Source organism: Pseudoalteromonas shioyasakiensis (assembly GCF_019134595.1).
Classification (GTDB): Bacteria; Pseudomonadota; Gammaproteobacteria; order Enterobacterales; family Alteromonadaceae; genus Pseudoalteromonas; species Pseudoalteromonas shioyasakiensis_A.
The window spans coordinates 1,252,743-1,310,413 of sequence record NZ_CP077770.1 but is presented as its reverse complement, the minus strand read 5'-3'; the positions used below and the strand labels follow the sequence as shown (position 1 = coordinate 1,310,413).

Sequence of the window (57,671 nt, the reverse complement as noted above, 5' to 3'; positions counted from 1 at the left end):
CTTTTACAGCGTCTGGTAGGTTTTGCATGCCTGGCAGCTTATCAAGCATCGACATCATACCGCCCATATTCTTCATCTGACGAAGTTGCTCAGCAAAGTCATCTAATGTGAAGCCATCGCCTTTAAATACCTTCTCGGCAACTTTAGCGGCTTTCTCTTTATCTACTTTCATTTCGACTTCTTCGATTAATGAAAGTACATCACCCATACCTAGGATACGAGAAGCAATACGGTCAGGGTGGAATGGTTCAAGAGCATCAGTGCGCTCACCCACACCCATAAACTTAATTGGCTTACCGGTAATATGACGAATCGATAATGCAGCACCACCACGGGCATCACCATCGGTCTTAGTTAAGATCACACCACTTAAAGGAAGCGCTTCATCAAATGCTTTTGCAGTGTTTGCCGCATCTTGACCTGTCATCGCATCAACAACGAATAAGGTTTCGATTGGGTTAATCGCACTGTGAAGTGCTTTGATCTCGTCCATCATGTCGTTATCGACGTGTAAACGACCTGCGGTATCAACTAATACCACATCAATAAATTTCTTCTTCGCGTGCGAAATCGCGTTGTTCGCAATATCAACCGGCTTTTGTGAAATGTCACTTGGGAAGAACTCCACATCCACTTCATCAGCGAGTGTTTCAAGCTGTTTGATTGCTGCCGGACGATAAACGTCGGCACTCACAACTAATACAGACTTCTTTTTACGCTCTTTTAAGAATTTAGCTAGTTTACCAACACTGGTCGTTTTACCAGCACCTTGTAAACCCGCCATCATCACGACCGCTGGCGGCTGTGCATTAAGGCTTAGCTCTTCGTTAGCTTCACCCATGGCTTTTTCAAGTTCTTCGCGAACAATCTTAATAAAGACTTGGCCTGGGCTTAAGCTTTTTGTTACTTCAACACCTACGGCGCGTTCTTTAACTTGCTTAACGAATTCACGAACAACAGGTAAGGCAACGTCCGCTTCCAAAAATGCCATGCGGACTTCGCGTAATGTATCTTTTATATTGTCTTCAGTTAGGCGTCCGCGGCCACTGATATTTTTTAAGGTTTTACCTAAGCGTTCTTGGAGATTCTCAAACATGTAAAGGTTCCGATAAAACGTGTTGCACCTGCAATGTACATAAATCAAACAAGTTTGGCGACAATACAGGCAATATTAAAATTTAATTCCTAGTAGTATACCGTAAATGGTGGTCGACAATACAGTGTTCAAGTATGCAGTTTGAGTTTCTTTTTACAAACTCTATGCTTTTGCCTTGCTATAAAATACAATGGCATCAAAGAGACAAGGATTTATCGATATAAATTAAGTGGCCAAAACACGATGATTATTAGTTTAACTATTATTGCTAGTTTGTTTTATGTGTTAGCAACGTCACATGTGCTATCACGCCTTTTTCACAAACAAGGTCCAAGCCAAAAACTCACAGTCATTCTTAGCACTGTGGCTATCCTTGCTCATATGCTGTTACTGGTTAATTCAGTTTTTCGTGCTGACGGTCAAGATTTAAGTATCGTCAACGTTGCATTATTAACCTGTTGGGTCATTGTGGTGTCGGTGACAGCTGTGTCTCTCAAATTCCCCGCAACTTTATTGTTACCAGTTGTTTACGGTTTTGCAGCCTTACTGACCCTTGCCAGCTTATTTATACCGCATCATGTGATTTTACAGTCAATTGATGTTGAGCTTGGTTTAGTTACTCACATATCGTTATCACTGCTAGCCTATTGTGTTTTGATAATCTCAACACTCTATGCAGTACAGTTCTACTTTATTGATAAACGCCTAAAACGCAAAGACTTGGCAATTGTTCACAGCCACCTCCCGCCTTTAATGGTGGTTGAGCGTCAGCTATATCAATTACTCACGCTGGGTACTATCTTACTGACTTTTGCTCTCCTTTCTGGGTTCATCTTCTTAGAGGGAATGTTTGCCAGTGAGTTTATCCACAAAACGGTCTTATCATTAATTGCTTGGCTAATTTTCACCGTAGTCACTGTAGGTCATTTACGTCAAGGCTGGCGTGGTAAGCCTGTGGTGTTTTCGATCATGATAGCCGCTTTTATCTTGTCACTTGCTTATTTTGGCAGCCGTTTCATCCAAGAAGTGGTTCTAAATAAGTTTTAACTTGACTCAGCAAGCTGACTCTAGCTTAATATGCACTGATTTATAAAAAAAGGATCCATCCTTGGACGACATATCGACTAGTACCCTGTTTATTATATTGGGATTATTGATACTTATTTCTGCTTATTTTTCTGGTTCTGAAACTGGAATTATGTCAATCAACCGTATTCGCCTGCGTCATCTTGCTAAAGAAGATCATCGTGCAGCGAAGCGCGTCAGCAAACTATTAAGTCGCCCTGACAGACTCATTGGTCTGATCTTAATTGGTAATAACCTTGTCAATATCGCTGCAGCACAGGTTGCAACGATCATTGGTATTCGCTTGTATGGTGATCTCGGTATCGCTATTGCAACCGGTGCGCTAACACTGGTTGTTTTAATCTTTGCCGAAGTAACACCAAAAACACTTGCTGCGCTTTACCCTGAGAAGGTCGCCTTCCCAAGCTCAATTGTGCTTAAAGGCCTTTTGAAAATACTTTTCCCGTTTGTACTTGTCGTAAACTGGATGACCAACGGCATGTTGCGCTTGTTTGGTATTACCACTGCACAAATTGAAGAGCACAGCTTAAGTAAAGAAGAATTAAAAACTGTGGTAAACGAATCAGGTGCGCTGTTACCTGCTCGCCACCAAAGCATGCTGACTTCAATTTTAGATTTAGAACAAGTCACTGTTGAAGATATCATGATCCCACGTAACGAAATTGTTGCTATTGATATCAATGACGATTGGAAGCTTATCAGCCGCCAGCTTACCCATGCACAGCATACTCGCGTACTGTTGTATCGTGACCAAATTGATGATGCTGTTGGCTTTATTCACTCACGTGATGCACTTCGCTTATTAACTAAAGAGCAGTTTGATAAACCATCACTATTGCGTGCGGTACGTGAAATATACTTTATTCCTGAAGGCACATCGCTAAACACACAGCTACTTAAGTTCCAGCAATCAAAAGAGCGTATTGGCTTAGTCGTTGATGAGTATGGTGATATTCAAGGTCTAGTAACGCTTGAAGATATTCTTGAAGAAGTAGTGGGTGATTTCACTACAACGCAAACGCGTACACCGAGTGAAGAAGTAACAGAGCAAGATGATGGCTCAGTACTTGTTGATGGCGGTGCCAATATCCGCGATTTAAATAAAGAAATGGGTTGGGAGCTCCCGATTGATGGACCGAAAACGCTAAGTGGTTTAATTGTTGAATACTTAGAGGATATCCCAGACTCAAACCTTAGTTTGCGTATTGCCGGCTACCCTATTGAAGTTATCGAGATAAAAGAAAATATGGTTAAGTTAGTTAAAGTTATTCCAAGTAAACGTACAGAATAACTTTCGACTTGACCCAAACAAAAGGAGTAGCTTACTACTCCTTTTTTGTTACTTATAGCTGAATTACCTCTGAATATTCACATTTTATTAGCTATCCCACACAACAAACACGAATTCCTCTACTATTATTTTCTTTTGCATATATTGATATAAAAGGGAAAGTAATGGACGAAATATCAATCGAGAAAATCTATAACCAAGCTATCGAATTGCTGATGCTTTACGGGCCAAAGTTTATTCTAGCAATACTGGTTTTAATTATAGGTTGGTGGTTAATTGGTAGAATTGCCAATATGGCCGAAAAATCAATGAATAAAGTCAACTTCGAAGTTGGTCTTACGCACTTTTTAGTTTCCTTTATCTCGGTCATTTTAAAAGTACTGTTGCTGATATCTGTTGCTTCTATGATTGGCATAGAAACCACGTCGTTTATCGCAATGCTAGGTGCTGCAGGCCTTGCGGTGGGCATGGCACTACAAGGTAGCCTTGCTAACTTTGCAGGTGGCGTGCTTATTCTATTCTTTAAGCCTTTTAAAGTTGGCGATGTAATCGAAGCGCAAGGCTACATGGGTAAAGTTGTTGAGATCCAAATTTTTGTCACTGTTTTACTCACTTACGATAATGAAAAAATCATTATCCCAAATGGCACGCTCTCAAATGGCTGCGTTAAGAATAAGTTTGCTGAGCCAACGCGCCGTGTTGATATTGAATTTGGTATTAGTTATGGCGATGATGTTCATAAAGCCCGTGAGGTACTTTTGAGTGTACTTAATGACTATGAGTTAGTGCTAAAAGATCAAGAAGCTAAAAAGCCAGTTGTGCATGTTAGTCAGCATGGTGACAGCCACATTGGCATGCTTGTTTGGGCATGGGTTGACTCTGATAATTACTGGCCAGTGTATTTTGGATTATATGAAAAGGTTAAAATTGCCTTTGACGCTGCTGATATCACAATTCCATTCCCGCAAAGGGATGTTCATATTCACCAGTTTCCCGGTAAATAACACTTAAAGGCGAGTTTAACTCGCCTTTTTTGATTGTGTTTGTTGAATCAGATTTAACAGCTCTGCAGTGGCAGTTGCATCGGCTAACGCTCTATGGTGATTCGTTAAATTCAATTCAAAATGTGCGGCTAAGTTACCGAGCGAATAAGACTTAAGCTTTGGAAATGCCTTACGTGATTCAACTACGGTACATAGCTTTGGCATTTTAAAGCCTTGCCCAAGTGCAGCGTATTCTTTGCGAATAAAGCCGTAATCAAAATTCACATTATGGGCAACAAATACGCTGCCTTTTAATAGTGAGCGCAGTGTATCAGCAACCTCTTCAAAGCGTGGCGCATCACGAACCATAGCGGCGTTTATCCCCGTTAACTTGGTGATAAAAGCAGGAATACTGCGCTCAGGATTGATTAAACTCGCCCATTGATTGATTACTTCACCCGCTTGTAACTGCACAACGGCTATTTCGGTAATTTTATTATTACCTTGTACGCCGCCGGTGGTTTCTATATCCACCACACTGTAAATTCGATTTGGATCATTAAACCAATTTACCGCAACGATATTTACTGCAAAGCCATGTTGTTTTAACACCTCAATACTGACAAGTTGGTTGCGTCTTAATTTGTCGCCAGGAGCTTTCACTTCCTCAAAGGTAAGCTTATCCCCCTTTAGCACCATCAAGTCTGGGTAGCCATCTTTGAGCTGCTTAAAGGTTTTTGTCATTTGCAATAAATGCGCTTTTAAATTTGTAAGCGGGCTGTATTTTATTAATACCTCTAGCGGCTCTAACATATCGCTGTGCCACACAAACACAGCGTTAGGCGCTTCATAAAACTGCCCTACGTTTTTGCAAACATATTTATATAAGGCTTCATTACTAGTGAATTTTGCAAGCTTTTGCTCAATTTGTGTTTGTTGCACTGTGTGAAAACAATCAGCCAGCAATACCTTTGGATAAAGATCAAATTCATTACACGGCGGGTGCGGGGTCTCTATAAAGAGTTCTTGCCAAAACGTTAAGGTAAAGAAGCTCAACCAAAGATTATTCTCGGTAAAAAATACCGTATTGCCAAGCTGTTGATAGTACTCACACACTCCTTGCTCGACATCGCCACGATAAATGTCATCAACCTCTAATTGATGCTCTGTATCAATGAGCATTTGTGTTAAACGTGAGCGTTGTTGCTTGTTATATTTACGCTGTAAAAAGTCCTCTGCAAAATACAAAATGCCATCATCAAGTGGGTCTTGAATAACTTGCTCAAGCTTTTGTTCAACCCAGCTTTTATCACCTTGTTTGTAACGCTGGCGAATTGCCAGCTCTTGCGCTTCACTGCTGCCTTCACAGTGCTCAAGTAACTCAAATGCAAATGCTAGGTCATGCTCTTTAAGCTGCTTATATAAGCGGATCAGTAACTTGTTTTTGATACTCTGGGCTAACTCATCTTCAGAGCTAATAGCTAAAAGCGCTTGGGCTAAGTTCTGATACTGTGATTCTGACTCGCTTTCTTTGAACTGCATTCGCAGCTTATTTAATTGATAATGCGTTTGTGCTTCGGCTAGTGTTTGAAAACGCGATATGCTCTCACTAACATCACCACGTACTTTTGCAATTCCCAAATCACGCATCACAAAACGATTTTGATGATTGATATCACCGCCACTTAGTCGGCCGCTATGTAAAAACTCAAAGTATTCATAATACTGGCTACGGCTATTGACCACGAACTGACTAAACAACGCCTCTAATTCACTGTGGTTGCGATCAATATGCTCTTTACACAGTTGGGTTAAACTCTGTTTACTGGCTGACTTTTTGTAATCAGGTTGAATGGCCATTAACTCATCATTTGCTAATAAGGTTAACAGGGTTGGTTTGGTTAAATGCTCAAGCAATAGATCTAATTCGTCGCTGCTAGGATGTGCCACCAGCCCTTGCTGTTTTAGCTTAAAAATAGCACCGTGCAGATTGGGGATCTCTTCATAATTTAATGATGACAGCGCGACGATTTTTGGCTTACGAGAATAAACTCGCAGTAAAGTACATAAGCTTTGCTCATCAAGCTGAAGGAGTTTTTCAAGAAATTGCTGCTGCTCTGCTAAAAGCAGATGCCTGCACTGAGATTGAATAAATTCAGCAAGCTCAAAGAAATGACTTAAATAATATTTTGCTGGTAGTTGTGTTTTCATAGCCAAACCCGACACTGTATATAAATACAGTATCAGGTATTAGCTAATTGATTTCAATGTTTGCGGTTATTTAACTTTTAAAATACCCACAATTGCGCAAATTGCGCCCCCGACCATACCGAGCCAAGCTTCAATTGGTGTGTCACCACTAAACGTGCGGCTAATTTGCGCACTTGCAGAGTCATAAACGTTATATCCCCATACAGCTAGCGCCACACCAATAACGATTAAAGCAATACCTATAATTTTTCCCATCGTGTTGTTCCTTATTGTTATTAATTTCTTTTTGATAACCTCAGTGTTGCACACATATTAAACGCCTGCAAAGCCTTAAGAAATAATCAAACTAAAGGTTATGTTTTGCCCACTTAACGACACCTGAAGTTCAGCATCAATTGCTTTACTTAACGCTTTGGCAATAGATAAGCCTAACCCAAAGTTATCATTAGAGGTTCTGGCACTGTCTTTTTGCCAGAGTGGATCAAATAACTGGCTCAAATCGTCTTCTGTTAAAGGTACTTTTAATTCATTTGTAACAGAGAATTGCAGCTTATCCTCTTTCGTCAGTAGCGTGCTTATAGTTACATCACTCTTGTCGGGGCTATATTGCTTTGCGTTATTTACAAGGTTGGTGATGATTGATTCAAGGGCAAATAAATTACTGACAATGGCAGGAATATCATCTTGAAACTCAAACTTAATTCGCTCTAAATCATGTTTTTCTAAGGTACGTAAAATAACCTGATTTAAATCGCATGCATCTTGCTTTGGGAGTGCTTCATCACTGTACTTATGCAGTAATAATAAGTTCGACACAATGCTCTTTAAACGCTGGCTGATTTTTAGCACTTCGGGTTTAAAGTCTGCCTCAAACTCTTTTTCATTTGGAAACCGAATGGCCACTTCAGCCATGTTGATTAGCTCAGCAATCGGCGTTTTTAATTCATGGGCAATATCTGAGGTTAAGCGTTTTTCGCGAAAATAAAGCTGGCGGTTTTCCTGGATAAAGGCATTTAAGCTATCAACAATGGTTTGCAGCTCTTTAACAGGCTCTTTTATTGTTATCACGGCATTTTTATCGGCGATACTGAGCCGGCTAATATCCCGGTTTAGTTTATTCAGCGGCGCTAAAGAGCTGTCGACCGATTTACGCACAAATAGACGAATAAATACGATTACTGACACAGTAGAAACAACAAAAATAACGTCGATGAGCCATAAAACAAAGTCAACTTCTTCTGATGAAGCCGCATAAGCTAAGGTTATGGGTTGTTGCAAAGAGGTGTTAACGCCCTCAATAAAGTCTTCATCATCGTCTAGGTCTAAAGGCGGTATAAAGCGAGTATAAATAACCCGGCCATTGCGACCATCAGGTAACTCAGTATTGATGATTTTTGTCTCGCCAAGCTTTATTTTCTCTAGAGGTAGATTCTTTTGTGAGAAAAGATGCAAGCTTTCTGAACGCGCAAAAACCCCAGACTGCGACCAAATTTGAAAATACTCAGTTTCTGTACTGCCTGAAAACTCAGGCATGAATTGCCCTGAAAAATCAAAATCAATTTCTTCTTCGTCAATATCAATCAATGACATAAGCATGCCGGCTTTTGATTTCAAACCACGATTAAATTCGTTATCAATCCAACTATCAACGGCGATATCGGTAGCAACTAAAATACTCAGCACTAGCCCAGTTATAGTAATCGATAATGTGGTTACTAACTTACTGCGAATTGATTTCATTATTTTCCTTGAATGATATAACCAAAACCACGCTTAGTTTGAATAGGTAACTCGCCACCTGCTGCCCTCACCTTTTTACGCGCCGATGATAAATGTGCTTCAATGGAGTTTTTCGAAACTAAGTCATATTGCCCAGCAATATAGGTACTTAACTTTTCAGCTGTGATCACTTTGTTTTGATTACTAAACAAGCACTCAACTATTTTATATTCGTTAGGGGTTAAATCGATAACGGTGTCGTTAACTTGCAAAAGTTTTAATTGTAAATTTAAAGCCAAGTTATCAATGCGGATCACATCACTGATTGTTTTCAGGCCGCCGCGACGCATTAAATTTAATAACCGTGCATGCAGCTCATCAAACGAAAATGGTTTGGTCAGGTAATCATCCGCCCCGGTGAGTAGCCCTTTCACTCTGTCTTCTGGTTCTTGCTTGGCAGATAAAATAAGCACACGAACGTCGAGCTGCTTTGCTCTTATGGTTTGTAATAACGTAATGCCATCAATACTGGGCAACATAATGTCGAGTATGATTAATTCGTACTCACCTGTCATTGCCATACTCAAACCTTCAGCGCCATCGCCGGTTTCATCAATAGTAAAACCTAGGTTCTCAAGACCAATTCGTAGACTACGTCTTAATGACACCGAATCTTCTATAATCAACAATTTCATATGTTACTCATTTAGATAAAAACCGCTTTAGCGTCATCAGCTTACGCTTTGAATCTTAAGATTCACTTAAGATTTACTGAAGTTTTTCTAGTTTAGAAAATATTAAGATTACCATAAGGATTTCTTAAGTTTCGACTCCTAGTATTGCCGTAGTTTCGATTAAGTAAGTACGACTATGACAACAAAACTTTCTGTTTTAAAACCTTTGTTCCGTTTTTCATTAATTTTAATGTCAGTATTTATACTGTCGAGAATTGCCTTGCTAGTATGGCAACACCAAAGGTTAGCTGATGGCGATAGCCTAGCCGTTTTATTGGGCGGCTTAAGAGTTGACTTAAGCAGCTTAGGCTACTTGTCAGCCTTGGCTGTTTTAATGTTACTCGCTCATGTGCTTTTGCGCAGAAAAACTGCTTTTTTTCAGCATGTTTTTACTCTTTATAGCTGCATAGTTGTGACTTTAATCGTGGTTGTTGAGGCTTCGACTCCCGCGTTTATTACCCAGTACGATGTACGACCAAATCGTTTATTTGTCGAATACCTAGACTACCCTCAAGAAGTCTTTTCTATGCTATTACATGGCCACCTATTTGCCATGATAAGCACCCTAATTATTGCAACGCTTAGTTGTGTGTTTGCGTATCGTTTTATAAGTGCAGCATTTAGCAAGCAGCAAAATGCTAAAACGGTTAGCCAAGTGGTGATACTCGTTACGACTTTATTAGTTTGCTTAATTAGCGCAAGAGGCACTGTCAGCCATCGCCCGTTAAACCCTGCATTAGTATACTTTTCAAGTGACTCACTGATTAACTCCTTAGCCCTTAATTCAACTTACAGTGTTGCATTTGCTATTAAGAATATGAGCAATGAAAAAAATGCCAGTAGTTTATACGGTACCATGCCACGTGATGAGATTTTACAAACTGTAAAGCAAGCAGCCTATAAACAGCAGTTTATCACTGAGAGTATTCCTACTCTTGCCAACAACACACCATTTAACACAGGCAAACAAAAGAATTTAGTGATCATTTTAGAAGAAAGCTTAGGCGCACGCTTTGTTGGTGAACTAGGTGGCATTGGTGTGACTCCTGAACTAGATAAGCTTTATCAACAAGGCTGGGGGTTTGATAACTTATATGCCACTGGCACACGCTCAGTGCGCGGTATCGAAGCGGTAACAACTGGGTTTACCCCATCACCTTCGCGCTCGGTGGTCAAACTTTCTAAATCTCAGCGTAACTTTTTCTCACTTGCTGACGTATTAACCCGCACAGGCTATACCACCCAGTTTATTTATGGCGGTGAAAGTCATTTCGATAATATGAAAAGCTTTTTCTTAGGGAATGGCTTTAGCGATATTGTAGATATTAATGACATGCAAAACCCTGAGTTTATTTCGTCATGGGGAGCAAGCGACGAAGACTTGTTCAATCAAGCTGATATAGAGCTAAGTGAGCTAAATAAATCAGGCAAACCATTTTTCAGCCTTGTGTTTACCTCAAGTAACCACGACCCATTCGATATTCCAGAAGGTAAAGTAACACTGCCTGAAGGCCACGACCCAGAAAACTACAAACGTGATCTAGCAATCAAATATGCTGATTATGCTCTTGGTAAATTCATCGCAAAGGCAAAAACGCAAGATTACTGGCAAGACACCGTCTTTTTAGTGGTTGCAGATCATGATGTGCGCGTGTTTGGTTCTGAGCCTGTGCCGCTTAAATCTTTCCACATCCCTGCTGTGATCCTAAATAGTGATATGGATGCAAAGCGCGATACACGCTTAGTCAGCCAAATTGATTTACCTGTTACTTTGTTGTCGTTATTAGGTGTTGAGCAAGCAACCCCCATGCTTGGTTATGATTTAACCCAACAATACCCTGTTGAACGCGCCATGATGCAGTACTACGACAACTTTGCTTACGTAGAAAATGGTGAAGCCGTGATCCTGATGCCAAACCAAAAAGTGAGCTATTGGCGCTATGACCCTACAAGTAAAACGCAAGTTGCCATCGATAACACAGATAGCAGCGTTGAACTTGCCAAAAAAGCCTTAGCACACGTCTTATTTAGCAATTTAGCTTATACCGAACAGTTGTATCGCTTACCAAATAAATCGTAGCGATGAGGAATGATTATGAGCATGCAAATTAAACAACTCCTTACTAAAAAATGGCACGTTAGCTACAGCCAATTTGTCTGGCTGGTGTCGTTGTACTTGGTTATTGCATTTAATGGCCTGTTTTTATTTAACATGCTTGAAGCAGCCAGCAAACCTGAACATGTCAATTGGTTATTTATAGCAAGCGTACCGTTTTTCTTATTAGCACTGACGGCAATGGTGTTAAGTTGGTTATCGCTAATCACCTTTGTTAAACCCGTGCTTTTAACAAGCGTCGTGGTTTCATCGTTGTTGTTTTATGCAACCTTAAATTACGGTGTTATCTTTGATAAAAGCATGCTGCAAAATATCTTAGAGACAAATTCAGGTGAGGCATTTTCATACCTTAATTTACAAGTTATCGCTTTTATTACTGTGCTAGGCGTACTGCCTGCTTACTTGTTTTCTCGCTTTAAAATTGTCGGAAATTTTCGTGTTCGTCTTAAAAGCTTTGCGCTTCTTAACGTTACAGCGTTTATTGCTGTAGCTGTTATTGCCGTTCCTTTTTATAAAGATTACGCCTCTGTAGGGCGTAATAATCGCCAATTAACCAGCTACATTACCCCTTTTGCATTTTATACTGCGGGCTATAAGTACCTGCGCGATAATTATTTTTATCCACCTTTACCATTTAAAGTCTTAGATAAAACACCGCACCTATTAGCTAAGCAACAAAGTTCACTAACGATTATGGTGGTAGGTGAAACAGCCCGTGCAGCAAATTTCTCACTGCAAGGTTACGACAAGCCGACTAATCAATATACCCCTAAACTTGGCGTTAAATATTTCAGTGAAGTTAGTTCATGTGGCACCGCAACGGCTATTTCTGTACCTTGCATGTTCTCGCGCTTAGACCGCAACCACTATGATTCGCGCATCGCGCAAAGCCAAGAAAATGCCCTAGATATCATTCAACGAAGTGGTGTAGAAGTAACGTGGATTGATAACAATAGCAGCTGTAAAGGGGTTTGTGTGCGGGTAAACTCACAAACAGTAGAACCAACAAAGAGCAACCCACTTTGTGACGGACGCTATTGTTTTGATGAAGTACTGGTTGAAGAGTTAGCAGCAAAGCTTGCCAAAAGTGATGCGAAACACCAACTAGTGGTGTTACATATGATTGGTTCACACGGGCCAACCTACTATCGCCGCTATCCAGAAAAAGACAGTAAATTTTTGCCTGATTGCCCACGTAGCGATATCCAAAACTGTAGCAGTGAGCAACTTACCAATACCTATGATAATACCATTGCTTATACCGACCTAGTGCTCAGTAAACTTATTAATTTACTACAAAACAGTCAGGCGGATGACAAAGCCCTACTGTATGTTTCTGATCACGGTGAATCACTAGGTGAAAAAGGTTTGTACTTACATGGCTTCCCGTATGCGTTAGCGCCTAAGGAGCAAACCCAAGTACCTATGCTGTTTTGGAGTAATAAACTCGCCGATACCCGCTTTAATCAATGTATCGAACAGCAGCGTAACCATGCTTTTTCGCACGATAACATTTTTGACACCCTACTAGGCTTAACCCATGTACAAAGCACTGAATATCACCCAGAGCAAGATATCTTTAATGCTTGCTCAACACAAAGCTAACGAAATAGAGATTTCATACTATGCAATTTGATAGCACTAACAAGCCCATTGGCATTAAACGTATTCGCCTTGCATTCAAAAACTCCCAACGAGCATTCACGTGGTTAGCAAAGCATGAGTCTGCTTTTAAACAAGAGCTGATTCTGTTGGTGCTTGCCATAGCAGTGGTTTTTGTATGGCAGATTAGCCTGTATGAGAAAATTATGCTGCTTGTATCAGTGCTATTTGTGATGTTTGCTGAAGTCGTCAATACGGCAATTGAAGCCGCCATAGACCGAATAGGCCTTGAAATTCATCCATTATCAGGCCTAGCTAAAGACTTAGGATCCGCAGCCGTACTGATTGCTCTAACGATTTGTGCATTGGTATGGGGCGGCGTGTTTGTTAATAACCTAAGCTAACTCGCTTTTTTATCATCAGGTGTGTCATTACAAAGTGCACAGTGGCGCCCTTTTGACGAATGATATAAACGGGTTGCGATAAAAATGGCCGTTGCAATAAATGACCAAAGTAGCGCAAAGCCTAATGCGCTCATTGTCTCGTGACCTTTTAGAATTTCAACCATAAATAACAAAATTGCCACCAGCGTAAAAACTTTAGTGGTTCTTAGTATCCAAAATTTTGTACCCACAACTTACTCCTTTATACGAGGCTCCTTAGAAAGGATAAGTGTAGTTCAAAACAATAAAAACGCCTTAAAAATTTAAAGCAGGCTCAGACAATATTTGTACATTATTTTTGAATACCTCTAAAAACCCCGGCGGTGAGTGTTCAGTACCAAGCACTGTTACATGACAAACGTAACGATAACCGTTGTTAGTAAAGGTATAAAAATGATTGCCCCCACTGCCATCAAAGCTTAATGTGCCCCCTGTGATCACAAGGCTTGGCTCATCTTGCATAGATTGATCAATCCCCCATGCTGCATAACGGTACTGATTATCAGCCAGTTCATCGATACGAATTAAATGCTGTTTTGTTTGCCACGTTAATATCGGCTTTATAAATTCACGGAGGCTTTTATGTAATGCTTGTTTTTGCTCATCAATCAATGCTTCACGTCGTGCTTTTTCTGCCTCTGATTCATAAGGCACAGCCCAAATAGAGCCATCAAAGTCTAACCACAATTTGCCTGAATCAAACATGATGCCGCGCCACCCCATCATTTCCCAATCATGGCGAATATTTGAGTTCACGATTTTTTCGACAAACTCTTTATCAAAAACTTGCTCAAAGTTTTCTATAAGCATTTGCTCATTTTCAATTGCTTGCAACGGCTCTTTACGCTGCAGTGGATAATGCACTCGCTTAGCAATGGCAGCTTTATCACCTGCCTTAAATGCCGCAACCACAGGTTTGACAATATTTATGTGCTTTGTTGCGGCAAGACCACTGAATGCCATCAACAAAAGGAATAGATAAACGCTGTACTTAAAAAATCTCATTAATTACTCGACCACCAAATCAAACACAACATTAACACTTGCTCTGAAGGTAATCGATTCTTGTAAATACTTACCTTCTGGGACTGTATTAATACGTGAGCCCGTGACCATGATTCGTTCAATATTTGTATTGCTACCATAACCAAAGTGACTACCGACCTCTTGTGATTGAATACTATACACCCGACCAAGTTTCGCTTCGAATGCGCTTGCAAGGCTACTTCCCTGCTGTTTGGCATTCGCAACTGCTTTATCAAGAGCGGCTTGCTCGTAATCTGAGGCTTTGGTTGATAAAAGTTGAATTTGCTCGATTTGATTGACGCCCACTTTAAGCGCAAAATTTAAAAATCCGTCCAGAAGGGAGAGTTTTTTAAGGCTGACTTTGACCTTGCGCGTGGCTCGAAAGCCATCTTTAACTTGGTTATCATTTTCGTCATAACGCATGTTCGGCTCTACGAAAATTCGCCCCGCAGAGATACTTTTTTCGTCTATTGAGAAATTATTTAAGCCCGCAAGGAGTCTATTGACTTGCGCATCGACTTGCTGCTTAGCCTGCACGCTTTCAGCTTTTACAGCTTCAAACTCTAACGTGATATCAGCCCTATCGGGGGCTGTACGCACAACTGCCTCACCTTTAACAACAATATGACGATTATCCGGCAGACTTGTTGCAGCCATCGTAGAACTGGCACATAAAACCAGTGGCAACAGAGATTTAAGCATCATAACCTCTCCTTAGAAAAAAGTTATGATGCCTTGCCTAAACTAAAATGTACACTCAGCTCAGCTATTATTATGTATGTATTTCAGGTATCTTTTTACTCTAAATAGATCGTTAATTTGTTGCTTTATGAACGCCCAGATTGGCCAAACGTTAGGTTTTACCTGTTTGTTCTTACTTAATCGCGTTAATTGATACTTTACCATTGCCATATTCGCAACCGAGGCAAGTGGTTTATTTTTCCAAGTAATTGCTGCAAGTTCAGGTGTAACATGTAAGCCATTTCGCCACTTATTAACTAATGCTGGCTCAATTGCAAGAGCCGTCGCAATACCGACCATGTCGACGCCTTCTGCCATTACCTGATCTGCCACTGATTTACGTTTAATGCCGCCCGTAATCATAATCGGCATTTTCGCGATTTGCCGAATTTCTTTAGCAAACTCTAAAAAGTAAGCTTCACGAGCCAATGTTCTGCCATCCCGTGCACTGCCTTGCATTGCTGGTGCTTCATAACTACCGCCAGAAAGCTCTACTAAATCGACATTTAACTCACCTAGCATAACAACCACTTGCTTAGCATCCTCAAGACTAAAGCCGCCGCGTTGAAAATCAGCTGAATTTAGTTTTACCGCAACCGCAAAATGCTCGCTTGTTGCGGCTTTAATTTGCTTAACAATTTCAATTAACAATCGAGCACGATTTGCAAGGCTACCACCCCATTGGTCACTTCGCTTGTTAGTTAAAGGAGATAAAAACTGGCTTAATAAATAACCATGTGCCGCGTGCACTTCAACACCAGAGAAACCAGCCATTTCGGCTAATGTCGCTGTATTTACAAACCGTGTGATGATGTCTTGAATTTTGGCTTCATCCATCGCTCTAGGGGCCGTGAAGTAACTCGACATTTTACCCATGTCCATTTCCACTGCTGAAGGCGCCCATGTTTGCTGCTGCAAACTTGCTGGCATTTGTCGGCCAGGATGATTAATTTGCAGCCAGAACTGCCCACCATTTGCCTGCCCTATTTTTGCCCACTGCTGAAATACAGCTAGGTGTTTATCATTTTCTAATACCACTCCACCAGGGCCTGTCATCGCTTTACTATCAACCATAACATTGCCCGAGATAATAAGCCCTACACCACCGTCAGCCCAGGCTTTATACAAGTTAAAAAGCTGAGTTGACGGGAGTAAGTTTGCATCAGCTAGGTTTTCTTCCATCGCTGCTTTTGCAACACGATTTGGAATAACAGAACCATTCGGTAATTTAAGCTCAGAAAATAAGGTCATAACAGTCTCCATAGTTGGGAATGTCAAAACTATAAGATTAAAGTAAACTTTAAGGTCAATAGCTATTTGTCATTTTTTAACCCCATTTGTGTCAGAACACGCTTAGCATTATCTGCACAATCCATATCATCTGGTTTTGCATCTATTTCTGTGAGGATCTCTGTTAAGCGCTGTTTATTTTCGGCTAACTTGGCTTGTAATTGCTCGATATCCATCACTTTTTGTTTTAATGCATCAATAAGTTGAGCATGCTGCCAACCAGATAAATCCGCCGGTAATAGCGCTTTTAATTCATCTAGGCTAAAACCGGCTTGTTGCCCACTAACTATCAAGTTTAAAGCGACTTCAGCTTCCTTAGGGTACGAGCGATAGCCATTTGCTTTACGCTCAACCATTTTAAGTAAGCCAATGTCCTCATAAAAACGAATTTTAGATGCGCTGAGACCCGTTCGTTTTGCAAGCTCACCTATTTTCATTGTGTAACTCCTGTCTAGGGTTTAGCTTTAAAGTATGTTGGTGCATATAACGCACTTTGAAAATCAGGTACGTACTCATATTTGATCATACTGCCTAAATCAAGTGAGCGAATAAACTGTGATAATTCTCCCTGAAGCAGCTCAAGGCTTACATCTTCATCAGATGTGCTTGATGCATAGTGTAAATATCGATTATCCGCATAGCCCGTTGTTAACTGCCCTTGTTGATTGTGATTCATAAAACTATTTCGAACAAATTTCTCATCGGTTGATTCATCGCTTAGCTTTTTACCTGTGATGATCACATCAGGCTCATTTGTGGCATTATCAAATAATGAAAACGTCAGTGTTTTAGGAGTATTTTTATAGCTAATTTTAGTGGTCCATTTAGGTAGATTATAGCCCACTACACCTCGCACTCTCGCAAGCTCCGTATCAACGGGTAGCTTTAAAACAACCCCCCAAAAGTCATCATTCCATTGGTTATTAAGTAACGAAATAACGCCTAAATTCCACGAATCTGGCTTGGTGGTGATCACTGAAATGGCTAGCTCGTTGTATGTATCGTTATCGCAGTAATGGTAAGCATACGCTGTTATGGCAACTAACCCGCGCCCTGGCCATAAACTTATTGGCTCAACATGCTCTAAAACACTGGCTGGGATCAATGAGGTTAACACATCGAGATCAGCGCTAAATACAGCGGTAATTTTACTGTTTTTATAGTAAAAATTTGGTGAGTAAGACTCAAAGCCCATGTCTACTTTTTGCTTTTTTATGGTTTTAAACCATGACAAATCAAGAGTGGGAGCCTGCTCCGCTATCACTGATAATGGTGGATTAGAGCGATATTGATCATACAAACCACCTTCAACAACAGGCACTTTTTCGCCTGCCAGCTCAATTGTTTTAGTAGCGCTTTCTACGTAACTTGTTGTTAGTAATGCAAGCAATAAGATTAGGTTTTTGATAGTTGTCATTTTGCACCTCGTTAGTCATTAAGATACAAAAACTCTAACTTTAAAGCTCACTTTAAGGTCAAGATAAAAAAGCGAGTGATGATAACTCACCACTCGCAAACTCATCGAAGTTAAGATGATAGGAAATAAAAACTAATCGGCTTTAACTTGCCATCGCATTGTCGACGTAATCTTCGACCATATCTGCAAAATCTTGATCAACAATACCTAGCTCAGCAAAGCACAGCTCTTTAATTTTGAACCACTCGCTTGAATACTGTTGGTGACGGGCATAGTCCACAGCACTCTCTGCACATTTTAAGATGGCGTATGCCATACGCTGCTGCTCATCATTATGTTGCTCTAAAAAGTGCGTGTTATGATGATTTAAAATAACATGACAAAGTGGCTTTGGAAGGTGCCAAGATACCGAGATAAAATAGCCAATCACCGCATGGTCGCACTGATAACGAGCCTGCTCTAGGTCGGTAATCGCATACTCTTTAGCTAAATTTGCTTGCTTAAGAACCTCAACATAATCTTTAAATTTTAATGCCATAGCCGCAATACCGACATTATGAAAAAGCCCTAATGAATAAAGCTCGTCCACTGGCATTAATGACTTATAACTGTTACCAAGCTGCACACAGGCATTCGCAACTTCAACCGACTCGTCCCAAAAGCGCTCTAAGCTAATACAGGCATTGCCTTTAAAATTTTGCTTAAGCAAGGCCAAGGTTACTAGCCGATTAAGCTGATCTAACCCTAAAAACATCGCCGCTTGGCGTATATCACTAATGGTGCGTTGTAAGCCGAACACCGGGCTATTTATTGTTTTTAATAATAAGGCCGAAAGGCTAATGTCTCGAGAGATCAAATTGGCTATTTTATCTAAGCTTGCATCCGACTTTTGCATTTCATCGGCAATTTGGCTCAATAGTTCAGGTTTTGGTGGAATATGAAAACCGCGTTCAAGCGAAACTAGGCGTTGTTCATCTAAGTTGATCATTTGCCCAAGAGCCTCCGTTAATAAGCAACGAGCAATTTAATGGTTTAGATGTGTAAAATACTCTAAGAAGTTTGCCTTAGTATTGTTTGAGATCAATATGTTGCGAAGAAAGGAAAATAATTAATGAGAGGCTAACACGGCACATTATGACAACTTGCTTTAATATGCCGTCTTTTTGAAGATTTGTTTAGTGAGCAAGTACGCTTAGCCACTCATCTGGGTTTGCTAAAATGAACTCAAATACATCGTTGTTATTTAGAGTAATGCGAATTCCATCTGCTGTAATTGGTAGAATACCCGCGCCTTTACCCGAACACTTATCAACGTTATTGATGTGCGATCGTGAAAGTGTGTATGGACCTAAGCCTAACTCTTTATTAAACGGTTCAAAAACAATGTCTTGCTCTGTAACTAAAAGCTTACCATCCGCTTTTGCGACACCCGATTGAATAGTCGCTGTTGATTCTTTGACTGTGTGTGCGTGCATATCCTTTACTCCACTTAACAAGTTAGTGTTAACTTACACTCAATGAAACCTTAAAATTTCGTACCAACTTAAGATACACCACGTACGAAAAAAGTACAGTGAAATTGATTTCAAAATTGTTTATAAAAACTTAATTGTTCGCTTAAGATCATTTTTACCTTAGTTGTTAAGGTTTTTTATTAGCCTCACAAAAAGTCATTCTGAATTGACCCCTTTCTTATGTGAACAAAAAAAACACTGCTATGCTTAAATTAACAACAGGTAGGTGCCGTAAACTGATGACAAAAGCGTTGCAGCAAACTAAAAACAAGTTGAAAGTAAATGCAATTATCGTGATTGCATTAGTAACGTCGCTCACTGTTACCTCGTTATTCTTTTACAAAAATGTCGACTCACAATGGCATGACTACTCAAAAACCGCCGCTAACGTTTATGTTCTACACGACAAGCTAATTCAAAAACTCGGGTATGGTGGCTTTATTCACCATTTTAAAAACCTAGTGCTCAGAAAAAATACAGAACTGTATCTTCCGCCCATTAAAAGTGAACTCATCGAAATAAAAGAGATCTTTGCCAAGCTTGGCGCAATAAAAGAATACGATCAGACTGCACTTACTGACGTTAAAAAAACGGTTATTGAATATGAAGATAAACTCGATATTGTTTTAAAGATGATTGCTAATGGCGCAACTAGCGAGCAGATAGATACCACTGTAAAAGTAGACGACACAGCTGCATTGAAGGCACTTGCCGCTTTTGAGCAACATGTAAACTTAATCCTTAAAGATAAAGGCATCGCTATTAATGAAAACTTTCAAATTGCTTATATCGTGCATGTGCTAACAATAATATTGCTCACCAGCATATTGCTTATTTACTTTAGAAAGCTTTCAAACTCATATAAACAACAGATTGAGCTCACTGAGCGTGCTGTAGAAGGCGCGAGAATAAAATCAGAATTTTTAGCCAATATGAGTCATGAAATACGCACCCCACTTAATGGCATTATGGGGCTTTTACAAATTTTGCAGCCAAACATTCAAAAACCGAAAAATATAGAAGTTGTTTCTAAGGCGCTATTTTCTTGTCGATCACTCCTTACTATCATCAACGATATTTTAGACTTTTCGAAAATGGAGGCGAACGAGCTTTCAATTGAACAGGTGGACTTTTCAATGTCGAAGGTTGTTGAGTCAATCAATTCTGATTTTCTGCCGCTTTGTAACGAAAAATCAATTGAACTAAACATAGATATAGACGATGACGTTGAAGATTTATGGATAGGAGACCCAGTTCGGGTTCGACAAATTATTTTAAACCTGGTTTCTAACGCCGTTAAATTTACCGAGCAAGGTGGCGTGCAAGTAAAAATTAATAAATCTTCGCAAAGCCAAAAACAAGGTGTTGAGATAGAAGTGATTGATACCGGCATTGGTATGAATAAAGAAGGTTTAATGCATCTGTTTAACCGTTTTCAACAAGCCGATAACAGTATAACGCGGCGTTTTGGCGGGACAGGATTAGGCATGTCGATTACCGCTAACCTCATTAACCGTATGAACGGGCGTATTGATGTAGACAGCGCACTCGGTAAAGGCACCCATTTCACCGTTTATTTACCGCTCAAAGTATCTGAAAAGCAGCACTTACATGATAGCTTTACTGATGTGACTGCACCTGACTTATCGGCTAAAACCTTGTTAATTGCTGAAGATAACCCGCTCAATACTATGATCATCAAATCGATGCTTGCAGAAACCAACGCAGACCTTCACTTTGCAAAAGATGGCGCTGAAGCAGTCGAGCTATTTAAACAACTCAACCCCATTTTAGTTTTAATGGATATACAAATGCCAGTTATGGGAGGGATAGAAGCGTGCTCACATATTCGTAGTATTGATAAAGAGGTGCCTGTTATTGCCTTGACTGCCAACGTGATGAAAGAAAATATCATCGAATACATGAACTGTGGTTTTAATGGCCACGTAGGCAAACCGATTGAAAAGCATTTACTATTTAAAGCACTTCATGATGTGATTGCGGTTAGCCGTGACGAGCTCATAGATTAGGCCTGCCCAAGCGAAAATCTTAATTTCGTTTTATTTCAATAGCTTGCAATTTTATTTTAACGTTTCTCCTGCTAATTCAATACTGTATAATTTTTATCCTATATTGATTGACTTGGCTAAAAAGATCCCTCATAGTCGAAAAAATCATCAGTACACATTGCACCAAATTATAAAAACCAAGTAGCAACTAAAATGCTATCAACAAAAATGTGGAGGAGATGCGTTATGAACCGTAAGTCAAAATTAATCTACCGTATTATGTTGGCCTCTAAGCTTCATAGCCGTAATAAAGAGATATCACTCGATAAACTAAAACAAGGCTGCTGCCTAAGTGACTCTGAATTACTAACCATTATAAAAGAGCTAGAAATTAAAAAACTGATCAGCTGGGATGCCAGTAAATCGGCTTTTATGATTTCAGCCTAGCTCGGCATATTTAAACGACAGCTTAGCTTTTTCTTGCTGTCGTTTTTACATATTTCCCCACCCTATTTAATCATTTAAGTATTTAGCCCCCATCCAAATATAATTAAGCGTAATATTGCTACTTAATCGATTATGTAACCACACTGTGAATACGTATGCATTTAATTGTAAATATTAGCTCAGGGTATATATTTAGTCGAAGTGTTGTTTTTTCATACAACACGTTTATTCGACAACAAGGCCTGATATGAATTCAATGCTAACCAAAAGTGTGCTTATTTTATTGCTAAGCCTCATTACTGCATGTACACACACTAAAACTTCAAACAGTGCCTATGAGCCCATGCCTTACGTAAAACTAACTCACCCGGAATGGTCAAAAAATGCGGTACTGTATCAATTAAACACTCGCCAATTTACTCCACAAGGCACCTTTAATGCAGCACAACAGCAATTGCCACGCTTGAAAGAGTTAGGCGTTGATATTATTTGGCTTATGCCAATAAACCCGATTGGTGAAGAAAACCGCAAAGGCAGTTTAGGTAGCCCTTATTCTGTAAAAGATTACCGTAAAGTAAACCCAGAGTTTGGCACATTAGAAGACCTTAAAACATTTGTGAACAAAGCCCATGATATGGGGATGTATGTCATTTTAGATTGGGTAGCAAACCACAGTGCTTGGGATAACAGGCTTCGATATGAGCACCCCGATTGGTACGACCGAGACTACAAAGGCCAATTTAGGCCGACGCCGTGGTGGGATTGGTCTGACATTATTGACTTTGATTATTCAAAGCCTGCTCTACGTGAATATATGACAGAATCAATGAAATACTGGGTAAAAGAAGTCGGTATTGATGGCTATCGCTGTGATGTGGCAGGCTTTGTGCCCGTAGATTTTTGGAATAACGTCCGCCGTGAGCTTGATGACATAAAGCCTGTTTTAATGCTTGCTGAGTGGGAGTCTCGCGATTTACATGCCGAAGCATTTGATATGACTTACGCATGGTCATGGTCTGAGCACATGCATAAAATCGTAAATGGACATGCTGATGTCAGCGCCCTCTTCGTTTATTATTCATGGAACGAAAGTGCATTTCCAGAAGAAGCTTATCGCCTTGTGGGTGTTGCCAACCATGATAGCAACGCATGGGAAGGCACCATGTTCGAAAACTATGGCGATGCACTCGAAGCCGTTATTGCATTATCTGTCGTTGGCGAAGGCTTCCCGATGATTTACAACGGCCAAGAAGCGGGTAACGATAAACGCCTCGCTTTTTTTGAACGTGACCCTATCAAATGGCAAAAGCACCCTATTGGTGATTTATACCAATCACTATTTGCACTCAAACATAGTAATGAAGCACTGTGGAATGGCCAATTTGGCGGCCGCATGGTGCATGTACCAAACACCGCACCAAAACAGGTGCTTAGCTTTGTTCGTGCAAAAGGCAACGATAAAGTATTTGCCGTATTCAACCTATCAAAAGCGCCACAAACAGTTAGCTTTAAAGAGCCATTGTTTTTAGGTAAATACACGGATGCTTTTTCAAAACAGGCAATGGAATTTACTCAAACAACAGAACTCACAATTCCAGCATGGGGATTTAGAGTCTTTGTAGAATAACTCGTCCTCCTTAGCTTACTCCCCCCAATAACCAAATTTGATCCCATAACTAAAGCTATGGGATCAAATAATCAGTTAATTTCTTTACTAACAAGACACCCATATCACTAACCAGACACCCATATTAATTTCTATCACTCCACAGAGTTAACCTATAAACAAAATAACCACTAACTAGACACCCAGCTTAATATTTCTCACTTCTCAAAATTATGACTAAACTTAAATTGTTCAACTCATGGAGGAGAAGAGCATGGCAACCCCACGTAGAAACTTAATTAGTATTTCAAACACGCCTTATTATCACTGCATTTCACGTTGCGTTCGTCGCGCTTATTTGTGTGGACAAGACCCTCTAACGGGTCGTTCATATGAATACAGGCGGGATTGGGTTGAAAAGAAACTACTTCAACTTGGCAGGATATTTTGTATTGATATTTGCGCCTACGCGGTTATGAGCAACCACACTCATCTAGTCCTGCACATCGATATAGCAAAAGCAAAGCGTCTGAATAATAAAGCGATTCTTATTAGATGGCACAAGTTATTTAAGAGTACATTCCTTTGCCAACGGTTCTTAAATGGCGAATTGCTAACACAAGCTGAACTCGCTGCGGTTAATACCAGAGTAAATTTATATCGAGAACGGCTCAGTAGCATCAGTTGGTTCATGCGTGTTCTTAATGAGGGTATTGCACGAAAAGCGAATCAAGAGGATGAATGTAAAGGTCGGTTTTGGGAAGGTCGTTTTAAGTCACAAGCCTTGCTGGATGAAGCTGCACTTGCTGCATGCCTTGCTTATGTTGATTTAAACCCAGTAAGAGCAAAAGCGGCTGATTTACCAGAAGAGTCTGACTACACCAGTATTAAATCTAGAATTAATGCAGCTCAAAATAATAAGCAACCAAAATCACTTATGCGCTTTGCAGGTAAACCACGTAAACATATGCCTAGAGGGCTACCATTTGAGCTCAAAACATATCTACAACTTGTAGATTGGACGGGCCGCTCAATACGAGATGATAAGCCTGGGAAAATACCAGAAGAGGCATTACCAATACTTGAAAGATTAAACATTTGTACTGATAACTGGCTTACACTCACCACTTCCTTTACCCGCTCATTTAAAAATACGGCTGGTAAAGAACAGGCTATAACTGAGTATGCAAATCACATGAAACGAAAGCGAAGGAGCTCTATTAGCACTAGTCGTGCACTATTTGCCTAAACCAAAACTCAAAATGTTTAAAGTGGTCTTACCCTTGGGCAGAGCTTGCCCGAAATCTGGCACTAATCAGACAATAACTACAGAATCATGTAAAAAGAACATTCGATGTATAAATTAACTTGGTAAATTAATTTAGAACGACTGGGCAAGTCACATTTAAAGTTAGCTATTAAAAAATCTACTAGAGTGGGTGTCTTTTTAATTCTAAAGTGGGTGTCTTTTTAATTTTCATTACCTGTACCTCACCAGCAGTGTCTCCTTCAATTCAATCATATACATAAAGACGAAGTTTACATTTTAATGTGGGTGTCTAGATAACTATCTAAAGTGGATGTCTCGATAACTTAAAAATAAACACACTTAAAGTTAAATTTAATTAATGCAGGAATAAAAGAAGAGTACTAAAGAATGTTTTTAAAAGGAATTTAAATGATGAAAGTCACCCAAATAGAATTTTGGGTGGCAGTCTTACCAGCCGCATCTCGGCACACACGTCACACGCTGTGGCTGCTCCCTTCCGGGCCTGACCAGGTTCACCTGCTAGTGTTGCGAGAGGACCAATAAGACTACCATTGAGGGCCTTGTTTGGCGCGGGAGGGATTATCTCTACTTTTAGCCTGTTATTCAAGGGGTATTCGAAAAAGAAAGTGCGATTGCATACTTGGTATACAATCGCACTGTCATTAAGGGGGTTATCGCTTACTGTTCAAGTTCAGCTTTAATGTTGCGCAGTGCTGCTTTCACTTTTTCCATATTTTCTGGGCCCATACGCAGTAATTGTTTTTGCGCATCAGGTAGATTTTCCCACTCAGAGTAAGCATATTGATAAGTAACTGAGTTACGAACAAGTGGCATATCACCTTTAGGCTCTGGCGTATCAAGCAGTACATCAATCGCCTCTTCTAGCGTGCCTGTGAATGCATCACCTTCGTAGCCAATTTCTGCATAAGCTTCATTGATAAGTGGTTTGTATTCATCGTACATACGAATAACTTGAGCAGCGCTTAGGCTGGTAAATAGTTTCACATATGGCGTGTAGCGCTCATAGCTATTTGGGTCGATTGTTAAAATGTCGCCCTCAATAACTTTAAACGACTCTTTAGGACGCTCAACAGGTGCATGGCTTAATGCCACTTTACCTTTGGCGATGTTATCAACATACACAACACCACGGCGAATAAGATCGTCGGTCACCATTAAGCTCATCACTTGGTCACTTAGTAACTCATCCATACGAGCAACAACCACTTCATCGCTTTCATTTAACGTTGGTAATGGTTCAACTTCTGGAACTGGCTCTGGAGTGCGCTCTGGAGCAGTATCGACTACAACGGGTTCTGGCTCAGGCTCTGTCACTTCAGGTTCTGGTTCAGGCTCTTGATACTCAACAACTGGCGCTTCTTCTGCAACAATATCTTCAACAACTTGCACGGGTTTATCTTCAGGCTTTAATAAAATAAACGCTGCCACACCAGCAACAAGGATAAGCACAACCACCGCAAAAATCAGGTTGTTATTTGATGAACCCTTTTGTACTTCAGGCTCTGACGAATGCTCTGACATAGACACTCCCTTAAAAATAAAACAGATAAAAATACGAAAAAACCATTTAGCCTTGAGCTAATCTTTGCTTCTTCTAGCTTAAAGACTTACAGTTGATAAATAAAGTAAAGACGCACAACTATTTAAATGCAACCATGAGCAGTAAGTTAAAAAAAACACAGCACTCTAAAATCGCTTTATTACTAACAGGTGGTGGCGCGCGAGCGGCTTATCAAGTTGGTGTGCTTAAAGCGATAACGCAAAGCATGCCTCGTACAGCACCGCTGCCCTTTACTATTATTAATGGGACATCAGCAGGCGCAATTAATTCCGCTGCATTAGCATGTTATGCATCGTGTGCGCATTTAGCATGCAAAAAACTTGAATGGGTGTGGAAGAATTTTTCGACCTCTCAGGTTTATAAAAGCGACTTTTTAAGTGTGTTTTTACATATTACTCGCAACATGCTCACGAGTTTTCAATCTGAACATATAAATCACCCACCAGCGAGTTTGCTAAACAATAAGCCTCTGCGAAAACTACTGCACGAAATACTCGATTTATCGCGTATCGAACGAAATCTGCATAAAAACTACCTAGATGCAGTATCGATTACTGCTTCGAGCTATACCACCGGTGACTCTGTGGCATTTTTTCAGTCACTTACACAAAAGCCCTGGCGCAGAGCAAAGCGTGAAGGTCAAGCAACCCGCATTAATGTTGAGCACTTAATGGCATCGAGCGCTATTCCTATGGTGTTCCCGAGCGTGAATGTTTATAACCACTATTTTGGCGACGGCTCTATTCACCAACTTTCGCCACTGAGTCCGTCGGTTCACTTAGGTGCTGAAAAAATCTTTATTATTGGTGTTGATGAACCAAAAGAATTGCATCCACCAGGTTACCAGCCTCATTACCCGGGTCTTTCGAATATTGCAGGTCACTTGCTCGATAGCGTCTTTACCGACACGCTACAGTCTGATTTAGAGCGCTTACAGCGCATTAACCGAACTTTGAGCCTTTTGCCTGCCCGCGACAAACACCAAGAGCTTAAACAAATCGAAACTTGCGTGATCAACCCATCGCAAAACTTTAATGCAATCGCAGCTCAGTTTTATGATGACATGCCTATGGCAATCAAAGTGTTACTTCGCATGATAGGCGTGAAAAAACGTTCGCAATCGAGTTTAACGAGCTACTTACTGTTTGAAAAACGTTATACCCAAAAGCTCATTGAAATTGGCTACCAAGATGGCCTTAAAAAGCTACCTGAAATTCGTAAATTCTTAGAGCTGGAGTAGTTAATAGCTACTCCATACCGTCGAGTAAAAACCGCTCTACCCGCTCTACTCGGCGAGGCTTGCCTTGCAGCACTAAAATATCACCTGCCAATAAAATAGTTTGTGATGATGGCGCGTCAATTTCTCGGTCTTGTCGGCGCAGCGCTCTAACCGACACACGGCGCTGCTCAAGCTTAAGCTCACTAATTTTCTGATTTACCGCATAAGCATGCTCAGGCAGAGCTATAACATGTAAATACTCAAGCCTATCTGAACTTGCCTCTTCGCCATCAAGTTTATCGCCAGTGAAAAAGCCATTTAAGAACTTGTAACGGTTACGCCGCTCTTTACTAACACGGCGAATGATCCGTGTCATCGGTACGCCAGACATATACAGCACATGCGAAACCAGCATCAAACTTGCTTCAAGGGTTTCTGGTACAACCTCAGTAACACCTAGCTCTTTAAGTGTTTCCATTTCGGTGTCATCGCGCATCCGTACCAGTATCTTCACGTCAGGGGCTATTTGCTTGATGGCATCAACAACAATTTGCGTTTGCTCAAAATCGGTAAAGGTAATAATGACTAGCCTTGCCCGCTCTACGCCCGCTGATTTTAAAATATCTTTTTGATTCACATGGCCAAATATAACCGGCTCGCCAGCCGCTTTTGCTTCTTGCAATAAGATGGGGTTGCTCTCAACTGCGACGTATTCAATTGCTTCTGGCTTTAAAAAGCGTGCTACGGTTTGCCCAACACGAGAAAAGCCACAGATCACAATATGATTTTGATACAAGGGGCTACTTGTCGCGGGCTGTTGCCAGTACTGCCCAGCATGGCTTAAAAGGCCAAGTTTTTTAAGAATAAGCGGTGTTTTTTCAATAAGGTAAGGCGTTAGTGCCATTGAAAGCACGCCAACTGCAATTAAAAATGAAGCTTGCTCTGAACTTATTAACAAATGCTGCGAAGCAAGTGCAATTAACACAAAACCAAATTCTCCCATTTGCCAAAGCATAATACCCGCAGATACCGCATCTTGCTTACGCTCACCCATCACTTGCGCAGAAATCGCGAGCACCGCAATTTTAAATAGCAATAAGCCAATTAATACCGCAATGATCCAGTACCAGCTATTAAGTACATAGAGCACATCTAACTGCATACCGACGGTAACAAAGAATAGCCCCATCAATATATCGCGAAACGGCCGAATATCGGCTTCTAGTTGGTGGCGATAATGGCTTTCTCCTAACATCATGCCGGCTAAAAAGGCGCCTAACGCCATCGATAAACCAAATAGGTAAGTCAGGCCTGCGGCAAACAAGGCAACCAATAAAGTCGTTAGCATAAATAGCTCATCGGTTCTTACCAGCGCTATTTCGCTAAACACTTTAGGCAAAATCCATTTACCTATGCCGAACAATAAAATACATACTAAAGCGCCTTTAGTAAGTGCAAAAGCCAATGCACCGGCAATTTCTTCAGAGCCACTTTGGGCTAGTAAAGGATAAACAATGAGTAGAGGGACAACAGCAATATCTTGAAATAGCAACACCCCTATTGCCAACTGGCCGCGACGCTGGTTTAAATCTCCAGATTCTTTAAGTAACTTAACCACCACCGCCGTTGAAGACAGCGCCATTAAACTGGCAATGGTAAAGCTATTTAAAAGGCTGTGCTCTAACAGCAGTAAAATCAGCATAAATACAATGCTGGTCACCACAACCTGTAAGGAGCCAAGGCCAAACACAATATTTCGCATTGCCATTAAACGCGGCAATGAAAACTCAAGCCCTAAGCTAAACAGTAAAAATACAATGCCGAGTTCGGCAACAAAGTGCATTTCGTGGCTTTGCGCCATCCAGCCAATACCATGGCTCCCCGCCAACACGCCTGTGGCAAGATAAGCCAGAATAGGTGGTAAACCAATTCGTTTGAAGAACCAAACAAATAATACGGCAGCAACGAGCAAGCCAAACACTTGAATCAGCACATTTTGCAAGCAATAAACTCCCTTCTACTTGATGATAAAGCTGTACCCTCCCTTAAATATAGCAACCATCTGTTTTTCAGCCAGTTTAAAAATGTGGCACAAATCTCGCTAAGTATGAGTATCTAAACACTCCGGGGGGAGAATTATCATGGAAAATGTCCATATTTTGACGCAGCGGGTGTCTGCGCGAGGCGAGTTTCTGCCGTTTTCGGCAGAGCATTACCGAATAAATGAAACAAATAGTCCACACGATTTGGTCGCAAGGTTACAAACTACGTTATCAATCGAAGAAATTTTGACAATTTTTGCGGAACACGCAAAACAACTGATCAATTTATCTGGATTGCAGTTTCAATCTGCACTCGGCGTGTCACAAAGTGCTGGCAGCGATACCAGTCAAACACCGTACTCTTTTGATTTAGATATCGAAAGTGAACGCTTAGGGCAGCTAATTTACTTTAGTCAATTCCCTATGGGTAAAGCGATTGAAGCAAAACTAAAGCTACTTCATACAGCCCTAATTTACCCATTACGTAACGCGCTTATGTATACCCGCGTATTACGTTTAGCGACTAAAGATGCACTAACAGGCTTAAATAACCGTAGTCAATTTAATGACAGCTTGGCACAAAAGCTAGAACGTTGCCGCCGTCAACATCGTCCATTTAGTTTAATGCTGCTTGATTTAGATAACTTTAAACAAGTAAACGATAACTTTGGTCATAAAATTGGCGATGACGTGCTGCAAGAATTTGCTAATGTATTACGTACTAGTGTGCGCGGCACCGACTCAATTTTCCGCTTTGGTGGAGATGAGTTTGCATTATTAATTGACGACCCTGAATTCACCACCAATAAAGTGATCGCTGATCGCATTATGAGTTTGGTTGCTAACTCAGGGGTGATGGCTCAATATGGTGTAACATCAAGCATTGGTTATACGCTCGCCAATAACCAAGACTGCGAAAACGAAGTGTTTGCCCGTGCTGACAAAGGCCTTTATAAGGCAAAAGCAGCAGGAAGAAACTGCGCAAGAGCTTACTAATTTGAGTAAAAGCCTAGCATCCCCCGCTAGGCTTTTTTGTTTATAAATTTATAACCAAGTAATACTAACCAAAAACCAGCGAAGAAGCCGCTTAATAAGTAAAGCAAGGCAGCCATGGTGGTAAGGGGCGATACCATCACTAAAGCCAGCGGCGTAAGTACGCCAAGAATAAATAAAATACCGCCTTTGCCTGACCAGTAACCTAGCAGCAATATTGAGCAAATTAAGCCGCCAGCTAACGCATAAAAAAGTGTATTTATTGTCAGCTCTGCATAAGCAAAACCGGCAACTACAGCCACTAGCATCGATAACGCAAAGCCTAGTGGTGCCTTATTAACTAGTGATAAACCAACATGTGGTTGTTCACTCATAGAGTGTCTCCCAAAGAATTCCATCTTCAACACTGTGCTGCTCACTAACAAAGTAGCCAACAACTTGCACAAGTTGATCGTTATAAAAAATTAGTGGTGTCTGCGCACGTAACCAAGGGGCTACTTTGGCATCTTTAAACCAATGTTTTAAAGTGTTTGAGCCGGGTTTATGCAAAGGCTTTATACGCGCTTGTGGCTTATTAAATTCAACCCTTACCCGCTCATCCGGCCGTGGTTTTCTAATGCCTTGGCCCGCTTTCACGATTAGTTTTCGGCCATCTTTCAGTTCAAAACTCTGTAAAGCAATATCCATCGCCTCAGGTATTGCCTGCTCCTTCACAAAGTACCAATGCTGCTGATGCCGACGAACATCTCCGCTTTGCAAACAAATTTTTAGCTGAGCATCGGCTTTTGCCATTAAACCTTGCTCAATAATTTGCTGTAGCTGATTTTCTGAAGGTAGTTGATGGGTAAACTGATTCAGCCACGCACGCACAAGGTTTGCTTGTCTAGGCTGGCTAAAGGGTGCAATTGCCTGGCAACTTAAGCCACCCTGCGAATTTTGGCAGTGTGCAAGGTCACTTTGCGTATATTCATCGAGTAACAATTGCTGCTTTTGTAACAGCCGAATACTACGCGCTGCGCTTTTTTCAAATCCTTGAAAACGCTCCGTTAAAATAGGCAGAACCTGATGACGTAAAAAATTGCGGTCAAAGCGCTCATCAATATTTGAATCATCGGTGATATGGGTAATAGCAAATTCACCGGCAAATTGTTCAATTTGCTCACGAGTGATATTAATCAGCGGTCTAAAACATACTCGCCCAGATGCTAACAATCGCGTTTGTGGCATCGATGCTAAGCCTTGCAAGCCTGAGCCGCGCTTTAGACGAAGCAAGAAGGTCTCAAGTTGATCATTTAAGTGCTGACCAAGCAGTATTACACTATCTGATAAACAGTTCTCGTCGAGTGCTTGGTATCGTGCCTCTCGCGCTTGTGCCTCAAGTGATGTACGCGAGCGCTGATGAATTTCAACGTGTACCGCTTTAAATGCAACATCGAGCTCTTCACATAGCGATTGACAAAACTCCTGCCACTCATCGGCATACTTGCTCAAACCATGATTAACATACACAGCTTCAAATTTAAGCTTTGAGTGCTGCTGTTGAGCTAATTTCATTAAATGTAACAATACAACCGAATCAACACCGCCAGATAAGGCAACACTAAAGCAACTTTGCTGAGCGTTCAGCAAAGGCTGTAATTGTGCTAAAAAATGGTGATATAAATCTGATGTTTGCATTAATAACCAATGAGTATACAAGCGTCTTTGTTATCGGCATTATAAAACAAAAAAAGCCGCAAAAGCGGCTTTTTTTCAATTTTAAGCTGTGTTTAGCAATAGCCAAAGGACATTAAACGTTTGTAACGCTGATCAAGCATTTCATCTAGTGAAAGGCCTTGTAAATCAGCTAGGTCACGCTTAAGTTGGTTTTTAAGGTTACGTGCCATCGCATCGTAATTACGATGTGCGCCACCTAGCGGCTCATCAATTACGTTGTTAATTAAATCAAGCTCTTTAACACGTGCAGCTGTTACACCCATGGCTTCTGCAGCTAATGGTGCCTTGTCTGCGCTTTTCCATAAGATTGATGCACAACCTTCTGGCGAAATTACAGAGTAAGTGCTGTATTGCAACATGTTAACGCGGTCGCCCACACCAATTGCTAATGCACCACCAGAACCACCTTCACCGATAACAGTACAGATAGTTGGTACTTTTAACGCAGCCATAACTTTAAGGTTACGCGCAATAGCTTCACTTTGACCACGCTCTTCAGCGCCAACACCTGGGTATGCACCTGGGGTGTCGATAAATGTCATGATTGGCATTTTGAAACGCTCAGCCATTTCCATTAAGCGTAATGCTTTACGGTAACCTTCTGGCTTTGGCATACCAAAGTTGCGTTTAATTTTTTCAGCCGTGTCACGCCCTTTTTGCTGGCCAATAACCATCACTGGTTGACCTTCAAAACGTGCAACACCACCTAAAATAGCTGGGTCGTTAGCAAAAGTACGGTCGCCTGCTAGTTCGTCAAATTCCGTGAAAATGCGCTCGATGTAATCACGAGTATAAGGACGCAACGGATGACGGGCTAACTGAGAAACCTGCCAAGCACCTAACTCAGAGAAAATTTTCTCTTTCATTTCAGCACTTTTCTCTTTTAATCGACTGACTTCCTCTTCTAATCCAAGGTCTAATTCGCCAGCGCGGCTTACATTTTGTAATTCTTCAATTTTTGCTTCTAATTCTGCGATTGGAAGCTCAAAATCAAGATAATTGAGGCTCATGCTCTAAACTACCTAATTAATTAAATTCTAGTTCTACATCTTGCGCCGCCATCAGCGATAACTTATGAAGCAAGTCATCACTCGGCGTAACACACCATTCGGTTCCTAAGGTAATCTCAGCCAACGCATCCGGACGTTGATAGAATACTTTAATAGGACAAGTACCAAACTTATAAGGTTCAAGTACTTTTTGTAAATTATCGAAGAAGTTCGCCTCGATCTGCACCATATTCAAGGTCATTTTAATCGCTTTTATACGTTTTTCTCGCGCCTCAGCGATGGTGCATATGTCTCTAGCGGTCATTGTAATGCCACCAGAGAAGTTATCAAAGCTGACCTGTCCAGATATTACCAAGATATTGTTTACTTGCAGCAAATCTTGGTACATTTCAAACTGTTCTGGGAATAAGCGTACATCAATACGGGCACTCTTGTCATCTAAAGTTACAAGGCCCCATCGATTTCCCTTTTTGTTTATCAAGGTACGGGCAGAAATCACTAAGCCTGCAGCCGTTGACTGCACATCGCGGTTGGTGGGCTGTAAATCAACCAGTCTTCCTGACGTATAATGCTTTAACTCTTTACGATATTGATTAATTGGGTGGCCAGTTAAGTAAAGACCTAAGGTTTCTTTCTCACCATCTAGCCATTCATTGTCGGTTAAATCTGTGGCTTTAATAAATGCTTGCTCAACTTCATCTGGCTCTGTGGCAAGTAAACCAAATAAATCTGCCTGCCCTAGTGACTCAGCCTTATGATGCTGATCAGCCGCTCGCATGGCATCTTTTAAACTCGCTAATAAGGTTGCACGGCCAGGCTGTGTTTTATCTGGGCCAAGTTGGTCGAGCGCTCCGGCATAAATTAGCTTTTCAACAACACGCTTGTTTAAACGCTTTAAGTCAACACGGGCACAAAAATCAAATAAGTCCTTAAACGGGCCACCTTCGCTACGGGCTTCTAAAATAGCTTCAACAGGCGCTTCACCAACCCCTTTAATGGCACCGATACCGTAAACAATTTCACCTTGTAGATTAACCGTAAACTTGTACTCACCGGCATTTACATCCGGCGGTAACAAGGTCAGTTTCATGTTTTCACATTCATCTACCAAGGTAACAATTTTATCGGTGTTATCCATATCTGCCGACATTACCGCAGCCATAAACTCTGCTGGATAGTGGGTTTTCATCCACAGCGTTTGGTACGATACTAAGGCATAAGCAGCTGAGTGAGATTTATTAAAACCATAACCTGCGAACTTCTCTACCAAGTCGAAGATTTTCATTGCAAGTTCGCCGTCAACGCCATTATTTATAGCGCCTTCTTCGAAGGTTGAACGTTGCTTTGCCATCTCCTCTGGCTTTTTCTTACCCATCGCACGACGCAGCATGTCAGCGCCACCTAGCGTATAGCCTGCCAGTACCTGCGCAATCTGCATTACCTGCTCTTGATATAGAATGATACCGTAGGTCGGTTCTAGAATTGGTATCAAGCTATCGTGTTGCCATTGCACATCTGGATAAGATAACTCTTCGCGGCCATGCTTACGGTCGATAAAGTTATCTACCATGCCTGATTGTAATGGACCAGGGCGAAATAGTGCTACCAGTGCGATCATATCTTCGAAGCAGTCTGGCTTTAGACGACGAATAAGGTCTTTCATACCACGAGATTCTAACTGGAATACCGCGGTTGTTTCGGCGCGTAGCAGTAGCTCAATACTTGGCTTATCATTAAGTGGGATGGCATTGATATCAACCGGCTCTTTACCCTCTCGGGCTAAGCGCTCGTTAGTCATATCAATTGCCCACTGCAAGATGGTAAGTGTTCTTAGACCTAAGAAGTCAAACTTAACTAAACCCGCTGTCTCAACGTCGTTTTTATCAAATTGCGTTACCGGGAATTTACCCTCATCATCACAATAAAGAGCAGCAAAGTCAGTGATAGTGGTTGGTGATATTACAACACCACCGGCGTGTTTACCGGCGTTACGTGTACACCCTTCAAGGATGCGACACATATCAATAAGCTCTTTGACCTCTTCATCACCGTCGTAGGCTTCTTGTAAACGAGGCTCAACATCAAACGCTTTAGCCAAGGTCATGCCCGGATCGCCCGGTACTAGTTTAGAAATACGATCAACAAAGCCGTAAGGGTGGCCAAGTACACGGCCTACGTCACGGATAACCGCTTTTGCAGCCATGGTACCAAAGGTAATGATCTGAGATACCGCGTCACGACCATAAAGCGCCGCTACGTGATCAATTACCTCATCACGCCTATCCATACAGAAATCGACGTCGAAATCGGGCATTGAGATACGTTCTGGGTTCAAGAAACGTTCGAATAGTAAGTCAAATTCGAGCGGATCAAGGTCGGTGATCTTCAGTGCATAAGCTACCAATGAACCAGCACCAGAACCACGCCCTGGACCTACCGGAATATTGTTATCCTTACTCCACTGAATGAACTCCATTACGATCAAGAAGTAACCTGGGAAGCCCATTTGGTTGATTACGTCGAGCTCTATTTTCAGACGCTCATCATACTCAACACGTTTCTCTTTACGCTCTTGCTCATCTGGGAATAAAAACTGTAAACGCTCTTCAAGGCCATCTTCAGAGACTTTAACCAAGAAGTCTTCAATTTTCAGTGAACCGGTTGGGTAATCTGGTAAGAAGTAAGTTCCTAATTGTACGGTCACATTACAACGCTTAGCAATTTCAACGGTGTTTTCTAACGCTTCAGGAATATCGCTAAATAGCTCAGCCATTTGCTCTGCTGTTTTAAGATATTGCTGCTCAGAAAAACGTTTTGGTCTACGTTTATCTTCTAAGGTGTAACCGTCATGGATTGCCACGCGGATTTCATGGGCTTCAAAGTTTTCTGGTTTTAAAAACACCACTTCGTTAGTTGCCACTACAGGTAACTGCTCTTTTGTAGCAAGCTCAACAGCTAGGTGTAAATAGTCTTCTTCTAAAGCACGTTCTGTACGAATAAGCTCAATGTAATAATGATCGCTAAAATGTTGCTTATAAAAGCTAACGACCGATTCAATAAGCCCTGGGTTACCTTTTAATAGGGCTTTACCTAAGTCGCCATCTTTAGCGCCAGATAATAAAATAAGGCCGTTTTTGTGCTCCACCAGCCATTCACGGTCAACCACTGGGCGGTGAAATAAATGTCCTCGCTGGTATGCTTTAGAGATCAATAAAGTAAGGTTTTTATAGCCTTCGTTATCTTTCGCTAAGATGGTAATTCGGCTAGGTTCATCTTCAAATTCAGGGCTTCTTAACCAAAAGTCTGCGCCAACAATAGGCTTAATACCAGCGCCATGGGCAGCGCCATAAAAACGCACCAAACCACATAAGTTCATCTGATCGGTGATAGCCAACGCAGGCATTTGCAGCTCTTCTGCTTTAGCGACAATTGGCTTAGTTTTAGCTAGCCCATCCACCATTGAGAAATCTGAGTGAACACGTAAGTGAACAAATTGTGGCGCAGGCATTACAGTTGCTCTCCTTTTAACGCCAAAATGCGCTGAACAGGTTTAAAGCTTTTACGATGCTCTGCAATAGCACCGTATTGTTCAAGTGCTGCAAAGTGTGCCTTAGTTGGATAACCTTTATGGCCTGCAAAACCATAATCAGGGTAACGCTTATCAAGCTCAATCATTTCATCATCACGAGCAACTTTCGCTAAAATAGATGCCGCCGAAATCTCTTCGACTAGGCTATCGCCTTTTACTACCGCCTGTGCTGGCACAGTTAATTGGCTAGGCACTCGGTTACCATCAATAAAAACAAACTCTGGCTTTACACTTAGGCCTTCAACCGCGCGACTCATCGCGAGCATGGTGGCATGCAAAATATTTAACTCATCAATCTCGCTTGGACTACAACGACCAATAGCATAGCACAAGGCTTTTTCTTTTATTTCTGCCGCTAATAATTGACGTTTTTTGTCTGATAACTTTTTAGAATCGGCTAACCCTGTAATAGGCTTATTTGGGTCAAGTATTACCGCTGCGGTAACAACATCACCCACTAATGGACCACGGCCAACTTCATCTACACCAGCAATATAATTAACATTCGGTCGTTCAATTTGCATTTAGTAACTCCGCGACTGCTGCTGCAGCTTGTTCATTGGCATTTAATCTAATGTCTTTATGTATGGCTAAAAAGCGCGCTTTTAGTTCGCTGTTATCGGTATTAAGCATAGGTGTTAGCGCTGCTGATAGGTTTTCAACATTACATTCGGTTTGTAAGTATTCTGGAACGAGTTCTTCATCGGCTAATAAATTAGGCAACGAAAAATACTTAATGTTAAAAGTGAATAAGGTTTTGAAAATCCAGTAACTCAATGGCTTAATTTTGTAGCCCACAACCATCGGCTTTTTGTACAGCATACCTTCAAGTGTTGCGGTTCCTGAGGCAAGTAAAATGGCATCAGCGGCTTGCATTGCAAGGTTTGACTGACCATCCAATAATTGCAATTTTAGATCTGGGGCTGTTTTTTCTAAAATTTCACAAAACTGTGCTTTTCGTTTTTCATTGACTAACGGTACCACAATTTTAAGGTCAGGGTTTTGCGTTTGTAGTTTAGCCGCTGTTTCAATGTAGGTTTCGCTTAAAAGCCCCACTTCAGAACCTCGGCTACCTGGTAACAACGCAAGTACTTTATCAGTTTGTGCTAAACCAAGCTGATTACGAGCCTCGGTCTGGTCGTGCTCAAGGGCAATATCATCAGCCAAAGTATGACCCACAAACGTACAAGGTACATCGTGCTTATCGTAAAAGGCTTTTTCGAACGGTAAAAGTGCCAGCACTAAATTAGTGGCGGCACTGATTTTATGAATACGCTTTTCGCGCCACGCCCACACTGATGGGCTAACATATTGTACTGTTTTAATACCCGCCTCTTTTAGCGGCTTTTCGACACGTAAGTTAAAGTCAGGGGCATCGATACCAATAAATACATCTGGTGGGTTGTCGATAAAATGCTGCACCAATTGTTTGCGTATTTTTAGTAGGCGCGGTAATCGGCCAAGTACTTCAACTAAGCCCATTACAGATAATTCGTCCATATCGAATAATGTTTTACAACCAGCCGCTTGCATACGCGGGCCTGCAATCCCCTCAAATATGGCATCCGGAAAACGGCGTTTAAGTGCTTTTACTAGCCCTTCACCTAAAATATCACCTGATAACTCACCTGCCACCAAGGCAATACGTAACGGCTTTGTTTGTTCTTTCATTCGTTGATAATTCGCAACTTTTGGCACTAATAAAAACGAGTTTACCGTGTTTTAGCAGTCGGATAAATGTCACAGAGTTAATAAATACTAGAAATCGAAATTAGCCTGCCTACTTGCTCATTGGTTGAGCATTTATTTGCGCGTGTAGCCTGCAGGTTTACTAGCTACTGTCTAAAAAGAGCTTAAAAAAGAATAAAATAAGCCATAGCAAAACGGCTTTTTATAACGATTAAATATTTGAAACTTTAGAGCTTTATCTCTAATCTGTAGAAAAGGTGAGCAGGATTAATTCATCTTTATTTCGTATTTTCCTATTGACTAAAATGAATACAGGTTTAATATTCATGAAGTTTCAATAATTACTGAAACTTCATAATCAATATTTGTCGTGTCTACCGCACCCGCTAACAAGGAGCTAAACAATGATAGATGAAACATTTGTGGATCTATCGCGATTGCAATTTGCAATCACTGCCCTATTTCACTTCCTATTTGTTCCCCTTACCTTAGGTATGACGTGGATTTTAGTGATCATGGAATCCGTTTACGTGATGACAGGTCGCGAAATTTATCGTGATATGACTAAGTTCTGGGGTAAGTTGTTTGGTATTAACTTTGCGATTGGTGTGGCGACAGGTCTAACCATGGAGTTTGAGTTTGGTACCAACTGGTCTTATTACTCTCACTATGTAGGCGATATATTTGGCGCACCACTAGCGATTGAAGGCTTAATGGCTTTCTTCTTAGAGTCAACCTTTGTCGGTATGTTCTTTTTAGGCTGGGAGCGTTTGAGTAAACGTCAGCATCTAGGTGCTACCTTCTTAATGGCACTAGGTACTAACTTATCTGCGTTATGGATTTTAGTAGCAAATGGTTGGATGCAAAACCCAGTAGGTGCTGAATTTAATTACCAAACCATGCGCATGGAAATGACCAGCTTTGCTGAATTGGTATTTAACCCCGTCGCACAAGTTAAGTTTATTCACACCGTTTCAGCAGGTTATGTTGCAGCATCTATGTTTGTACTTGGTATTAGTAGCTGGTACATCTTAAAAGGTCGCGACCTTGCTTTTGCCAAGCGCTCGTTCTCGGTTGCTTCAGGGTTTGGTTTAGCGTCTATTCTTTGTGTTATTTTACTTGGTGATGAATCTGGCTACGAAGTTGGCGAGGTGCAAAAAGTCAAACTCGCAACCATTGAAGCTGAGTGGCACACTGAAGAAGCCCCGGCCGCATTTACGCTAGTCGGTATTCCTGACTCTGAAGAGCAAGTCACCCACGCCGCTGTAAAAATCCCCTATGCACTGGGTATCATTGCAACACGCTCTATCGACGAGAAAGTAACGGGTATTAAAGACCTTGAAGAACAGCACGAAGTACGTATTCGTAACGGTATGATTGCATACGAATACTTAGAAAAGCTTCGCGGCGGTGAAGACACCCCAGAAAACATTGCAAAGTTCGATACCTTAAAAGACGATCTTGGCTATGGTTTACTACTAAAACGCTATACCCCTAACGTGGTAGATGCAACAGAAGAGCACATTCAAAAAGCAGTGAAAGACTCAATTCCTCAAGTAGGCCCTATGTTCTGGTCATTTAGAATTATGGTCGGTTGCGGTGTGATCATGCTAGGCGTATTCGTGCTTGCATTTTATTACAACGCACACCGCATTATTGAGCAAAAACGCTGGTTATTATGGGCTGCGGTATGGAGTATTCCACTGCCTTGGATTGCCATTGAATTTGGTTGGATTGTTGCGGAGTACGGCCGCCAACCGTGGGCTATTTCGGAAATTTTACCGACCTTCTTGGCAACCTCGTCACTCACGGTCAATGACTTATTGATTAGTATTACTGGTTTCTTAGTTTTCTACACAGGTCTTGCTGCTGTAGAAGGCTGGCTGATGTTGCGCTTTATCAAACAAGGCCCAAGCTCACTTCATACCGGTAAATATCACCATGAACTTGCTAAAGCGGATTCACTTGCAAGCCAAGGAGCTCAGTCATGATTTTTGATTACGAAACACTAAAACTAATCTGGTGGCTGTTAATTGGTGTCTTACTGATTGGCTTTGCAGTGACCGATGGCATGGACATGGGTGTGGCAATTTTACTTCGCCTAGTTGGTAAAACCGATGTTGAGCGCCGTACAGTTATTAACACCATTGGTGCTCACTGGGATGGTAACCAAGTTTGGTTCATCACCGCTGGGGGGGCACTGTTTGCAGCTTGGCCTATGGTATACGCGGCCGCTTTTTCCGGCTTTTACTTTGCTATGATGCTGGTGTTATTTGCGTTATTTTTCAGACCGCTTGGTTTTGATTATCGCTCAAAAATAGATTCACCGCGCTGGCGTAATAACTGGGATTGGGGCCTCTTTGCTGGCAGCTTTATTCCGGCTTTAGTATTTGGTGTGGCATTTGGTAACTTATTACTGGGCGTGCCTTATCATATCGACGACCTACTGCGCGTCAGTTATCAAGGTTCATTCTTTGCATTATTAAACCCATTTGCCATTGTAGTTGGCCTAGTGAGTGTACTAATGCTGGTTGGTCACGCAGGTATGTGGTTACAACTTCGTACTGATGCAGAGGTTGCTAAACGCTCAGCACAATATGGCCGATATGCACTGATGGCGTTTATTGTATTGTTTGCTTTAGCAGGTGTATGGGTATCGCAAATTGACGGATATAAAATCGTTAGCATGGGAGATACCCAAGGCTTTGCGAATCCACTGGCTAAAACAGTCACGCAGGCACCGGGTGCATGGCTTGATAACTATACAAAAATGCCATTAACCATGCTGTTCCCTGCCCTTGCATTCGTGATGGCGACACTGGCGATTGTGTTATCTAAATTACAAAAACCAGCAATGGCCCTGATCGCGTCAAGCTTAATGCTCGCAGGCGTGATCTTAACTGCGGGTATGTCAATGTTCCCGTTTGTGATGCCTTCGAGCAACAACCCTAATATTAGCTTAACTATGTGGGATGCGGTTTCGAGCCATATGACACTTAACGTGATGTTTATTGCAGCAGTTATTTTTGTACCACTTATTCTTATCTACACAACATGGTGTTATGTGAAGATGTGGCGCAAGGTAACGATTAGTGAAATTGAAAACAACACTCACGGTAGCTATTAAGGAGATTTAAATATGTGGTATTTTGCCTGGATTTTAGGTGTTCTATTAGCCTGTACACTTGGGGTGATCAACGTAATGTGGTACGAATTTCACCAACATAAAGATTCAATCGCTGATGATGAGCTAGAGCTGTACGCGAGACTCAAAAACACCGATGACAACTAAACCCCGACCAAATCGCGCGCAGCAGCAAACGCTGCGCGCTTTTTTAAAGCAGTATAGCCAGTCCGCTTCAGGGCTTCTTAAATTAAGCATTAGTCTGGGCACACTCAACGCCCTATTAATGATTGCCTCTTGTTATCTTCTTGCAAACGCGGCTCACCAAGTCATGTTTGAACAGGCAAACTTGCAAGCCGTAAGCCCATTATTATGGCCGTTGGCAGGGCTAATTTTAGTTCGTGCTTTGTTGGTTGCGCTAAGTGAACGCATAAGTAACCTCGCCGCGTTAAAAATAAAGAGCGTGATGCGAAATACACTGCTAGAAAAGCTCAGCAAACTTGGGCCAGCCTACAGTGAACAAAAAGGTCACGGCGCAACACTTAACACCTTACATAATGGGGTGGAAGCTCTACATCAATATTACGCCAACTACATTCCAAGTGTGGCTTACAGTGCGCTTATTCCATTAGCCATATTGGTCGTGATATTTCCAACCGATTACAAAGCAGGCCTCATATTCCTTTTAACAGCCCCGCTTATCCCCTTTTTTATGATTTTAGTGGGCCATAAAGCGGAGCAGTTAAACCAAGAACGTTGGCAACAACTTGCGGTACTTGGTAATTACTTTTTTGACCGACTACAAGGACTGACTCAACTCAAGCTCTTTAATGCAACTAAGCGTGAGCTAAATAGCATCAGTCAGATTTCTGATGATTACCGTGGTGCAACCATGGGAGTGTTGAAAGTCGCCTTTTTATCGTCTTTCGCCCTTGAGTTTTTAGCTACCATCAGTGTGGCACTTGTTGCCGTTATCATTGGCTTTAGATTGTTTTTTGGAACGCTCGATTTTGCCACTGGATTTGTGGTGTTACTACTAGCCCCTGAGTTTTACTTACCACTTCGACAAATGGGCACTCATTATCACGCAAAACTCGAAGGGATCAGCGCCGCTGCTGATATGGTCGACATAATCAATCGAAGCGACGCTGATGAACATGTAGGGTCATCTAAGCTTGAGTTACCGCTAAAAGACATACAGCTGAATACACTTACCTTTCACTACCCAGAAACAAACGAAGGGGTAACTGATATCAACTTAACCCTGCCAAGCACAGGCTTAATTGCCTTTGTGGGTGAAAGTGGCTCGGGTAAAAGTACCTTGTTTGATTGCCTATTAGGCTTTCATCATCAAGCCAACAATGCCATTAGCATTAACGGGCAACCACTGAGTGATACTGCATTAGCTGATTGGCAAGCACAGCTGGCGTGGATCCCGCAACAAGCCACGTTATTTTATCGGACCGTTGCAGAGAACCTGCGTTTAGCTAAACCCGATGCAAGCCAAACAGAGCTCGATGAAGCAGCAAGTAAAGCAGGAGCACTTGAGTTTATCACTGCCTTACCTGATGGCTTTGATACTATGCTCGGTGAACAAGGAGAAGGCCTCTCAGGGGGGCAAAAGCAGCGTATTGCCCTTGCCCGTGCATTTTTAAAGAATGCCCCAGTGCTAATGCTAGATGAGCCTACCGCTCACTTAGACAGCCAAACAGAGCATTTAATCAATCAAGCGATCCGCGATTATGCAAAAGACCATTTAGTACTGGTTATTGCTCACCGACTGAATACGGTAAAACACGCCGATAATATTTACGTTATGCAACAAGGCCACATTGTTGAATCTGGTCAGTACCAGCAACTCACTGAGCAAGCTGGCCTATTTGCTAAACTGGTGAGCCAAGGTGACGCCCATGCATAACTTTATACGTCTATTAAAACTGTGCAAACCTCATACTGGCATACTGCTTTTAGGGGCTTTTTTAGCAAGCTTAACGGTACTTGCTAATGTTGGCTTGCTTGCTATATCGGGGTGGTTTTTAGCAGCCATGGCAGCGGCGGGCATTGCGGGTGTGCAGATGAATTACTTTACCCCAGCTGGGGTGATCCGCTTTTTAGCTATCGTGCGCACAGCGTCTCGTTACGGTGAGCGAATGATAACTCATAATGCTACCTTTTTATTGCTGAGCGAAATTCGCGTAAATATGTTCAGGACTCTAAGCCAACTGAACAACGTTGACTTAGCAATGAGTCGCAGTAGCGATTTATTTAACCGCCTACAAAACGATGTCGATGCGCTGGATAAGTTCTATCTCAATGTACTGCTGCCCATTATTGTCGCTCTTTTCAGCATTCCTATTGTCATGGCCTTCATGGCCATGTATAACGCAGATGTTGCATTAGTCTGCTTTATTTCACTGATGATTATTGGCGTGTTGCTTCCCGCATTGTTAAGCCATAAGCTTCACCAACAAGCGGATACCGAAACCCAACTTTCTGCCGAGTTAAGAGCTGAACTTGCCGATACACTATCAGGTGCCAGAGAGCTTGCTGTCTATCAAGCACAGGCGGCGCAATTAGCGCATTGTGACTCACTCAGTAAACAATACAACAACCAGCTCTATAATCGCCACAAAGCCGTGGCAAACAGTAGTGGTTTAAGCACTTTGGTGATCCAACTCACCATGCTGGCCAGTGTATTTATGATAATTCCACTGGTTGCAATGGGGACTATGAAAAACGTTGAACTGGCGATGCTCGCGTTATTTGTATTAGCAAGCTTTGAAACCGTGCTCACCCTGCCTACGGCATTTATTGAATTGCCGCTTACTTTAAGTGCCGCAAAGCGACTGTTTGATCTTGAAGATAAACACAGCAGCTTAGCCGAAAAGCCAAACAACTTAGATGATCAGTTAGCAAACCAATTAGGGGATCAATCAGGGCTTGGCCTTGAGCTAAGCGAGGTCAATTACCAATACTTGGGGGCAAAAAGTAAAGCCCTTAGCAATATCAATTTTGCGATCACGCCCGGCAGTAAAGTTGCCCTAGTCGGTGCCAGTGGCAGTGGCAAAACCACTCTAGTTAACTTACTCACGGGCCTCTGGCCGCTGCAATCAGGCTCATTAAAGCTCACCACCAAACAAGATACCTTTGAACTTGAAAGCTTGAGCACTGCAACACGCTTTAAGCAGCTAACGATAGTTGCCCAGCAGCATCATATTTTTGATGGTACGCTTCGTGAGAATCTACGCTATGCAGCTTTTGATGCGACAGATGAGATGCTAATTGAAGCCTGTGAACAAGCTGAACTTGGCTCTTGGCTTAAGAACTTAAAAGCCGGCCTTAATACCCGCTTAGGAACCGCAGGCAGAAAGCTTTCTCATGGCCAATCACGTCGTATAGCGATTGCTCAAGCCATATTGAGGCAAGGTAATTTGATCATTCTTGATGAGCCAACAGAGAGCCTAGATAATCACACTAAGCAAAACTTGCTGACTACGCTTGAGAGAATATGGTCAGATAAAACCATGCTGACCATTACCCACGACCCAGCAATGCTAAGTCGTGTTGATAAGGTTATTTGGTTAGAACAAGGACAAGTAAGAGCCCTTGCAAGTCATGCTGAATTAATGGCTAATGAAACCGACTACGTAGAGCTTATTACCCGTTTTTAATCGAGTTGCTCAACGGTAACGTCAATCACACCTTGCTTTACCGAGGCAATTTGTGAAAACGCCTTTTTTGATAAATCGATAATACGACCGCGGATAAATGGGCCGCGGTCATTAATGGTAACAATCACACTTTTATTGTTACTAATGTTGGTGATCTTTACTCTGCTGCCAAAGCGAAGCGTTTGATGAGCCGCGCTCAATGCCTGTTGATTAAACACCTCACCACTTGCTGTAGTTCGGCCATGATATTTATCAGCGTAATAACTGGCTTTGCCTTTTTCTATCGCTTCTTTTGATACCGAAGGCGCACTACTACAACCACTTATAATTAAGCTTAATAATGCAAAAACAATGAGCTTCTTCATATTACTAGATCCTTTTTGCCATGAAGATAGCAAGCGCTTACTTAGCAAAACCTGAACTGTAAAACAAAAAAGCCACCTTACGGTGGCTTTTAGCAATTAGCTTATGATTAGCGAATAATTCCGCGCTCAGAGCTTTTCACGAAGTCTATCATCAGCTGAACAGCTGGGTACTTCGCAGCATCTTCACTTAGCTCAGCGATTGCTTCTTCAACACCTAAGCTCTTACGGTAAAGCGTTTTATATGCACGGCGTGTTGCCATGATTTCATCGCTTTCAAAGCCACGGCGTTTCATGCCTTCAGTATTGATTGCTACAGGGCCAGCCGGTGTACCAATGGTAGTTACAAATGGCGGTACATCTTTATTAACACCTGAGTACATACCAACAAAGGCATGTGAACCAATTTTACAGAACTGGTGAACACCTGAATTACCTGCAAGTATTACCCAATCACCTACGTGTACGTGGCCAGCAACCGAGGCATTGTTAGCAAAAATAACGTTATCGCCCACAACTGCATCATGTGCAACGTGTGTGTAAGCCATAAATAAGTTGTTGCTACCAATTTTTGTTACACCTTGGTCTTGAATCGTACCACGGTGAATTGTCGCACACTCACGGATCACGTTGTTGTCACCAATGATCAAAGTCGTTGGCTCATTCGCGTACTTTTTGTCTTGGCAAGCTTCACCGACCGAAGCAAATTGGAAAATATGGTTACCAGAACCAATCGTCGATGGGCCTTTTACAACCACATGAGATTCGATGATACAGTTATCACCAATAGTTACATCGTTACCGATATAACTGTAAGGGCCAACTGATACGTTATTTCCAAGTTTTGCACCTGGTTCGATTATCGCCGTAGGATGGATCACTATTAAAACTCTCTTCTCGCACACATGATTTCGGCAGTACACACTACTTTGCCGTCAACTTTTGCTTCTGCTGCAAATTTCCATATATTGCGGCGCTCTTTTACAAACTCTACATGCAAATGCATAGTATCGCCAGGTAATACCGGCTGTTTGAATCGCGCATTGTCGATCGCTGCGAATAAATATAGTTCGTTCTCGCTACGATTTTCAACTGTCTTAAAACCAAGTAAGCCAGTTGCTTGAGCCATTGCTTCTAAAATCAACACACCTGGAAAGATAGGTTGATTAGGAAAATGACCCGTAAAAATAGGTTCGTTCACTGTTACATTTTTAATAGCATGTAACGACTCGCCTGGCGTGTAATCAAGTACACGGTCAACAAGTAGCATCGGGTAACGATGCGGAAGTAAACTCAAGATATCCTGGATATCAAGACTATTTAATTCATTTGCCAAAATAGCATCCTTATTTGTCTTCAATATTGAGTGACTTAGTCAGTGACTCAAGTGCTTTAATGCGGTCTTTCATATCGCCAAGGTTACGGATATGGGCAATACTACGTCGCCATTCTTTGTTGGTTAGATGTGGCAAGCCTGAAGAATAAATTCCAGGTTCTGTGATTGCCTTAGTCACCATACTCATGCCGGTGATTATAGCACCATCGCATACGCTAATGTGACCATTAATTGCAACCATACCGCCAATCTGACAATTCCTACCAATCACTGTGCTGCCTGCAAATACAGAACAGCCAGCAACCGCTGTACCCGAACCGATCTCGACATTATGCGCTATTTGACATTGATTATCGATTATTACATTACTATGGATGATAGTATCGTCTAGTGCACCACGGTCAATCGTAGTAGACGCACCTACCTCAACCTTATCACCGATGATTACTCGGCCAAGTTGCGGTATTTTCACCCATTCGCCACGCTCGTTAGCGTAACCAAAACCATCACTGCCCACTACCGTATTCGCTTGGAATAAACAGTCGCTGCCAATCTCTACTTCATGGTAAACGCTTACATTTGCCCAAAGCTTAGTGCCTTGGCCAATTTTTGCGTGCTCACCAATAAAACAACCTGGGCCAATCTGCACATCGTTTGCAATAACAGCACCCGCTTCAATTACCACATTGGCAGCGATCGCGACATTATCGCCAATAGAGGCTGAATCGTGAATGACTGCACTTGGGTGAATACCCGTCACTGCTGAGCGTGGCGTGGTATCCATCAATTGGGCGAGCTTTGCGTAACAAACATAAGGATTAGCAACAATGAGTTTATTACCCGAAAAATACTCAGCGTCTGCTGGTGATAAAATCACTGCACTTGCTTGGGTGTCATCTAATTGCGAGCGATATTTCTTGTTCGCTAAAAATGCAATATGCCCATGTTGGGCATTTGCAAGTGTAGATATTTTTTTAATCTCTGTGGCGCTGTCACCTTGAAGGTCAGCGCCCAGAAGATCCGCTATCTGCGAAAGCGTGTAGTTTTGCATATATGATTTCTATTGCTTACTTACTTTTTCAACAACTTTGCTTGATAAGTCATCGACAGTTTTAGGGTTAACATAAATCGTTGTTTCTTTAACTTTAACTTCATCGAATTTGCCAGCTTTCGCTACTTCTTCGATTGCATCTAAGATTAGCTTCTGAACTTTAGCTAGTTCTTGGTTTTGACGCATTTTGATTTCTTGCTCTAAAGGACGACCTTTTTCAGCAAGTTGCTGCTGCATACCTTGAATCTTAGTACGTAATTCTTCTTTTTGCTTGTCGCTCATCGTTGTTGCTTCACGCTTGAACTTTTCAGCTTCAAAACGGATATCACCTTGAAGTTTTTCTAGTTCTTGACGACGCTCTGAGAATTCAGCTTCTAAAGTTTGCTCTACTTTCGCCATTTGTGGGATTTGCTTGTAGATTTCTTGCATATCAACGATACCTACTTTGTGCGCAAATGCGTTAGTAGATAGACCCATAGACAAAGTAGCAAGTAGTGCAAAAGCTGTTGATTTAATTGATTTATTCACGAAAAAACTCCTTTAGAATGTATTACTAATGTTAAAGCTGATGGTCTTCGTATCGTCATCTTCTTCTTTTTGCAATGGATACGCAAAACTGATCAGCATTGGACCCATCGGAGAGATCCATTGTAGAGAAAGACCGGTTGAAACCCTAAAGCGCATTGGATCTGAGTAGTCATCCAATTTTGCACGCTCGTCTGTTGAAAGGTTTTGATAACGGTCAATATTAAACTCTGTATCCCATACGTTTGCTGCATCTACGAAGAAGCTGGTACGTACAGAGCTAGTGTTTTCTTCATCTAAGAAAGGTGTTGGAACAATAAGCTCCATCCCTGCTACCGCTTTGGCGTTACCACCAATTCGGCCTGCTGTGTAAAGCTGGTCAAACTCTGATGCACCACCAATGCTACCTGTTGTTGTACCATCAGGTAATGGTGTACCAGGAATGCTTTGCGGAACACGTGATACTGCACGTGGTAAGATCGTATTACGGTCAAAGCCACGTAGTTCCATTTCAGTAATTCTGAAGAACTCTTGGAACGGCAGTGTTTGGTCATAACCATTGGTTGTACCGTAACCATTACCATAACCAAGTGCCGCACGCGTTGAGAACACCCAACGGTGGTCATTACTGATTGGCCAGTAGAAACGCGAGTCATAATTTAGCTTAAAGTACTGTAAATCAGAGTTTGGCGTTGTCGCTGTTAAGTTAAGAGATTGGCGCGAACCTGCTGTTGGGAATAAACCACGGTTAACAGTAACACGTGACCAACCTGCACTTAACTCGTACTTAGTAAAGTCAAAGCCTGCGTCTGGATTTTCAGGGTCTAAGAAGGTTTCACGAATAACACGTGTTTGCTCGTATTCTGCAATGTCAGACAGTTCTTCTTGCACCCAACGCACACCAAAGTTAATACGGTTTACTGCATCGATTGGGAAACCAATGTTAGTACCAATACCATAACTCTTCGATTTATAGTCGATTAGGCTGAATTTACTTGCATCATAGTTACTGTAGAAAATGCTACTACCTTGCGATACACCATCTGGCGTAAAATAAGGGTCAGTATAAGACACACTAACTCGCTCAGAACCACGTGAGGTATTGATGTTGAAACCAATTTGGTTACCGGTACCTAAGAAGTTTGATTCACTCACACCAATGTTAAATTGCAGACCCAAGTATGAACCATAGGCAAGACCTGCGTTAAAGCTACCTGCAGATTGTTCTTTAACGGTAAAATCGACATCAACTTGGTCATCTACACCTGGTACTGGCACAACATTAAAATCAACGCTTTCCATGTATGGTAAACGCTGGATTTGCAGTTTAGAGCGCTCAAGGCTTTGGTTTGATAACCATGCACCTTCAAGCTGTGTCATTTCACGACGAACCACTTCATCAGAGGTATTTTGGTTACCGCCCACAATGATACGACGAACATAAACACGTTTGCCCGGATTAACAGAAAGCGTTAATTGAACTTCTTTGTTTTCGTCATCAATTTCTGGGATGGTACGTACTTCAGCGTTAGCATACCCAAAACGCGCTAAGTAGCTTTTGATAAACTCTTCAGAAGACGTCACTACAGAGCCGTTATAAAGCTCGCCAGTTTTTAGCGGGATAACACTCTTAATGAGTTCTTCACGGCCTAACAAGTCACCAATAAAGTCAAAGCCTTTCACTTTGTACTTAACACCTTCGGTGATATTCGCTGTTACATAAACAGAATCACGCTCAGGGCTTACTGACACTTGTGTTGAATCGATATTAAAACGCAGATAACCACGGTCTAGGTAGTAACTGCGAATTTTCTCTAAATCGCCTTCGATGGTTTGCTTTTGGTAACGGTCGCTTGACATGAACTGCCACCAAGGCAAATCTTGCTGAGATTCGGCTAATTTTAGTAAATCTTCATCAGAAAATAATTCGTTACCGACTAGGTTAATTTGACGAATTGACGCTGCATCACCTTCATCAAATTCAAACATTAGTTTTACACGGTTACGCGGTAACTTAGTAATACTTACCTCCACTTTAGCATTGTACTTACCAATACTGTGGAAGAATTCAACTAAGCCTTTTTCAATGTTATCAAGGACTGTTTTATCAAGCGGCTCACCAGTACGGATATCTTGCTGGTCTAGCGACTCATTAAGTTGCTCATCTTTGATGTCTTTATTGCCATCAAATTCGATCATGCTGATCGTTGGGCGCTCAGTCACTCGGAAGATAACACTGTTGCCATCACGTAATGCTTTAATATTGTCAAAGTGACCTGAACGATAGAGAGCCTTTATGGTTCTAGAAATTGTGTACTCATCAATATTATCGCCCACGTTGATCGGAATATGCGTTAACGCTGCACCCAGTGCAACACGCTGCAAACCTTCAACTTTTAAATCATCTACAATAAAGGAGTTTTGGCCTAGGGCTGCAAAGCTAGCACCTAATAAACTTGAAACTGCCAAATGTTTTTTTATAGCCATTTTGTTATCTTTATCCTTTACAACTGTATTACCGCTCAACACCTTATAAATTAAACTTTTGCGGTGTTTTACAATCGTGTTCAAATTGGAATTTTTCGCTTATTTGTTATAAACGCGATACATCATTGAACAATGCGAAACATGTTAAAAACAGAAGCAATAAGGCCCCCACTTTAAAACCAAATTCTTGCGTCTTTTCAGAGACCGGCTTTTTGCGAAAAAGTTCAATTATGTAATACATTAAGTGCCCACCATCTAGCACTGGCAGCGGCAATAAGTTAAATACGCCAAGGTTTACACTAATTAATGCTAAAAAGCTTAAAAATGCAACCAAGCCATAGCTTACGCTAGTTCCCGCGCCAACTGCAATGCCCACCGGGCCACTTAAATTTTTAACCGACACCTGACCGGTAATTAAATTACCAATCATATCAAAACTAAGGGTAATTAAACGCCATGTTTCTTGTATGCCCAGCACAATACTATCGACAGGGCCATAATGTCTAGTTTCAATATAGTTTTCTGGCCATGGCTCAACCACCGGAGACACACCTAAAAAGCCCTGAGCAACGCCCGCATCATTGGTTCTGCTTTGTGGCGTCACTGACAGCTCTTTTATATTATCTTGCCTTTGTACACTAAATTGTAAGGATTTGTTAGGTGATTGCTGAATTAGTGAAACTAACTGAGTCCAACTGCTGATATTTTCACCATTTACAGCAAGAATTTTGTCATTAACCTGCAAGCCTGCAGCTTCTGCCGCCGAGTCTTTGCTGATCATGGCCACTTCTAAAAGTGCTTTAGGGCGAAACGGTACAATGCCAATTGAGGTTAATGGCGGAACATCTTGTTGATCTAATTTCCAGCCATCTAAGTTAAGAGTGCGCACATGCTTTTGATAATTCTGATCACGAAGCGTTACCACAACACTTTGCTCACCTAAACGGCTCATTAGCGAAAACGTTGCATCTTGCCAAGTATTGATATCGTCTTCACCAATTTTAATAATTTGCTGTTTTGGCTCAATATTAGCAGCTGCGGCACGACTGCCTTGAGACACCTCACCCACCACAGGTTTTAATGACTGAACACCGACCATATACATCACAGCAAGCGCAAAAATAGCGAATAAAAAGTTTGCCATCGGGCCTGCAGCCACAATCGCAATACGTGCTTTTACTGATTTAGCATTAAATGATAAATGACGCTGCTCTGGCGGCACTTCGTCAACACGCTCATCAAGCATTTTGACATAACCACCTAGTGGGATTGCTGCAATCACATACTCGGTTTGCTGTTTGTCGTACCACTTGATCAACGGCTTACCAAAGCCAATTGAAAAACGCAGCACTTTCACGCCTGCTTTTCGCGCAACCCAGAAATGACCATATTCATGCACAGTCACTAAAATACCCAGAGCAAGAATAAATGAGCCAAGATTCCAGAAAAAATCAAACATGCTAGTTGATGCCTCTTTTTACAAACTCAGTCGCTTTTACACGTGCAGCTTGGTCGCAAGCTAAAATCTCGTCGAGGGTCTGCACGTTGATGTTTTGCGTTGCATTGAGCGTTTCAGCGTTAATTCGATAAATATCTGTAAAGCCGATTTGACCATTCAGAAATGCTGCAACAGCAATTTCATTCGCCGCATTTACCGTGGTAGTTGCACCTTGCCCCATTTCACACGCATCAATGGCAAGCTTTAAATTAGGGTAACGAGCATAATCTGGCTTAGTGAAGGTAAAGTCTGCCATTTGTGAAAAATCGAGCGGTTTGACACCCGCATCGACACGCTCAGGAAAAGCTAAAGCATGAGCAATTGGTGTGCGCATATCTGGATTGCCCATTTGCGCAAGCACTGAGCCATCTTGATATTGCACCATAGAGTGAATAATACTTTGTGGGTGGATCACCACTTCAATATCACTGGCACAGCAGTTAAACAGCCACTTGGCTTCTATAAACTCTAGGCCTTTATTCATCATAGTGGCTGAATCAACAGAAATCTTTTGTCCCATTGACCAGTTTGGATGTGCCACTGCTTCTGCAACTGTCACTGATGATAATGTCGCTAAATCACGCTTTAAGAAAGGACCGCCAGAACCAGTAAGCAAGATTTTGCTCACGCCATTGTCGGCAAGTAGGCCTGATGCATTTTGTAGCGATGCTGGCATACATTGGAAAATCGCATTATGTTCGCTATCGATAGGCAGTAAAGTGGCGCCATGTTGTTTTACTTTATCAATAAACAACTGACCCGACATAACCAAGGATTCTTTATTCGCTAGCAACACTTTTTTGCCAGCTTCAACTGCACTTAAAGTCGGCAGTAGACCCGCTGCACCTACTATCGCCGACATCACTGCATCAACATCTGTGTGTGCAGCAAGCTCACACATCGCATCAACACCTGCTAGAACCTGTGTGTTACATGAGCTATTAACGAGTAAATTCGAAAGCGCGGTAGCGGCTTGTTGATCAGCCATTACAGCAAACTTAGGCTGATGTGCGATACACAGTTCAGCCATTTGCTCGGCATTTTTACCCGCCGCTAAAGCAAAAACCGCAAAGCGCTCCGGGTTTCTAGAAACAACATCTAAGGTGCTTAAACCGATTGAACCAGTTGCGCCCAGTACGACAAGTTGCTCTACTTTGCTCATAAACTCAGTGTCCATGCGTAGCAAAGTACAAAGATTGGCGCAGCTGCAGTTAAGCTATCGATACGGTCTAAAATACCGCCATGACCTGGTAAACATGAACCGCTGTCTTTCAAGCCAACTTCACGTTTAAACATACTTTCGAGTAAATCGCCTACCGCTGAGAATAACGCGATAAATGCAGTCATCACGGCATAGATTGGCCAAACACTCATATCAACATTAGTGAAATGGCAAAATGCTAAAACAAAAACAACCGAAGCCACTACACCACCTAATAAACCTTCAATCGTTTTATTAGGACTTACCTTTGGCATTAGTTTACGTTTACCTAAGTTCTTACCAGTAAAGTAAGCACCAATATCTGCGCTCCACACAATACCAAGTACAACTAAAATTAACATTGAACCAAAGTGAGTAGATTCGCCATACCCTGCGCTACGTAGTGTATTTAGTGCAAGCCAAAGTGGCACTAACGTTAAAAAGCCAGCAATGGCACGCATTACAATGCCTTCATTCCAAGCCTTTGCCATAGCTGGGTAGCGCCAAACTAAGTAAGTTGCCACAATCCACCATGCAAATGACAAGGTAAATAGGTAGTTTGCATCACCCACTAATTGGCCATTTTGCCAAAGTGATTCAATGGGCCAATGCCAGTTTAGTAATGCTAAAAATGCAGCCGTTGCGGCTACAAATCCAAAGCGTTTAACTTTATCGCATAGGCCCATAAATGCAGACCATTCCCACGCACCGAGCAAAACAATACCAGCGGCGATATAACTAAATAGTGTTAATGGGGTATAAAAAACCAAAATAAGTGCAAGTGGTGCCAACACGAGCGAGGTTAAAATTCGTTGTTTTAGCAATGTGTGTACCTTCAACTAGTAATTAGGTCTCGGCGAGTAATTGTTTTATTTGTTCGCCTGTACAACCAAATCGTCGCTCTCTGGCAACGTAACATGCGATAGCGTCAGCAAATGCAGCTTCATTGAAGTCTGGCCAAAGCGTATCGGTAAAATAAAGCTCAGCATAAGCCGCTTGCCATAAAAGGAAGTTACTGATGCGTAAATCGCCACCGGTGCGGATCATTAAATCAAGCTCACCTTGGTCGGCCATACTCATTTGTTCAGCCATTAGCTCTTCAGTAATATCTTCTGCGGCCATGTCACCGGCTGCGACTTTTTTCGCAAGCGTTGTTGCGGCGTTAGTAATATCCCAACGACCACCATAATTAGCTGCCACGTTTAACTGTAGACCCGTATTATTACGAGTTAATTCATGGGCTGCATCAACTTTCTCACGCAGACCTTCTGAAAAGCGTGATAAATCACCAATTATGTTTAGCTTTACATTATTTTTATGAAGTTTTTTAACTTCTTTGCCCAGCACGAATAAAAACAGCTCCATAAGCGTATTTACTTCGTCTTCTGGACGTCGCCAATTTTCGCTACTAAATGCGAATAGTGTTAACGACTGTATACCTAAGCGAGTACAAAATTGCACTGATTGACGAACCGCATCAACGCCTTTTTTGTGCCCATAAACACGTGGGCGATTTTTCGCTTGTGCCCAACGTCCGTTGCCATCCATGATTATAGCGACATGCTTAGGCAAACTTTGCTGGGAAATTTTATCAGCGTTAAGAACCATAAATATCGAGTATTCCATAAAAAAACGCCGTCTAGTATACCCTAGACGGCGTTTCAAAACTAATAAATTTAGTTGCGCCTGTTTACTTGCAGAAACAATGTCTGAAAGATAAACAGCGGTTATTAGATTTCCATTAGCTCAGCTTCTTTAGCAGCTAGTTGTGCGTCCATCTCTTTGATGAACTTATCAGTAAGCTTTTGGATCTCGTCTTCTGCTTGACGTGCTTCATCTTCAGAAATGTCTTTTTCTTTCAATAAGCTCTTAATGTCGCCATTTGCGTCACGACGGATGTTACGTACAGCAACACGGCCGCTTTCAACTTCGCCACGTACGATTTTGATAAGGTCTTTACGACGCTCTTCTGTAAGTGGAGGAAGTGGAACACGAATAACAGTACCTGCAGACATTGGGTTTAAACCTAAATCTGAAGCCATGATCGCTTTTTCTACTGCTTGCGCTAGTGACTTATCGAACACGCTAATTGCAAGTGTACGAGAGTCTTCAATTGTTACGTTAGCAACTTGGTTTAATGGCGTGTCAGCACCGTAGTAAGACACTTGAATACCGTCAAGTAATGCTGGGTGCGCACGGCCTGTGCGAATTTTAGATAATTGACTGCCTAGTGCCGCAACACTTTTTTGCATACGTTCTGACGCATCTTTTTTGATATCGTTAATCACGGTTCAATCCTAATCTATTTGCTAGTTTCATCTGAGGCTTGTGAAGAGATAAGCGTTCCTTCATCTTCGCCCATAATAACACGCTTAAGCGCGCCTGATTTATTCATGTTAAATACGCTTAATGGCATGTTATGGTCACGCGCCAGCGTAAATGCAGCTAAATCCATAACCTTAAGCTCTTTATCAATGATTTCATTGTAGCTTAAGTGGCGATATAGTGTAGCGTCTGGGTTTTTCACTGGATCATCAGAGTAAACACCATCCACTTTAGTCGCTTTGATTACAGTATCTGCTTCAATTTCAATACCGCGTAAACACGCTGCTGAGTCAGTCGTGAAGAATGGGTTACCTGTACCCGCTGAGAAAATTACAACGCGGCCAGATTTTAATAGGCTGATAGCTTCTGCCCAGTTGTAAGCATCACACACACCGTTCAGTGGGATAGCAGACATTAAACGACAATTTACAAATGCACGGTGCAGTGCATCACGCATTGCTAAACCATTCATTACAGTCGCAAGCATACCCATGTGGTCGCCAACTACGCGGTTCATACCCGCTTCTGCTAATGAACCACCACGCAAGAAGTTACCGCCACCGATAACTAAACCTACTTCTACGTCGAGCTCTACAAGTTCTTTAATTTCTTGAGCCATACGGTCAAGTACTTTTGGGTCGATGCCGAAGCCTTCGTCTCCCATTAATGCTTCACCGCTAAGTTTAAGAAGAACACGTCTAAAAATAGGTTTACGATTGATAGTCATAATATTTGGGCCAGCCTTAGTAATGAGATAAAAAATAACCGCGCTATGGTTACACATAAAACGCGGTTATTTTAAAGAATTTTCATCAGTGACGCAAAAGCTAATAGCAGATTAATTTCATCTTATTGCCCTACGTCACTAAGTTAGAAAATTACTCGCCTTTTGCAGCAGCGATTTGAGCAGCTACTTCAGCAGCGAAGTCTTCTTCTTTACGCTCGATACCTTCACCAACTTCTAAACGGATGAAGTTAGAAACAGTTGCGCCTTTCTCTTTAAGAATTTCGCCAACTGATTTTTTAGGTTCCATGATGAAAGCTTGACCAGTAAGAGAGATCTCACCAGTGAATTTCTTCATACGACCGATAACCATTTTCTCAGCGATTTCAGCAGGCTTGCCTTCGTTCATCGCGATATCGATTTGAACTGCTTTTTCTTTTTCAACAACGTCAGCTGGTACGTCTTCTGGGTTTACGAACTCAGGCTTAGACGCAGCTACGTGCATAGCAACTTGCTTAAGTGTTTCTTCGTCAGCTTCACCAACTACAACAACACCGATACGGTCGCCGTGGCGGTAAGAAGAAAGCTTGTCACCGTCGATGTACTCAACGCGACGAACGTTGATGTTTTCACCGATTTTAGCAACTAGAGCAACACGAGTTTCTTCGAATTGTGCTTTAAGTGCTTCGATGTCTGCTTTAGATTCTGCAGCAGCGTCAAGAACTTGGTTAGCGAAACCAAGGAAGTTAGCGTCTTTAGCAACGAAGTCAGTTTGACAGTTAACTTCAAGAAGTGCAGCGAAACCGTTACCTTCTTTGATTAAGATTGTACCTTCAGCAGCGATGTTACCTGCTTTTTTAGCAGCCTTTGCAGCACCGCTCTTACGCATGTTCTCGATCGCTAACTCGATGTCACCGTTAGTTTCA

The 57,671-nt window shown here is 41.7% G+C and carries 51 protein-coding genes and 1 other RNA gene (2 of these 52 cut by a window edge); 17 read left to right on the top strand and 35 right to left on the bottom strand.

The window, feature by feature from the left end:
- Positions 1-1,096 carry the 5' portion of a signal recognition particle protein gene (ffh, locus tag KQP93_RS06085; RefSeq protein WP_217876344.1) on the bottom strand. The gene continues 281 nt to the left of window position 1, outside the view, so the window shows 1,096 of its 1,377 coding nt (coding positions 1-1,096); the start codon lies at positions 1,094-1,096; the stop codon falls past the left edge of the window.
- A 243-nt stretch (positions 1,097-1,339) separates the two neighbouring features.
- Between ffh and KQP93_RS06080 the strand changes: the two genes are divergently transcribed.
- From KQP93_RS06080 to KQP93_RS06070, 3 genes are all read left to right on the top strand, one after another.
- Positions 1,340-2,143: a cytochrome C assembly family protein gene (locus tag KQP93_RS06080; RefSeq protein ID WP_054551738.1), complete on the top strand. Its 804-nt coding sequence runs from the start codon at positions 1,340-1,342 to the stop codon at positions 2,141-2,143.
- A gap of 61 nt (positions 2,144-2,204) precedes the next feature.
- Positions 2,205-3,473, top strand: coding sequence for an HlyC/CorC family transporter (locus KQP93_RS06075; protein ID WP_217876343.1), 1,269 nt, complete (start codon positions 2,205-2,207; stop codon positions 3,471-3,473).
- Positions 3,474-3,637: 164 nt separating this feature from the next.
- A complete protein-coding gene (locus KQP93_RS06070; protein ID WP_217876342.1) occupies positions 3,638-4,477 on the top strand; it encodes a mechanosensitive ion channel family protein in 840 nt (279 codons plus the stop codon).
- A 15-nt stretch (positions 4,478-4,492) separates the two neighbouring features.
- On the opposite strand, the gene KQP93_RS06065 is transcribed toward KQP93_RS06070, so the two are convergent.
- From KQP93_RS06065 to KQP93_RS06050, 4 genes are all read right to left on the bottom strand, one after another.
- Positions 4,493-6,667: an exonuclease domain-containing protein gene (locus tag KQP93_RS06065; RefSeq protein WP_217876341.1), complete on the bottom strand. Its 2,175-nt coding sequence runs from the start codon at positions 6,665-6,667 to the stop codon at positions 4,493-4,495.
- Positions 6,668-6,733: 66 nt separating this feature from the next.
- Positions 6,734-6,922 (bottom strand): DUF3185 family protein, encoded by a 189-nt coding sequence (locus KQP93_RS06060; RefSeq protein WP_054553751.1) that lies wholly within the window; start codon positions 6,920-6,922, stop codon positions 6,734-6,736.
- Positions 6,923-6,997: 75 nt separating this feature from the next.
- On the bottom strand, positions 6,998-8,407 hold the full coding sequence (locus KQP93_RS06055) for a sensor histidine kinase (RefSeq protein WP_217876340.1): 1,410 nt from the start codon (positions 8,405-8,407) through the stop codon (positions 6,998-7,000).
- Positions 8,407-9,081, bottom strand: coding sequence for a response regulator transcription factor (locus KQP93_RS06050; RefSeq protein WP_062566930.1), 675 nt, complete (start codon positions 9,079-9,081; stop codon positions 8,407-8,409). Before KQP93_RS06050 ends, KQP93_RS06055 begins: the two co-directional genes overlap by 1 nt.
- A 175-nt stretch (positions 9,082-9,256) precedes the next feature.
- Between KQP93_RS06050 and KQP93_RS06045 the strand changes: the two genes are divergently transcribed.
- Genes KQP93_RS06045 through KQP93_RS06035 form a run of 3 tightly spaced genes read left to right on the top strand, consistent with a single transcriptional unit; the run spans position 9,257 to position 13,242 of the window.
- Positions 9,257-11,200 (top strand): LTA synthase family protein, encoded by a 1,944-nt coding sequence (locus tag KQP93_RS06045; RefSeq protein WP_217876339.1) that lies wholly within the window; start codon positions 9,257-9,259, stop codon positions 11,198-11,200.
- A 15-nt stretch (positions 11,201-11,215) separates the two neighbouring features.
- Positions 11,216-12,841 carry a phosphoethanolamine transferase gene (locus tag KQP93_RS06040; protein ID WP_254907717.1) on the top strand — a complete coding sequence of 542 codons (1,626 nt, stop codon included), beginning with the start codon at positions 11,216-11,218 and terminating at the stop codon, positions 12,839-12,841.
- Positions 12,842-12,861: 20 nt separating this feature from the next.
- Entirely contained in the window at positions 12,862-13,242 is a 381-nt protein-coding gene (locus KQP93_RS06035) for a diacylglycerol kinase (RefSeq protein WP_058586251.1), read from the top strand.
- Here KQP93_RS06035 and KQP93_RS06030 read toward each other — a convergent pair.
- The 8 genes from KQP93_RS06030 to KQP93_RS05995 form a co-directional block, all read right to left on the bottom strand.
- On the bottom strand, positions 13,239-13,472 hold the full coding sequence (locus KQP93_RS06030) for a hypothetical protein (protein ID WP_054564076.1): 234 nt from the start codon (positions 13,470-13,472) through the stop codon (positions 13,239-13,241). The two genes, KQP93_RS06035 and KQP93_RS06030, sit on opposite strands and share 4 nt — an antisense overlap.
- Positions 13,473-13,536: 64 nt before the next feature.
- Entirely contained in the window at positions 13,537-14,286 is a 750-nt protein-coding gene (locus KQP93_RS06025) for a hypothetical protein (protein ID WP_217876338.1), read from the bottom strand.
- A 3-nt stretch (positions 14,287-14,289) separates the two neighbouring features.
- Positions 14,290-15,012, bottom strand: coding sequence for an SIMPL domain-containing protein (locus KQP93_RS06020; protein ID WP_217876337.1), 723 nt, complete (start codon positions 15,010-15,012; stop codon positions 14,290-14,292).
- Positions 15,013-15,069: 57 nt separating this feature from the next.
- A complete protein-coding gene (locus KQP93_RS06015) occupies positions 15,070-16,299 on the bottom strand; it encodes an NADH:flavin oxidoreductase/NADH oxidase family protein (RefSeq protein WP_217876336.1) in 1,230 nt (409 codons plus the stop codon).
- A gap of 62 nt (positions 16,300-16,361) precedes the next feature.
- Positions 16,362-16,775 (bottom strand): MerR family DNA-binding transcriptional regulator, encoded by a 414-nt coding sequence (locus tag KQP93_RS06010; protein ID WP_217876335.1) that lies wholly within the window; start codon positions 16,773-16,775, stop codon positions 16,362-16,364.
- 14 nt (positions 16,776-16,789) lie between these two features.
- Positions 16,790-17,755, bottom strand: a complete 966-nt coding sequence (locus tag KQP93_RS06005; protein ID WP_254907716.1) for a hypothetical protein — start codon at positions 17,753-17,755, stop codon at positions 16,790-16,792.
- A gap of 142 nt (positions 17,756-17,897) precedes the next feature.
- Positions 17,898-18,743 carry an HDOD domain-containing protein gene (locus KQP93_RS06000; RefSeq protein WP_217876334.1) on the bottom strand — a complete coding sequence of 282 codons (846 nt, stop codon included), beginning with the start codon at positions 18,741-18,743 and terminating at the stop codon, positions 17,898-17,900.
- 187 nt (positions 18,744-18,930) lie between these two features.
- Positions 18,931-19,230, bottom strand: a complete 300-nt coding sequence (locus KQP93_RS05995; RefSeq protein ID WP_217876333.1) for a hypothetical protein — start codon at positions 19,228-19,230, stop codon at positions 18,931-18,933.
- A 278-nt stretch (positions 19,231-19,508) separates the two neighbouring features.
- Here KQP93_RS05995 and KQP93_RS05990 point away from each other — a divergent pair, with 278 nt between their 5' ends.
- The 4 genes from KQP93_RS05990 to KQP93_RS05975 all read left to right on the top strand — a co-directional run bounded on the left by KQP93_RS05990 (position 19,509) and on the right by KQP93_RS05975 (position 24,580).
- On the top strand, positions 19,509-21,299 hold the full coding sequence (locus KQP93_RS05990) for an ATP-binding protein (RefSeq protein ID WP_217876332.1): 1,791 nt from the start codon (positions 19,509-19,511) through the stop codon (positions 21,297-21,299).
- Positions 21,300-21,524: 225 nt separating this feature from the next.
- Complete coding sequence (locus tag KQP93_RS05985) at positions 21,525-21,725, top strand: hypothetical protein (RefSeq protein ID WP_063706895.1); 201 nt, start codon at positions 21,525-21,527, stop codon at positions 21,723-21,725.
- A 247-nt stretch (positions 21,726-21,972) separates the two neighbouring features.
- Positions 21,973-23,352, top strand: coding sequence for an alpha-amylase family glycosyl hydrolase (locus KQP93_RS05980; RefSeq protein ID WP_440590114.1), 1,380 nt, complete (start codon positions 21,973-21,975; stop codon positions 23,350-23,352).
- Between the two features lie 253 nt (positions 23,353-23,605).
- Positions 23,606-24,580, top strand: a complete 975-nt coding sequence (locus tag KQP93_RS05975) for a transposase (protein ID WP_217876331.1) — start codon at positions 23,606-23,608, stop codon at positions 24,578-24,580.
- Positions 24,581-25,046: 466 nt separating this feature from the next.
- On the opposite strand, the gene ffs is transcribed toward KQP93_RS05975, so the two are convergent.
- Together ffs and KQP93_RS05965 are read right to left on the bottom strand one after the other, a co-directional pair.
- An RNA gene (gene ffs / locus KQP93_RS05970) (signal recognition particle sRNA small type) lies at positions 25,047-25,143 on the bottom strand.
- A gap of 136 nt (positions 25,144-25,279) precedes the next feature.
- Positions 25,280-26,143 carry a DUF3014 domain-containing protein gene (locus tag KQP93_RS05965; RefSeq protein ID WP_217876330.1) on the bottom strand — a complete coding sequence of 288 codons (864 nt, stop codon included), beginning with the start codon at positions 26,141-26,143 and terminating at the stop codon, positions 25,280-25,282.
- Positions 26,144-26,277: 134 nt separating this feature from the next.
- Between KQP93_RS05965 and KQP93_RS05960 the strand changes: the two genes are divergently transcribed.
- Complete coding sequence (locus tag KQP93_RS05960) at positions 26,278-27,423, top strand: patatin-like phospholipase family protein (RefSeq protein ID WP_138599329.1); 1,146 nt, start codon at positions 26,278-26,280, stop codon at positions 27,421-27,423.
- A 7-nt stretch (positions 27,424-27,430) separates the two neighbouring features.
- On the opposite strand, the gene KQP93_RS05955 is transcribed toward KQP93_RS05960, so the two are convergent.
- Positions 27,431-29,404, bottom strand: coding sequence for a monovalent cation:proton antiporter family protein (locus KQP93_RS05955; protein WP_062566896.1), 1,974 nt, complete (start codon positions 29,402-29,404; stop codon positions 27,431-27,433).
- A 139-nt stretch (positions 29,405-29,543) separates the two neighbouring features.
- Between KQP93_RS05955 and KQP93_RS05950 the strand changes: the two genes are divergently transcribed.
- Positions 29,544-30,440, top strand: a complete 897-nt coding sequence (locus tag KQP93_RS05950; protein WP_217876329.1) for a GGDEF domain-containing protein — start codon at positions 29,544-29,546, stop codon at positions 30,438-30,440.
- A 26-nt stretch (positions 30,441-30,466) separates the two neighbouring features.
- Here KQP93_RS05950 and KQP93_RS05945 read toward each other — a convergent pair whose 3' ends face one another.
- The 6 genes from KQP93_RS05945 to lpxB all read right to left on the bottom strand — a co-directional run bounded on the left by KQP93_RS05945 (position 30,467) and on the right by lpxB (position 38,423).
- Positions 30,467-30,811 carry a hypothetical protein gene (locus KQP93_RS05945; RefSeq protein ID WP_217876328.1) on the bottom strand — a complete coding sequence of 115 codons (345 nt, stop codon included), beginning with the start codon at positions 30,809-30,811 and terminating at the stop codon, positions 30,467-30,469.
- Complete coding sequence (gene tilS / locus KQP93_RS05940) at positions 30,804-32,114, bottom strand: tRNA lysidine(34) synthetase TilS (protein ID WP_217876327.1); 1,311 nt, start codon at positions 32,112-32,114, stop codon at positions 30,804-30,806. Before tilS ends, KQP93_RS05945 begins: the two co-directional genes overlap by 8 nt.
- A 92-nt stretch (positions 32,115-32,206) precedes the next feature.
- Entirely contained in the window at positions 32,207-33,163 is a 957-nt protein-coding gene (gene accA / locus KQP93_RS05935) for an acetyl-CoA carboxylase carboxyl transferase subunit alpha (protein ID WP_054553102.1), read from the bottom strand.
- A 16-nt stretch (positions 33,164-33,179) separates the two neighbouring features.
- On the bottom strand, positions 33,180-36,671 hold the full coding sequence (gene dnaE / locus KQP93_RS05930; RefSeq protein WP_217876326.1) for a DNA polymerase III subunit alpha: 3,492 nt from the start codon (positions 36,669-36,671) through the stop codon (positions 33,180-33,182).
- A complete protein-coding gene (gene rnhB / locus KQP93_RS05925; RefSeq protein ID WP_217876325.1) occupies positions 36,671-37,276 on the bottom strand; it encodes a ribonuclease HII in 606 nt (201 codons plus the stop codon). Before rnhB ends, dnaE begins: the two co-directional genes overlap by 1 nt.
- Positions 37,266-38,423 (bottom strand): lipid-A-disaccharide synthase, encoded by a 1,158-nt coding sequence (lpxB, locus tag KQP93_RS05920; protein ID WP_217876324.1) that lies wholly within the window; start codon positions 38,421-38,423, stop codon positions 37,266-37,268. The genes rnhB and lpxB overlap by 11 nt, the downstream gene beginning before the upstream one ends.
- Positions 38,424-38,845: 422 nt before the next feature.
- Here lpxB and KQP93_RS05915 point away from each other — a divergent pair, with 422 nt between their 5' ends.
- Genes KQP93_RS05915 through cydC form a run of 5 tightly spaced genes read left to right on the top strand, consistent with a single transcriptional unit; the run spans position 38,846 to position 45,236 of the window.
- A complete protein-coding gene (locus KQP93_RS05915; RefSeq protein ID WP_217876323.1) occupies positions 38,846-40,432 on the top strand; it encodes a cytochrome ubiquinol oxidase subunit I in 1,587 nt (528 codons plus the stop codon).
- Complete coding sequence (gene cydB, locus KQP93_RS05910) at positions 40,429-41,568, top strand: cytochrome d ubiquinol oxidase subunit II (protein WP_303396567.1); 1,140 nt, start codon at positions 40,429-40,431, stop codon at positions 41,566-41,568. The genes KQP93_RS05915 and cydB overlap by 4 nt, the downstream gene beginning before the upstream one ends.
- 12 nt (positions 41,569-41,580) lie before the next feature.
- Positions 41,581-41,733 (top strand): cytochrome bd-I oxidase subunit CydX, encoded by a 153-nt coding sequence (cydX, locus tag KQP93_RS05905; protein WP_054553108.1) that lies wholly within the window; start codon positions 41,581-41,583, stop codon positions 41,731-41,733.
- A complete protein-coding gene (cydD, locus tag KQP93_RS05900) occupies positions 41,723-43,483 on the top strand; it encodes a thiol reductant ABC exporter subunit CydD (protein ID WP_217876322.1) in 1,761 nt (586 codons plus the stop codon). Before cydX ends, cydD begins: the two co-directional genes overlap by 11 nt.
- On the top strand, positions 43,476-45,236 hold the full coding sequence (gene cydC, locus KQP93_RS05895) for a thiol reductant ABC exporter subunit CydC (protein ID WP_217876321.1): 1,761 nt from the start codon (positions 43,476-43,478) through the stop codon (positions 45,234-45,236). Before cydD ends, cydC begins: the two co-directional genes overlap by 8 nt.
- Here cydC and KQP93_RS05890 read toward each other — a convergent pair.
- From KQP93_RS05890 to tsf, 13 genes are all read right to left on the bottom strand, one after another.
- The gene (locus KQP93_RS05890; protein WP_217876320.1) at positions 45,233-45,601 is read right to left on the bottom strand and encodes a septal ring lytic transglycosylase RlpA family protein; all 369 of its coding nucleotides are present in this window, start codon (positions 45,599-45,601) and stop codon (positions 45,233-45,235) included. The two genes, cydC and KQP93_RS05890, sit on opposite strands and share 4 nt — an antisense overlap.
- Before the next feature lie 107 nt (positions 45,602-45,708).
- Complete coding sequence (lpxA, locus tag KQP93_RS05885) at positions 45,709-46,479, bottom strand: acyl-ACP--UDP-N-acetylglucosamine O-acyltransferase (protein WP_054553112.1); 771 nt, start codon at positions 46,477-46,479, stop codon at positions 45,709-45,711.
- 2 nt (positions 46,480-46,481) lie between these two features.
- Positions 46,482-46,934: a 3-hydroxyacyl-ACP dehydratase FabZ gene (gene fabZ / locus KQP93_RS05880; RefSeq protein ID WP_036969715.1), complete on the bottom strand. Its 453-nt coding sequence runs from the start codon at positions 46,932-46,934 to the stop codon at positions 46,482-46,484.
- Positions 46,935-46,944: 10 nt separating this feature from the next.
- Positions 46,945-47,985, bottom strand: coding sequence for a UDP-3-O-(3-hydroxymyristoyl)glucosamine N-acyltransferase (gene lpxD / locus KQP93_RS05875; protein ID WP_217876319.1), 1,041 nt, complete (start codon positions 47,983-47,985; stop codon positions 46,945-46,947).
- Between the two features lie 9 nt (positions 47,986-47,994).
- The gene (locus KQP93_RS05870) at positions 47,995-48,513 is read right to left on the bottom strand and encodes an OmpH family outer membrane protein (RefSeq protein WP_054553115.1); all 519 of its coding nucleotides are present in this window, start codon (positions 48,511-48,513) and stop codon (positions 47,995-47,997) included.
- 12 nt (positions 48,514-48,525) lie between these two features.
- The gene (gene bamA, locus KQP93_RS05865) at positions 48,526-50,997 is read right to left on the bottom strand and encodes an outer membrane protein assembly factor BamA (RefSeq protein WP_217876318.1); all 2,472 of its coding nucleotides are present in this window, start codon (positions 50,995-50,997) and stop codon (positions 48,526-48,528) included.
- Between the two features lie 106 nt (positions 50,998-51,103).
- Positions 51,104-52,456, bottom strand: a complete 1,353-nt coding sequence (rseP, locus tag KQP93_RS05860) for a sigma E protease regulator RseP (protein WP_217876317.1) — start codon at positions 52,454-52,456, stop codon at positions 51,104-51,106.
- A gap of 1 nt (position 52,457) precedes the next feature.
- A complete protein-coding gene (gene ispC, locus KQP93_RS05855; protein ID WP_217876316.1) occupies positions 52,458-53,657 on the bottom strand; it encodes a 1-deoxy-D-xylulose-5-phosphate reductoisomerase in 1,200 nt (399 codons plus the stop codon).
- Complete coding sequence (locus KQP93_RS05850) at positions 53,654-54,520, bottom strand: phosphatidate cytidylyltransferase (protein ID WP_054553119.1); 867 nt, start codon at positions 54,518-54,520, stop codon at positions 53,654-53,656. Before KQP93_RS05850 ends, ispC begins: the two co-directional genes overlap by 4 nt.
- Positions 54,521-54,542: 22 nt before the next feature.
- A complete protein-coding gene (locus KQP93_RS05845; protein WP_217876315.1) occupies positions 54,543-55,322 on the bottom strand; it encodes an isoprenyl transferase in 780 nt (259 codons plus the stop codon).
- Between the two features lie 104 nt (positions 55,323-55,426).
- On the bottom strand, positions 55,427-55,984 hold the full coding sequence (gene frr, locus KQP93_RS05840) for a ribosome recycling factor (protein WP_054553121.1): 558 nt from the start codon (positions 55,982-55,984) through the stop codon (positions 55,427-55,429).
- Between the two features lie 14 nt (positions 55,985-55,998).
- Entirely contained in the window at positions 55,999-56,748 is a 750-nt protein-coding gene (gene pyrH / locus KQP93_RS05835; protein WP_054553317.1) for a UMP kinase, read from the bottom strand.
- 151 nt (positions 56,749-56,899) lie between these two features.
- Positions 56,900-57,671 carry the 3' portion of a translation elongation factor Ts gene (gene tsf / locus KQP93_RS05830; RefSeq protein ID WP_062566883.1) on the bottom strand. It continues 80 nt past the right edge of the window, so only the last 772 of its 852 coding nucleotides appear in the window; its start codon lies beyond the right edge, outside the window — the gene reads right to left on this strand; it ends in the stop codon at positions 56,900-56,902.

What these genes read in the sequence shown, in the direction of transcription:
- KQP93_RS05945 (WP_217876328.1), bottom strand. Translation starts at nt 30,811, where the DNA reads ATGAGTGAACAACCACATGTTGGTTTATCACTAGTTAATAAGGCACCA.
- bamA (WP_217876318.1), bottom strand. Translation starts at nt 50,997, where the DNA reads ATGGCTATAAAAAAACATTTGGCAGTTTCAAGTTTATTAGGTGCTAGC.
- KQP93_RS06065 (WP_217876341.1), bottom strand. Translation starts at nt 6,667, where the DNA reads ATGAAAACACAACTACCAGCAAAATATTATTTAAGTCATTTCTTTGAG.
- KQP93_RS05975 (WP_217876331.1), top strand. Translation starts at nt 23,606, where the DNA reads ATGGCAACCCCACGTAGAAACTTAATTAGTATTTCAAACACGCCTTAT.
- lpxD (WP_217876319.1), bottom strand. Translation starts at nt 47,985, where the DNA reads ATGCAAAACTACACGCTTTCGCAGATAGCGGATCTTCTGGGCGCTGAC.
- KQP93_RS06020 (WP_217876337.1), bottom strand. Translation starts at nt 15,012, where the DNA reads ATGATGCTTAAATCTCTGTTGCCACTGGTTTTATGTGCCAGTTCTACG.
- ispC (WP_217876316.1), bottom strand. Translation starts at nt 53,657, where the DNA reads ATGAGCAAAGTAGAGCAACTTGTCGTACTGGGCGCAACTGGTTCAATC.
- KQP93_RS06045 (WP_217876339.1), top strand. Translation starts at nt 9,257, where the DNA reads ATGACAACAAAACTTTCTGTTTTAAAACCTTTGTTCCGTTTTTCATTA.
- KQP93_RS06000 (WP_217876334.1), bottom strand. Translation starts at nt 18,743, where the DNA reads ATGATCAACTTAGATGAACAACGCCTAGTTTCGCTTGAACGCGGTTTT.
- KQP93_RS06005 (WP_254907716.1), bottom strand. Translation starts at nt 17,755, where the DNA reads ATGACAACTATCAAAAACCTAATCTTATTGCTTGCATTACTAACAACA.
- KQP93_RS05845 (WP_217876315.1), bottom strand. Translation starts at nt 55,322, where the DNA reads ATGGAATACTCGATATTTATGGTTCTTAACGCTGATAAAATTTCCCAG.
- KQP93_RS06040 (WP_254907717.1), top strand. Translation starts at nt 11,216, where the DNA reads ATGAGCATGCAAATTAAACAACTCCTTACTAAAAAATGGCACGTTAGC.
- cydC (WP_217876321.1), top strand. Translation starts at nt 43,476, where the DNA reads ATGCATAACTTTATACGTCTATTAAAACTGTGCAAACCTCATACTGGC.
- KQP93_RS06050 (WP_062566930.1), bottom strand. Translation starts at nt 9,081, where the DNA reads ATGAAATTGTTGATTATAGAAGATTCGGTGTCATTAAGACGTAGTCTA.
- KQP93_RS06035 (WP_058586251.1), top strand. Translation starts at nt 12,862, where the DNA reads ATGCAATTTGATAGCACTAACAAGCCCATTGGCATTAAACGTATTCGC.
- KQP93_RS06080 (WP_054551738.1), top strand. Translation starts at nt 1,340, where the DNA reads ATGATTATTAGTTTAACTATTATTGCTAGTTTGTTTTATGTGTTAGCA.
- KQP93_RS05965 (WP_217876330.1), bottom strand. Translation starts at nt 26,143, where the DNA reads ATGTCAGAGCATTCGTCAGAGCCTGAAGTACAAAAGGGTTCATCAAAT.
- KQP93_RS05990 (WP_217876332.1), top strand. Translation starts at nt 19,509, where the DNA reads ATGACAAAAGCGTTGCAGCAAACTAAAAACAAGTTGAAAGTAAATGCA.
- KQP93_RS06070 (WP_217876342.1), top strand. Translation starts at nt 3,638, where the DNA reads ATGGACGAAATATCAATCGAGAAAATCTATAACCAAGCTATCGAATTG.
- accA (WP_054553102.1), bottom strand. Translation starts at nt 33,163, where the DNA reads ATGAGCCTCAATTATCTTGATTTTGAGCTTCCAATCGCAGAATTAGAA.
- KQP93_RS05950 (WP_217876329.1), top strand. Translation starts at nt 29,544, where the DNA reads ATGGAAAATGTCCATATTTTGACGCAGCGGGTGTCTGCGCGAGGCGAG.
- KQP93_RS06060 (WP_054553751.1), bottom strand. Translation starts at nt 6,922, where the DNA reads ATGGGAAAAATTATAGGTATTGCTTTAATCGTTATTGGTGTGGCGCTA.
- lpxB (WP_217876324.1), bottom strand. Translation starts at nt 38,423, where the DNA reads ATGAAAGAACAAACAAAGCCGTTACGTATTGCCTTGGTGGCAGGTGAG.
- rseP (WP_217876317.1), bottom strand. Translation starts at nt 52,456, where the DNA reads ATGTTTGATTTTTTCTGGAATCTTGGCTCATTTATTCTTGCTCTGGGT.
- KQP93_RS05980 (WP_440590114.1), top strand. Translation starts at nt 21,973, where the DNA reads ATGAATTCAATGCTAACCAAAAGTGTGCTTATTTTATTGCTAAGCCTC.
- KQP93_RS05915 (WP_217876323.1), top strand. Translation starts at nt 38,846, where the DNA reads ATGATAGATGAAACATTTGTGGATCTATCGCGATTGCAATTTGCAATC.
- KQP93_RS06015 (WP_217876336.1), bottom strand. Translation starts at nt 16,299, where the DNA reads ATGACCTTATTTTCTGAGCTTAAATTACCGAATGGTTCTGTTATTCCA.
- KQP93_RS06025 (WP_217876338.1), bottom strand. Translation starts at nt 14,286, where the DNA reads ATGAGATTTTTTAAGTACAGCGTTTATCTATTCCTTTTGTTGATGGCA.
- dnaE (WP_217876326.1), bottom strand. Translation starts at nt 36,671, where the DNA reads ATGCCTGCGCCACAATTTGTTCACTTACGTGTTCACTCAGATTTCTCA.
- KQP93_RS06010 (WP_217876335.1), bottom strand. Translation starts at nt 16,775, where the DNA reads ATGAAAATAGGTGAGCTTGCAAAACGAACGGGTCTCAGCGCATCTAAA.
- KQP93_RS06055 (WP_217876340.1), bottom strand. Translation starts at nt 8,407, where the DNA reads ATGAAATCAATTCGCAGTAAGTTAGTAACCACATTATCGATTACTATA.
- tilS (WP_217876327.1), bottom strand. Translation starts at nt 32,114, where the DNA reads ATGCAAACATCAGATTTATATCACCATTTTTTAGCACAATTACAGCCT.
- rnhB (WP_217876325.1), bottom strand. Translation starts at nt 37,276, where the DNA reads ATGCAAATTGAACGACCGAATGTTAATTATATTGCTGGTGTAGATGAA.
- KQP93_RS05985 (WP_063706895.1), top strand. Translation starts at nt 21,525, where the DNA reads ATGAACCGTAAGTCAAAATTAATCTACCGTATTATGTTGGCCTCTAAG.
- KQP93_RS05890 (WP_217876320.1), bottom strand. Translation starts at nt 45,601, where the DNA reads ATGAAGAAGCTCATTGTTTTTGCATTATTAAGCTTAATTATAAGTGGT.
- KQP93_RS05995 (WP_217876333.1), bottom strand. Translation starts at nt 19,230, where the DNA reads ATGCACGCACACACAGTCAAAGAATCAACAGCGACTATTCAATCGGGT.
- cydX (WP_054553108.1), top strand. Translation starts at nt 41,581, where the DNA reads ATGTGGTATTTTGCCTGGATTTTAGGTGTTCTATTAGCCTGTACACTT.
- pyrH (WP_054553317.1), bottom strand. Translation starts at nt 56,748, where the DNA reads ATGACTATCAATCGTAAACCTATTTTTAGACGTGTTCTTCTTAAACTT.
- cydB (WP_303396567.1), top strand. Translation starts at nt 40,429, where the DNA reads ATGATTTTTGATTACGAAACACTAAAACTAATCTGGTGGCTGTTAATT.
- KQP93_RS05960 (WP_138599329.1), top strand. Translation starts at nt 26,278, where the DNA reads ATGAGCAGTAAGTTAAAAAAAACACAGCACTCTAAAATCGCTTTATTA.
- cydD (WP_217876322.1), top strand. Translation starts at nt 41,723, where the DNA reads ATGACAACTAAACCCCGACCAAATCGCGCGCAGCAGCAAACGCTGCGC.